This window comes from Pseudomonas sp. DCB_BI (genome assembly GCF_026240995.1).
Lineage (GTDB): Bacteria > Pseudomonadota > Gammaproteobacteria > Pseudomonadales > Pseudomonadaceae > Aquipseudomonas.
Genome location: NZ_JAPFCG010000004.1, coordinates 170,568 through 226,350, shown reverse-complemented (window position 1 = coordinate 226,350; position 55,783 = coordinate 170,568). Strand labels below are relative to the sequence as shown.

The following is a 55,783-nucleotide window of genomic DNA, read 5'->3' as shown; positions in this document are numbered from 1 at the left end:
GCCGAACTTTTCCGGTTCGCGTTCGAAGAGGATGGTGCCAGCCGAGCCGCCAGGGCCCCAGATTACGCTTTGCGGGCCTTTGATCACGGTCAGCCGGTCGTAGGTTTCCGGCGAAATGTAAGAAGTGGGAGCGTCCATGCGGTTGGGGCAGGCGCCGAGCATCAGGCCGCCATTGGTGAGAATGTTCAGGCGCGAGCCAAACATGCCGCGCAGGACCGGGTCGCCGTTGGTGCCGCCGGCGCGGATCGCCGAGAAGCCGGGGATGGTCTTCAGGTAGTCGGCGCCGTCGCTGGCCGGCACCGGCTGGCGTGGGTCTTTCGGGTTGGTGACCACAGTCAGCGGTGAGCTCGGGGCCACGGCTGTGATTACCGTCGGGCTTAGCTCGGGAGCGTCGTGCGCATGGCCTTCTTGGCCAAGGTCGGCGGCCAGGGCCACGGGCGCGAGCAGCGAGCCGCAGACGGCGGCGATGGTCCCACGCAGGGACAAGGCAAAAACAGGGGTGCAGCCAGACATAATGATTCCAGTCGATCAGTCATGAGTCAGCGCGAAGCCTCCTGGCTCCGTGCGCAAAATGTGCTTTCAGACGCTGATCGAGGAGGGCGGGGCGCGGCTGCGCGCACCGGGGAATACAGCCTGCCGGGCATGGCCCTGGTGCGTTGCGGCAAACAGCTGGCTGGTGGGGGCAAGGCCGCCGGCGCTTAGCGGGCTCAGGGCCTGGGGCAAGGCCGGGCAATTGAACAACAGGCTGCAGTAACCGCATTTTTCCCACATCACGTGCAGCTGGCCATCGCTGCCGTGGCCGTGATGTGCGTCGCCGTGCTGATGGGCTGCCGTCATCGGCATGTCCATCGGCATGCGCATGCCGGCGTGGTGGTCCATCGGCATCGACTGGGAAATCAGCGGGCCGATGAAGATCATCCACATGGCGAACAGGCTCAGCCATCCGCCACCGGCGCGCCTGCGGTCAGGGCGGGTGGTACGGCGGGTGCTGTTGCGCGGCAGGCTCATGGCGAGTGCCTGTAAGCAGGTGTCAGTGCGCGTGTTCGTGAGCTTGCGGCTGGTCCGTCGGCGGCTGCTTCTGCACGGCCACTTCGACGGTCACGTCGCCGGCTTTTTCGAAGTGCAGCGTCAACGGGAAGCGCTTGCCATCAACGAGCAGGCTGCGGTCCTTGGGCTGCATCAGCATCACGTGGTAGGCACTGGGGGCAAAGGTCAGGTCCTTGCCGGCGGGCACCGCCACGCTCGGTACCTGCTGCATCTTCATGGCGCCGCTGGCGCTCATCGCGTGTTCATGCAATTGCGCATCATCGGTGATGGGGCTGTCGACGCTGAGCAGGCGGTCATCGGCCTGGCCATTGTTGTGCACCACGAAATAGGCCGCCACGTTGGGGGCGTTGGGCGGCAGCTGCAGTGACCAGGGGTGGGCAATGTGCAGGTCACCCACGCTGTATTCATGGGCATTGGCAAAGGCGCCAGGCAGCAGCAGGGCGGCCATGACGAGGGCGTGCTTGAGCATGGTGAATCTCCGTTCTGTTCAGGTTCAGGCAGACAGCGTGAGAACTCAGGCCAGCGGAGAGGCACGGGGGTTTAACGCAGGCCAGAGCTGGCGCGGCGTGGGTTGGGAGTCTGCAGGTGGCTGCAACAGCCCGGCGAGCACTGTCGGCGGGTTGTGCAACTGCGGCGGGTAGACTGGCAGGGCCAGCAGCGGTGCAGCGCCAGAGCAGCACCAGCAGTTCATCATGCCGCCGCTGTCGTCGCTTTGCGGGCCTAGATCGATCTTGGCCAGGGCCTGGACATCGACCTTGGCCTTGTTGGCCATGCTGGAACAGAAAGCCCCCCACAGCAGCTGCTCGGCCGGGCCTTTGGGCACGGCTGAGGCCAGCGGCATGGCCAGCAGGTTGAACAGCACTGCTAGGCAGGCTATCCAGGCTATGTGCCGACGTGGGGGCATGGAGAGATCCGGTCAGGAATCGTGGTGGGTATTGTAAGGCGGAGTATAGGTAAAAATGGCGGGGTGCGGTGAAGTGACGCAGGCAGGCAGTTGAACTGTTGTCAGCTGCTTCGCGGGCACGCCCGCGAAGAAGGTCAAATCAATCTCAAGCCTTGTTGCGACCCATCAGCCCGCGTACGGTCTCTTGCAGGTCTGCCGGTAGCACCACCACCTTGGCGTTGTTGCTGCTCGCCAGGTTCTCCATGGCCCCGACATAACGCTCGCCCAGCAAGTACATCGCCGGCACTGTCTCGTTGCCCACCGCTTCCTTCACCAGCGAAATCGCCCGGGCCGAAGCCTCGGCCAGGCTGATCTGCGCCTCGGCATCCAGCCTGGCGGCCTGCAGCCGCGCTTCCGCTTCAAGGATCGCCGCCTGTTTGGCCCCTTCGGCACGGGTCACGTCGGCCTTGCGCTCCCGCTCGGCCGCAGCCTGGCGCTCCATGGCCAGTTGCATGTTCTCCGAAGGCTTGATGTCCTGGATCTCCACCGAGCGCACGGTCACCCCCCAGTCTTCGGTCTGCTCCGACATTGCCTCGCGCAGGCGTGCCTTGATCTGCTCGCGGCTGGACAGCGCCTCATCGAGGTCCATCGCACCAACGATGGCGCGCAACGAGGTCATGGTCAGGCTGGTGACGGCGAAGGAGAAGTTCTGGACGCCATACGAGGCCTTCTGCGGGTCGACCACCTTGGCGAAGCACAGCGCATTGGCGACGATTACCGCGTTGTCCTTGGTGATGATTTCCTGCTCCTGCACATCAAGGATGATGTCCTTGGTCGGCAGGCGGTAGGCGACCACGTCCATGTACGGGATAACGATGTTCAGGCCGGGCTTGAGGGTGCTGTTGTAGCGGCCCAGGCGTTCGACAATCCATTCCTCGCCCTGGGGCACGATGCGTACCCCTTTGAATACGGTGATCAGGACGAACACCGCGATGGCGGCAACGACGATGAGGCTGGTCATGATGCAAAATTCCTTTTAGTGCGGGTTCAGGCCCGAATGACGCGGGCGGTGTTGCCTTCGATGGCGGTGAGGCGTACCCGCTCGCCAGCGGCGATTTCGCTGTCGGCGATGCAGGTCCATTCTTCATTGCCGAGGATCGGCTTCTGGAAACGTACGCGGCCTTTGTGGAACTCCGACACGCCAGCGGTCAGCAGGCCGACTTCGCCGATCACGCTGTCGGCGGTCCAGCGCACATCCGGCTGCTTGCGCCGGAACAGCTTGAACCACAGCACAGTGGTGGCCGACGACAGCAGGACCCACAGCAACACCTGCATGTCCAGCTGCAGGCTGGGGGCGGCCAGCGCGATGAGCGCGACCAGCACGGCACCGATGCCGAACCAGAGGATGAAGAACGTCGGCAGGACCAGTTCGAGCAGGGTCAGCGCGATGCCGAACACCAGCCAGATCCACCATTGCATTTCCATATGGGTAGTGCCTTCCAGAGGGGAGAGCCTCAGTTTAAGGCAGCGGCGCGGCACAGGGCCACTCGCCGGGTTGAAGGAAAAGTCCGAAAGGGCTGTAGGTTAGGCAACGTGCTGGCGATATTTGCTACCGCAGGTCGAGTGCTACAGCCAATTCATGCTGCGAGTTGAATGCCCGGTCCACCTCTGGCAAAGCCGGGCGCTTGAGGACCAGCACTGGCACCCCCAACTCCCTGGCCACCTCCAGCTTGGGCTCGGTCGCCACGCTGCCGCTGTTCTTGCTGATCAGCACATCGATCCTGCGCCGCTGGAACAGCGCCCGTTCATCCGCGATATGAAAAGGCCCCCGCGCACCGATCACTTCGCAGCGCTCGTTGCCAGGGCAGGCATCCAGGGCCCGCAAGGTCCAGAACTGCTCCGGCGGAATCTCATCCAGATGCTGCAGCGGCTCACGCCCCAGGGTGAACAGCGGCCGGCGGAACGGCTTGAGTGCTGCGACCAGCCCCGCCCAATCCTCCACTTCGCGCCAATCGTCCCCCGGTTGCGCCTGCCAGGCCGGGCGGCGCAAGGCCCAGCATGGGATGCCGGCACTGTGCGCGGCGCTGGCGGCATTGCGGCTGATTTGCGCGGCATAGGGATGGGTGGCATCGATCAGCAGAGTGGTGCCCGACTCGCGCAGATAGCTGGCCAAGCCCTCCGCGCCGCCAAAGCCCCCGACCCGTACCTGGCATTGCAGGTCCTGCGGCACGCGACCGACACCGGCCAGGCTATAGACATGCTGTGGGCCGAGCCGGCGGGCGATGGCCAGGGCTTCGGTGATGCCGCCCAGCAGCAGGATACGGGCAGTCATTGCACGCCCGCCTTGCCGACGATGCCGCCCTGGCGGTCGATGGCGAACACTTCCACCTGTACTTGCGTCGGCACCACGCTGCGGGCGAAGGCCAAGGCATGAGTACATACCGCATCACCCAGGGCAATGCCGGCCGCATGGGCCAACGCGAGCGCCTGCTGGCTGGTGTTGGCACCAATGATGGCGGCCTGCAGCGCTGCGTCAGCACCGATGTCCCCGGCCCAGCCGGCCAGTTGCGGCAGGTCGATGCTGGAGTGGCGGCTATGCAGGTCCATGTGCCCGGCAGCCAGCTTGCTGATTTTGCCGAAACCGCCACACAGCGTCAGGCGGGGTACAGGCACCTTGCGCAGGTGCTTGAGCACCGCGCCGACAAAGTCGCCCATTTCGATCAGGGCGATTTCCGGCAGGCCGTAGACCCGGCGCATGGTGTCCTCGCTGGCATTGCCGGTGCATGCGGCGATGTGCGTGTAGCCGTTGGTGTGGGCCACGTCGATGCCCTGGTGGATCGAAGCGATGTAAGCAGCGCAGGAAAACGGCCGCACGATACCGCTGGTGCCGAGGATCGACAGCCCGCCGAGGATACCCAGGCGCGGGTTCATGGTCTTCAGCGCCAACTGTTCGCCACCCTGAACACTGACCGTGACCTCGAAGCCGCCGGGATGGCCGCACTCATCGGCCAGGCGCTGCAAGTGCTCGCTGATCATGCGCCGTGGTACCGGATTGATGGCAGGCTCACCTACCGCCAGCACCAGGCCCGGGCGGGTCACTGTGCCCACGCCGCTGCCAGCGACAAAGCGGATGCCCGGCTCGCTCAGCAGGCGCACCTGGCTGTAGACCAGGGCACCATGGGTAACGTCGGGGTCGTCGCCGGCATCCTTGAGGGTGCCGGCTTCGGCGCGCTCACCTAGCAGGCGGCAAAACTCCAGGCGCATCTGCACCACCTTGCCTTTGGGCAGGGTGATAGCCACCGCGTCGTCACGCTGCCCGGTGAGCAGCAACTTGGCTGCTGCCAGGCTGGTGGCAGTGGCGCAGCTGCCGGTCGTCAAGCCGCTGCGCAGCGGCGCGGGCTGTTCGCGGGTTTCTTCACGCATCGTTAGGCTTCACCACTTCCAGCAGGGTGATTGGCAGGGCCTGACGCCAGGTGTCGAACGCGCCCAACGGCTGGGCATGGGCGACATGGATGCGGGTCAGCTCGCCACCATGCTGCTCGCGAAAGTGCGCCAGGGCCAGTTCGCTTTGCAGGGTTACAGCGTTGGCCACCAGGCGGCCGCCAGGGCGAAGCGTTGCCCAGCAGTGGTCGAGCACACCTTCACGGGTAACGCCGCCGCCGATGAAGATGGCATGCGGTGGTTCCAGGCCTTGCAACGCTGCTGGCGCCTTGCCGCGGATCAGTTGCAGCCCCGGTACACCGAGTGCATCGCGGTTGTGCTCGATGAAACCCTGGCGGCCTTCGTCGGCCTCGATGGCCAGGGCGCGGCAGGCCGGGTGGGCGCGCATCCATTCGATGCCGATCGAGCCGCAGCCTGCGCCCACGTCCCACAACAGTTCACCGGGCTGCGGCGCCAGGCGCGCCAGGGTCATGGCGCGGACATCGCGTTTGGTCAGCTGGCCGTCATGGCGGAAGGCGTTGTCTGGCAGCCCGGCCAAGCGATGCTGGCGCGGGGCGTCGGGCGCGGCCAGGCATTCGATGGCGACCAGGTTGAGTGCGGCGATGTCGGCATGCTGCCAGTCCTGGGCGGTGCCGCACAGCTTGCGTTCGGCTTCGCCACCCAGGTGCTCGAACACGCTCAGGCGGCTGGGCCCGAAGCCACGTTCACGCAGCAGCGTGGCAATGGCTGCCGGGCTATCACCGTCGTTGCTCAGCACCAGCAAACGCAGGCCGCTGTGCAAATGGGCATTGAGTATCGCCAGCGGTCGGGTGACCAGCGATACCACGTGCAGGTCCTGCAGCGGCCAGCCCAGGCGGGCAGCGGCCAGGGCGCAGGAGGAGGGCATCGACAGCACACGCATTTCGGCGACAGGCACCTGCCGCGCCAGGCTGGCACCGACGCCATGGAACATCGGGTCGCCGCTGGCCAGGACGCACACCGGTTCGCCACGCAGGGCCAGCACCGGGGCCAGCGAGAATGGGCTTGGCCAGGCCAGCTGTTCAGCGGTTACGCACCGTGGCAGCAAGGCCAGCTGGCGCGGGCTGCCGAAGACCCGCACAGCGCCCAGCAGGGCGCGCCGGGCCTGTTTGCCCAGGCCGCTGAAGCCGTCTTCGCCGATGCCTACTACTGTCAGCCAGGGTGTCATGTGTACCTCTTCAAGATTTTGGGGGCGCGCAGCGCCCCCAAAAAAATCGGCTCAAATCCGAACGATGCTCGACCACCGGCTTTTCATGCCGCCGGACAAAGCAGGCATAATACCGCGCCTTCTACACTCAAGCGCACTTTCACAGATTGCCGGACACCCCATTGACCCAGGCCGAAGCCCCCACTGTCATCCCTCGTCCCTCGGCCTGCCCGGGGTTGTGGCGCATCGTCAGTGCCCGTGACGGCGGTATCTGCCGTATCAAGCTGCCGGGCGGCCTGTTGCTGGCCGACCAGGCCGATGCGGTGGCCGCGGCAGCCGAGCGCTTCGCCGGCGGCGTGATCGAAGCCACCAACCGTGGCAACCTGCAGATTCGCGGCATCGGCAGCGAGCACCGTGCCTTGGTCGACACCCTGCTCGCTGCGGGCCTGGGCCCACGCGAGGCGGCCGGCGACGATGTGCGCAACCTGATGCTCAGCCCGCTGGCAGGGCATGATCCGGTAATGCTGCTGGACGCCAGGCCGCTGGCCGGGCAGATCCTCGAGCTGTTGGAGGGCACCCCGCGGTTTCATCAGCTGTCAGCCAAGTTCGCCGTGCAACTGGATGCCGGCGAAGGCTTGGCCATGCTCGAACACCCCCACGACCTGTGGCTGTCGGCCCTGCGGCTGGAGCAACAGCCCTGGCTGGCATTCGGCCTGGCGGGTTGTCCGTCAGACGGCCTGGTGCTTGGCGCCGTGCCCCTGGAACAGGGGCTGGCGCTGGTGAGCGCGGTGCTGGAACGCTTCCTCGAACTGGCAACACCGGCACAGTCGCGCATGCGTCAGTTGCTTGAAGTCTGCTCGGCAACTGATTTCGTCGCTGGCCTGGGCCTGGATATCCGCCGCGATCCTGCTGTGCTCGCCTGGCGCCGACAACCGCACCACGTTTCCTGGCTGGGCAAGCTGCCCCAGGCTCATGGCCTGGCCCTTGGGGTAGCCCCACCGCAAGGCCGGCTGACCCCGGCCATGCTGCGCGGTGCGGCACAGGTGGCCCGTGAACTGGGCGATGGCAGCCTGCGTCTGAGCCCTTGGCAAAGCCTGGTGCTGACCAACCTGCAAGCGCAACACATCGACCAGGCCCAGGCCGGATTGTCCGCAATCGGCCTGCTGTGTCATGCCCATGAGCCGTTGGCGCGCATCAGCGCCTGCACCGGCAGCAGCGGTTGCGCCAAGGCGCTGGGCGAGACCAAGGCCGACGCAGTCACCCTGGCCGCGCTGCTGGGCCCCGGTGCCCCTGCCAGCGTGCACCTCACCGGCTGCCCCCGTTCCTGTGCCGTGGCCCATGTGGCCCCGGCCACCCTGCTGGCCCGCTCGTCGGGCCGTTATGACCTGTACCTGCGTGACGCGCGCCAGCCGGGCTTTGGTGCCCTGCGCGGCACCGACCTTACCTTGAATGAAGCAGGCGCCATGCTCGACCTGCCGACGGAGCACCTTAATGATTGACTACATCCGCGATGGTCAGGAGATCTATCGCAATTCCTTCCGGATCATCCGTGAGGAAGCCCGACTCGAGCGGATCCCCGCAGACCTCGAAAAGCTTGCCGTACGGGTGATCCACGCCTGTGGCATGGTCGACGCTATCGAGGGTTTGCAGTTCTCCGACGGCGCCGGCCGGGCCGGGCGCGAGGCATTGCTCAATGGCGCGCCGATCCTGTGCGATGCGCACATGGTTGCCGAAGGCATCACCCGTGCCCGCCTGCCAGCAGAAAACCAGGTCATCTGCACCCTGCGTGACCCGAGCGTGCCCGGCCTGGCCAAGGACGCCGGCAACACCCGTTCCGCCGTCGCTCTGGAGCTGTGGCGCCCGTACCTGGAAGGCAGCGTGGTGGTGATCGGCAACGCTCCGACCGCGTTGTTCTACCTGCTGGAAATGCTCGATGCCGGTGCTCCCAAGCCGGCGCTGATCCTGGGCTTCCCGGTCGGTTTCGTCGGCGCGGCCGAGTCCAAGGCCATGCTCGCCGCCGACAGCCGTGGTGTGCCGTTCGTGATCATGCAAGGCCGCCTGGGCGGCAGCGCGATGGCCGCCGCTGCGGTCAACGCCTTGGCCACGGAGGTGGAGTGATGGCGCCGCGTGGACGACTGCTGGGCCTTGGCGTGGGCCCGGGCGACCCTGAACTGATTACCCTCAAGGCCCTGCGCTTGCTGCGCGAGGCGCCGGTGGTCGGCTACTTCGTGGCCAAGGGCAAGCGTGGCAATGCCTTCGGCATCATCGAGGCGCACCTGCAGCCCGAGCAGACCTTGCTGCCGCTGGTCTACCCGGTGACCACCGAGGCCCTGCCGGCGCCTCTGTCCTATGAGCAGGTGATCAGCGACTTCTACGACGAAGCCAGCGTGCAGGTGGCAGAGCACCTGGATGCCGGTCGTGACGTGGCGGTGATCTGCGAAGGCGACCCGTTCTTCTACGGCTCCTACATGTACCTGCACGACCGGCTGGCGCAACGCTACGAGGCCGAAGTGATCCCTGGCGTCTGCTCGATGCTAGGTGGCGCTTCGGTGTTGGGCGCACCGCTGGTGTACCGCAACCAGAGCCTGTCGGTGCTGTCGGGCGTGTTGCCGGCCGAAGAGCTCAAGCGCCGCCTGGCCGATGCCGACGCGGCGGTGATCATGAAACTCGGCCGCAACTTCCCCAAGGTGCGCGAGGTGCTGGCCGAACTGGGGCTGGACGGGCGTGCGCTGTACGTGGAACGGGCCACCATGGCCAACCAGAAGATCGTACCGCTGGACCAGGTCGACCCGCAGTCGTCGCCGTACTTCTCGCTGATCATCGTGCCGGGGGAAAAATGGCAGGGCTGAACATGCACAAGGCGCCGGCAATCGTCGTTCTTGGCCCCGGCAGCCTGGCCACCGCGCAGCGCATCCAGCAGTGTTATCCACAGGCGTCGATCCATGGCCTGGAAGGCCGTGTCGAGGGTGTCGACTGCTATTACAGTGCGTTCGGCGATACCTTGCGTGGGCTGTACCAGCAAGACACGCCCATCATCGCCCTGTGCGCCGCCGGTATCATCATCCGCAGCCTTGCCAGCCTGCTCAGCGAGAAGGGCAGCGAGCCGCCGGTATTGGCCGTGGCCGAGGACGGCAGCGCAGTGGTGCCATTGCTCGGTGGCCTGGGCGGGGTGAACGTGATGGCGCGTGAAATTGCCGAAGCATTGGGCGTTGCCGCCGCTATCACCACCAGTGGCGAGCTGCGCTTTGGCACCTGCCTGTTGAACCCGCCGCAAGGCTATGCCTTGGCGGATATCGAGCAAGGCAAGCGCTTTGTCTCCGACCTGCTGGCGGGCGAGTCGGTGCGTATCGAAGGTGACGCGCCTTGGCTGCAGCAAGCGCAGTTGCCCGCCAGCGAAGCGGCCCGGCGCACGATCCATGTGGGCTATCAGGCGCGCCCGGCCAGCCGCGACGAGCTGCTCATCCACCCGCGCTCGGTGGTTGTGGGGGTTGCGGGCGGCAATCTGCACAGTATTCGTGCAGCGTTGCAGCAGGCCGGCATCGCCGAACCGTCGGTGGCGTGTATATTGGCTGACGAGCAAGCCATGGCCGACGTCGCCTTGCACGAAGCGGCCCAGGCCTTGGGTGTTGCCCTGCGCTTCGCTGCCAAGCCAGCCGATGTGGCCAGCATGGTGGCGGCGGCTTTGCCAGATGCCCAGTTGGTCGAACAGGCAGACGCGGTCATTGCGTTGGCGCCTGCCCCGGTCGAGGTGGCAGAGGTTGGTCGCCGTCGTGGTCGCCTGGCCGTCATCGGCCTGGGCCCCGGCGCTGCCGACCTGATGGTGCCGGCGGTCAAGGCCGAGCTGGCGCGGGCCGAGGATGTGCTCGGTTACGAAACCTATGTGCGGATGGCCGGCCCGTTCCGTGACGACCAAGTCATGCACTGCACCGACAACCGTGAAGAGATGCAGCGTGCCCGGCATGCTTTCGAGCTGGCAGCGCAAGGCCGCTCGGTGGTGGTGGTGTCGTCAGGTGACCCAGGCGTGTTCGCCATGGCGGCGGCGGTGCTGGAGGCGTTGCACGAATCCGGCGACCCCGCCTGGCATCGCGTCGACCTCGAGATCTTGCCGGGCGTATCGGCTTCGCTGGCAACCGCTGCCCAGGCAGGCGCGCCACTGGGGCATGACTTCTGCGTGATGTCGCTGTCGGACAACCTCAAGCCTTGGTCGATCATTGAAAAGCGTTTGGACCTGGCCGCGCAGGCCGACCTGGTATTGGCGTTCTACAACCCGATTTCCAAATCCAGGCCGCATCAGCTCGGTGTGGCGCTCGAAGTGGTCCGCCGTCATCGTGACGAGAACACGCCTGTAGTCCTTGGCCGTGACATCGGTAGGCCGGGGCAGACGCTGAAGGTAGTCACATTGGCCGAATTGCTGCCAGAAATGGTCGACATGCGCACCATGGTGCTGGTTGGGTCTTCCACCACCTGCACGTTCGATCGCTTGGCTGGCGGGGTCTGGGTCTATACCCCACGCTGGTACGGTGCAAAGCCATAAGCGGCGGCAGAGTAGGCGGGTGAGGAACTGCTTCGTGGCAGTTTCCTGCAAAGGTCACAGGTAGGTTTGCGGCTGGAGCCATCAGGCTTCAACCGTAACCCTACTTGGAGACCTTTCTTATGACTACTGACCACCAGAAGATGAAACTTGAGGTGCTGCCGGACAAGAACCTGTTTGTCTTCCCCGAGGGGATGAGCCAAGAAAACCTCGATGCTGCAAAGGCTTGCCATGCCCTGGCAACACAAAGTGCCAATAAACTGTACAACGCCATCAGCGATCCTCGGGTCTGGTTCGCCCACTACATTTTCGTTATGTCCAAGATGGGCTGGTCGCCGACCAACGTCGACGTATTGAAGGTCACAGAGAGCAATCAGCGCCTCGAAATCAGCAACCTGCTGGGCAAGGGCCTGCAGACGGCCTATGGCGCTTTCACAGGCGATTTGGCAACTGCACTGGAGGGCCTTGGGAAAACGGTTGTCAGCGCATTGGCCGCCAGTGCCAACAACGTTGAATTGCTTGGCCGCACCACTTCGGAAAATGACCGAACCGAGGTGAGCCTCAACCGATGCGAATACTCGAGCGAGGGCAATATGGCCATGGCTGTCAGTGCGATTCAGACCGACGCCAAACCCGACAAAACTGCTAACTATCTGCTGGCCAAATGGGACAGCAGTGGTACCACCAACTTTGCCTGTGGTGCGGTGTTGGAGTTCGATGCTCGCCAGTACGAAAAGCTGCGCAGCGCGGTTGAAGGCAAACTTGACGCCAGTGCCTTGGAAGTTCTGCTGGCCCTGGATATTTAATTAGAAAGCTGGCCTGCCGATATGTTTTCGGCAGGCCTGGAGGGCATGCAGATGCAAGCCAACTACACACTGTGGTTAAACGGCAATAGCCTGGTATTCATTGATGATACCGTCAGTGTTTCACGGGCAGAGGCATTACTGAATATCCAGCTGGCAGCCTACCTGACCGCTAACAAGGGACACGCTATTCAGGATGATGAATGGCATAGAAATTATCTGCGAGTGCAGAGCAATTTCGGTTGCACGATCGTCAACATGCAGTCCCGCCCTGTTGCCGAGAAAAACGCAACGGCCTGCGAGCCTTGGCAGATCTTGCGGGCCAACCTCCTGACAGGCGTGCCCAGCACCCTGCGTGAGCCACTAGCCCAATGCCTTGACGCATACCCAACCCAGTCAGACGGCGCCATCGAGCAGTTGTTGGCAGAGGAGTGCATTCGGCCGCCAGATGATAAAGGCATGAGCCATGTACGTATTGAGTTGCGCTTGATATTGGCCGACTCGAGCATCATCAGTACCGAACTGGGATTCAGTACTGCAGGGGCGTTGACTGGAAATTGGCTGAGGCAGCCGCTAACACTTGCAAGCGACCAGTCTACCCAGCAGTTCGATGCCCACTATCAAACCGATGAAAAGGTGATTCATTCGATAAGTGCGGGTCTGCATGACTCTATCAAAGTCAAGCAACTGCAATACCGCAGCCAGATCAAACCTGTCGTTGCTTTGGGAGTAGAACATGAGTGAATTCAATCAAAAAGTTGCCAGTGGCAAACTCGTCCACAGCAGCCTGATATCGTTTTTGCCAGGCGTGAGTCGGGAAGCCCGTCAGGACATCCTGTTGGCCAACGCATTTGCCCAGCAGGTAGCATGGGGGGATTTCAACGAAGGCCTCGAGGCGGACTGGTTCAGGAACTACTGGCGGAACTTTGCGTTTCTGGGGTTCGACGGCAAACTCGCGCCTACGTCGGTTCGGCCGGGGCCTAACAAGGCCAGTATTGCGGAGCAGGCCCTTGCGAAGGTTCGTGAGAAAGGCTCAGCCAATCACTACCAGACTGCGGAATCCTCTCTACAGGCGTTACGCAAGGACACCCGGGCATTGAGCGCCTTCGAAAGCACGGCTGCTTCCAAAGGTATCGCGCGTTTTCAGTTGATTCCATGCGCTCAGCAGTCCAGCGGCTTTATCGACATGGTGATGGTTCATATGCAAATGTCGATGAAGAAAACCGTGAAAGATTTTCTGTTCCTCCAGTCGTCCAAGGAAGTGAAGCTCGAGGAAATCCGTGTCGAAGTGGTCCACTTCAACTTGCAGGGCTTCCGTGAGGACTACCGCAAGCGGGCACAGGCCAGCGTCGACAAGCAAAACGGCAAGGCCATACACGACCTGCAACTGTAAAGCACCCGGCCCGTGAGTCAGGGCAACAGGTAGCCGCGGATCCCGGTGAAGATGATCTGCGCGGCCAGGGCGCAGACGAACAGCCCCATCAGCCGGCTGACAATCTGCAAGCCCTGGTCACCGAGCAGCCGCTCGATACCGTGGGAGAGATACAACACCAGGCCCACGGTAAAGCTGGCCAGGGCGATGCTGACAATGGCCAGCAATTTGTCATCCCAGTGTGGTTGGCTTACCCCCATCACCAGCAAGGCACCGATGGTGCCAGGCCCGACAGTGAGCGGGATGGTCAGTGGCACGATGGTGACGTCCTGTTGCACGTTATCGGCCTGGACGGCGGGTTTGCCTTGGGCCATGCCGAGTGCGGAAATGAACAGCACGCTGCCTGCGCCGATACGAAACGCATCGGCGGTAATGCCGAAAATGCCGAATATCGCCCGCCCGAACAGGTACAGCAGCACGCTGGCGATGAGCGCTGCGAAGGCCACTTTCCAGGCCAGTTGCTTGCGCTCCTTGCTGGAGTGGCCACGAGTCAGGCTGATGAAGCACGACAGCACGAAGAACGGGCTGTAGAGCACGAGCATTTTCAGGTAGACGCTGAACAACTCATGGAGCATGGGGGGTAGTCCAGGCAGTGATGGCTGGGCAGAGTTTATCAGCAGATGCTGTTGCCATCCTGTGCCGGCAGATCAGGAAGTATGCACCGGGTCTGCCGTGGCTTCGCGGTGATTGGCCCAGTACTGGATCAGCTCCCGCAACTGCGACAGTTCCACCGGTTTGGCCATATGCCCGTCCATGCCGGCCAGGCGCGCGCGCTCCTTGTGTTCGGCAAGAATATGCGCAGTCAGCGCCACCACGGGGGTACGCTGGCGCTGATTGGCCGCCTCCCAGGCACGTAATTGCTGAGTGGCCGAGAAGCCATCCAGAACAGGCATTTCGCAGTCCATCAACACCAGGTCGTAACGGCGTGCCTGCATCGCCTGCAAGGCTTCTTCGCCATTGCTGGCGGTGTCGGGCTCAAGGTTGAGCTTGCCGAGCATGCCGCGAATCACCTTGGTCGAGATGCTGTTGTCTTCGGCGACCAGCACGCGGAAGTCACCGGGCAGGTCCAGTGCCTGGGGGATGCCGGGCGGGCTCGCAGGGACCGCCTGCTCACGGCCGCGCTGGGCAAGTTCTTCGGCCAAGGTGGTTTTCAGCGTATAGCCGGCTACCGGCTTGGCGAGTATCCGCTTGACCCCTGCGTTACGCGCGATGACCTTGCTGGGCGCGTTGCTTATACCGGTGAGCATCACTACCAGGATGTCATGGTTCAGGCTGGGGTCTTCCTTGATCTTGGCGGCCAGTTGCATGCCTGTCATGCCGGGCATGTTCTGGTCCAGCAGCACGGCATCGAAGTAGTCGCGCAGGTGCGCCTTGGTGCGCAGCAGGGCCAAGGCTTCCTTGCCTGACGGCACTGCGCTGACATTCATGCCCCAGGCGCTGCACTGCTGGACCAGCACCTTGCGGCAGGTGTCGTTGTCGTCCACCACCAGCACGCGGGCATCGCGCAGCGGGCCGTCCAGGTCGGCCGGGGGCTGCTCGAGGCGCGAGGGGTCCAGCGGCAAGGTCAGCCACAGGGTATTGCCCATCCCGGTGCTGCTCTTGATGCCGAACTCACCCTGCATCAGGCCGATCAGCTGCTTGGCGATGACCAACCCAAGGTGGCCGCCCAGCTTGTTGCTGGAGAGGAAGTGGTGGCTGTGCAGTTCGGCCTGCAGCAGCGCTTCGCGGTCGGCGGCAGGCAGCGGCTCGCCGCTGTCCTGCACGGCAATGCGCAGGCGCGGCACCTCGCCGCGTTGGTCCAGCGCCACCACCAGTAGGATCTCCCCCTGATCGGTGTTTTTCAGCGCGTTTTCCAGCAGGCTCGACAAAGCTTGGCGCAGGCGCGTCGGGTCGCCGCTGATCACCCGCGGTACTTGCGGCTGGGTGAAGCTGATCAGTTCGATGTTTTGCTGCTCGGCCTTGGCGCGGAAGATGTTCAGGCAGTCCTCGATCAGCGCATTGAGGTCGAACTGCACGTCGTCCAGCTCGATCTGCCGGGATTCCAGCTTGGAAATGTCGAGAATTTCGTTGATCAGCGTGAGTAGCTCGTTGCCGGCGCTATGAATGGTCTGCACGTAGTCGCGTTGCTTGACCGACAGCGGGGTGCCCAGCAACAGCTCGGTCATGCCCAGCACACCGTTCATCGGGGTACGGATTTCGTGGCTGATCTTGGCCAGAAACTCGGCCTTGGCGTTGATTTCGGCATCGCTGGCGGCCAGTGCACGGCTGGCGCTGAAACGCTCTTCGCTCATGCGCCGCAGGCGCTCGCTGACGGCCAGGTTGAGCAGCAGGCCACTGACCACGGTCAGGCCCAGCAGGATACACAGCAGCCACGGCGTCGCAGTGCGGGTCAGGCCCAGCAGTGCCGGGAGCAGCACAAGCCCGCCCAGGTTGAACACCACCATGGCCAGGCTGAACAGGCGCGCGGGTGCATAGCCTTTGTACCAGTGATAGCTGCTGACCAGCAGCATGCTCACGCTGCCCAGTGCCATCAGGGCGTAGGTCATGAGGTTAAGGGGTAGGGTATCGACGAACAGCAGCACCAGGCCGCTGACCCCGACAATCAGCATTTCCCCTTGCAGCAGGCGGCTCAGCCGTGGCGAGTTGCACGGCGAGAAGAAATGCTGGGTGAAATACAGCCCCGCCAGACCGGCCAGCACCAGTGTCAGGTAGGCAGCGGGCGTTTGCGCACTGTGCCATACATGCCACCAGGGGCCACTGAGGTTCAGCAGGATCAGGCCGCTGAGCAGCATCAGGCCGTGGTACAGCGCCAGGATCAAGGTGGTACTGGAGCGGCTGTAAAGGAAGCGGATCAGGTTGTGCATGATCAGCATCACCAAACCACCGAACAGCATGCCGAACAGCAGCGGCTGGCCTTGATCGGAGGCGGCCTCGGCCGCTGGCTCCAGGCTGATGGCCGGGCGCAGTTGATGCTCTGAGACCAGGCGCAGATAGATGTCCAGCGGTTGCTTGCTGTTGGGAAGTGACAGTACATGATCGCTGCCACGCAGGGTCGGGCTGGCATTGCCGGCCTGGCGGCCGTGGTGCAGCTGACGCAGAAGATGGTCGCCTTCGAGGGCGTAGAGGTCCAGGCCAGAAAGGTCGGGGGCAAACACCCGCAGCAATTGCTCCTGGTCGCCAGGGGGCAGGCGGTAGTGCAGCCACAAGGCCTGTTCCGCAGGCGCTGCATCCAGCTCGGCTAACACCAGTGGGCTGAACTGGTTGCGGTAGCGCTCGGAGCGTACGTCGCTCAGTTGCAGGTTGGCCTGTTCGTCGAGCAGAACGGTCCAGCCTCCGTCCTGTTCGGCCATAGCCGGGAACATGCAGAGCAGGGTCAGCAAGCTGACGATCAGAGCTGAGGCAATCCGAAGCCGACGCACTACGAAATCCCTTCTTAGCCGATGTGCCGGGTACTAACTATGCGCGGCGCGCCAAGTCGAAGGCAAGGCCCAAACCGGGCCCTGTCGACCAGCCGGATGCCGTGTGCGCAAGGCGCCACGGCGCTCCGGCAGTACTTACTGCTGGTGCTCACCGCGCTCGCGGGCGATGGCCCGGTAGCCGATGTCGGAACGGTAGAAGCTACCGCTCCAGCTTACTTCCTTGGCCAGGCGGTATGCTTGCTGCTGCGCGTCGGCAACGGTGCTGCCCATGGCAGTGGCACACAGTACGCGGCCGCCGTTGGTAGCCACCTGGCCATCCTTGAGCGTAGTACCGGCGTGGAATACCTTGCCTTCGATCTGCGCAGCAGCGTCCAGGCCGCTGATCAGGTCGCCCTTGGCGTAGTCGCCCGGGTAGCCGCCCGCTGCCAGCACCACACCCAGGCTCGGGCGTGGGTCCCACTGGGCTTCGACCTTGTCCAGCGCCTTGGCGAAAGCGGCCTCGACCAGCAGTACCAGGCTCGACTCCAGGCGCAGCATGACTGGCTGGGTTTCCGGGTCGCCGAAGCGGCAGTTGAACTCGATGACCTTGGGGTTGCCCGCCTTGTCGATCATCAGGCCAGCATAGAGGAAGCCCGTGTAGACGTTGCCTTCTTCGGCCATTCCGCGCACGGTCGGCCAGATCACCTGGTCCATCACGCGCTGGTGCACCTCGGCGGTAACCACCGGGGCAGGGGAGTAGGCACCCATGCCGCCGGTGTTCGGGCCGGTGTCCTGGTCGCCGACGCGTTTGTGGTCCTGGCTGGTGGCCATGGGCAGCACGTTGTGGCCGTCGACCATGACGATGAAGCTGGCTTCCTCGCCGTCGAGGAACTCTTCGATCACAACACGCGAACCGGCTTCACCGAAGGCGTTACCGGCCAGCATGTCACGCACGGCGGCTTCGGCTTCTTCCAGGGTCATGGCGACGATTACGCCCTTGCCCGCAGCCAGGCCGTCGGCCTTGATCACAATCGGCGCGCCCTTTTCCTGCAGGTAGGCCAGGGCTGGCTCGATCTCAGTGAAGTTCTGGTAGTCGGCAGTCGGGATCTTGTGACGTGCCAGGAAGTCCTTGGTGAAGGCCTTGGAGCCTTCCAGCTGGGCCGCACCCTTGGTTGGGCCGAAGCAGTCCAGGCCGCGGCTGCGGAACAGGTCGACCACACCGATGACCAGCGGGGCTTCCGGGCCAACGATGGTCAGGTCGACGTTTTTCTCGGCGAAGTCGGCCAGTTGCTCCAGGGCGCAAACGTCGATGGCGACGTTCTCGCACTTGGCTTCAGTGGCGGTGCCAGCGTTGCCGGGGGCAACGAAGACTTTCTCGACGCGGGGGTCCTGGGCGACTTTCCAGGCCAGGGCGTGCTCGCGGCCGCCGCTGCCGATGATCAAAACTTTCATGTCAAAACCTCGATTCAAGTGATCCAGTGGCTTGCGCCGAACACTGTGGGAGCGGGCTTGCCCGCGAATGCGGCGGTGAATCCACCATCGTATTCGCGGGCAAGCCCGCTCCCACAGGATCTCGACTCGCCTCGGGATCCGCGTAATTAGTGGCGGAAGTGGCGCATGCCGGTGAACACCATGGCGATGCCGGCTTCGTCGGCAGCAGCGATGACTTCAGCATCACGCATCGAGCCACCCGGCTGGATCACGGCGCTGATACCCACTTTAGCCGCATTGTCGATGCCATCACGGAACGGGAAGAACGCGTCCGAAGCCATGACCGCGCCCTGTACCTGCAGGCCAGCGTGCTCAGCCTTGATTGCAGCGATGCGGGCGGAGTTGACGCGGCTCATCTGGCCGGCGCCGACGCCGATGGTCTGGCGCTGCTTGGCGTAGACAATGGCGTTGGACTTGACGAACTTGGCCACTTTCCAGGCGAACACCAGGTCGTGGATTTCTTGCTCGGTCGGGGCGCGCTTGGTAACGATTTTCAGGTCATCGGCGGTGATCATGCCGATATCACGGCTCTGTACCAGCAGGCCACCATTGACGCGCTTGAAGTCCCACCCGGCAGCGCGCTCGGCTGGCCACTCGCCGCATTCCAGCAGGCGTACGTTCTGCTTGGCAGCCACCACGTCGCGGGCAGCCTGGGAGATTTTCGGGGCGATGATCACTTCGACGAACTGGCGCTCGACGATGGCTTTGGCGGTTTCACCGTCCAGCTCGCGGTTGAAGGCGATGATGCCGCCGAATGCCGACTCGGTGTCGGTGGCGTAGGCCAGGTCGTAGGCCTTGCGGATGCCGCCTTCGTCTTCAGGCACAACGGCCACGCCGCACGGGTTGGCATGTTTGACGATGACGCAGGCCGGCTTGACGAAGCTCTTCACGCACTCCAGTGCGGCGTCGGTGTCGGCCACGTTGTTGAACGACAGTTCCTTGCCCTGCAGCTGCACGGCGGTGGAGATGCTCGCTTCGCCTTTCTTGGCTTCGACATAGAACGCCGCGCTTTGGTGCGGGTTCTCGCCGTAGCGCATTTCCTGGGCCTTGACGAACTGGCTGTTGAAGGTGCGCGGGAACTCGCTGCGCGCCTCGGTGCTGAGGGTGTCCTTGGCCTGGTCGATGGTGCCCATGTAGTTGGCGATCATGCCGTCGTAGGCAGCAGTGTGCTCGAAGGCCTTGAGCATCAGGTCAAAGCGCTGGGCATAGGTCAGGCCGCCGGCCTTGAGGCCTTCGACGATGCCAGCGTAGTCGCTGGCGTTGACCACGATGGCCACGTCCTTGTGGTTCTTGGCAGCCGAGCGGACCATGGTCGGGCCGCCGATGTCGATGTTCTCGATGGCGGTCGGCAGGTCACAGCCAGGCTTGGAAATGGTGGCTTCGAACGGGTACAGGTTGACCGCCACCAGGTCGATCGGCTTGATGCCGTGCTCGTTCATGATGGCGTCGTCGGTACCACGACGGCCGAGGATGCCGCCGTGGATCTTCGGGTGCAGGGTCTTGACCCGGCCATCCATCATTTCGGCGAAGCCGGTGTAGTCGGCCACTTCCACCGCGTTTACGCCGTTGTCCTTGAGCAGCTTGTAGGTGCCGCCGGTGGACAGGATCTCGACACCGAGCTGCTGCAGCTCACGGGCGAATTCGAGGATACCGGTCTTGTCGGAGACGCTGATCAGGGCGCGGCGGACTGGCAGGCGGGTAGTCTGGTCGGTCATTTCGGATTCCAATAACGCGGTGGAGTCAGCAAAAAAGGCGCCTCTGTTCAGGGAGCCGCCTTTTCTGGTTGGGATTCTGGCTTACAACAAGTCGTACTGCTTGAGCTTCTTGCGCAGGGTGCCTCGGTTCAGCCCGAGCATCTCGCTGGCCTTGGTCTGGTTGCCCTTCACGTAGTTCATCACGCTTTCGAGCAGGGGCGCCTCGACTTCGGAGAGCACCAGGTTGTACACGTCCGTGACGGTCGCGCCTTCCAGATGGGCGAAGTAGTTGTGCAGCGCCTTCTCGACGCTGTCGCGAAGGGTCTGGCCCTCTTCGCTCGGCGTGTTCAGGTGCTGTTTCAGGTTGGCGTTGTCGCTCACGGGCGTTGTTCCACTCACAAAATTCTCGGTCATCATCGTCATGCGGCCACCCCTTGTCCGTCCTCTGTCTCAAGGCTCTGTCGACGCTCGCTGAAAAAACCGCGAACGTTGGCGCACTGCGCTTGTGTGTCTTCCAAAGCGTTGAACCGGGAGCGAAACTCCTTGCCGCCGGGTCGTGTTGCCAGGTACCAGCCAACGTGCTTGCGGGCGATACGTACGCCCATCACATCGCCATAGAAGGCATGCAGCGCGGCCAGGTGCTCTAGCAGGATGCGTTCCACTTCGTCCAGCTGCGGCGCCGGCAAGTGCTCGCCGGTACGCAGGTAATGCTCGATCTCGCGAAAGATCCATGGCCGCCCCTGGGCAGCCCGACCAATCAGCAGGCCATCGACGCCGGTGGCGTCCAGCACCGCCCGGGCCTTTTCTGGCGAGGTGATATCGCCGTTGGCAAAGACCGGGATCGACACCGCCTGCTTGATGGCAGCGATGGTGTCGTATTCGGCCTCGCCGGTGTACAGGTCGGCGCGTGTACGGCCATGCACCGCCAGCGCCTGGATGCCGGCCTGCTCGGCGATCTTCGCCACGTTCAGGCCGTTCTTGTTCGCCCGGTCCCAGCCGGTGCGGATTTTCAGGGTCACCGGAACATCCACAGCGCCGACCACGGCGTGGAGGATCTCGCCGACCAAGGCTTCATCTCTCAATAAAGCAGAGCCCGCCGCTTTGTTGCAGACTTTTTTTGCCGGGCAGCCCATGTTGATATCGATGATCTGGGCGCCCGCTTCGACGTTGGCCCGTGCCGCCGCAGCCATCATCTGCGCATCACCGCCGGCGATCTGCACCGAGCGGGGCTCGGGATCACCTTCATGGATGCGGCGCAGGCTCGACTTGCGGCTGTTCCACAGGCTCATGTCGCTGCTGACCATTTCCGACACCACCATCCCGGCACCCAGGCGCTGGCAAAGTGTACGGAAAGGCTGGTCCGTAACCCCGGCCATGGGCGCAAGGATCAGGTTATTGCGTAGTGTGTATGGGCCGATGCGTACCGCCGACATAGGTGATCCCTGTTGTGGGGCCGAATCTTGGAGTTCGAAAAAGGGTTGGCATGATACCCGCTCTCGGTGACCGGATAAAGATGGATTTGGATAAAATCTGAACAGTTGTCGGCTTATGACATTTGCTTTGGTTGGCGCAGACCCGTGGGTGAGGCCTTGCGTCGCGATGGGTCGCAAGGCCACTCCCGAGAGGTGGAAAATGTGCTGGTTATTCCGGCGAACGGAAGCTCAGGCTGTAGTTGACCGCCTTCGGGCCTGGGTCAAGGATGTCCAGGGCTATGTGGATCGGTGTCTGGCTGGGCATTTCGCCACGGCCGGCCAGTTCTCCCGACAGGTACTCGCTTGGTTTGAACCGGCGGCTGGCGATCAGTTGGCCGTTGAGGTCGGCGAAGCGCAGCTCCAGCAGCGGGAACGGCTGGGCGAACGGCGCACGGTTGTAGATGATCGCATCCACGATCAGGGCACCTTTGAAGTCCGGGTGACTGCGCACAACCAGGTTGCTGCTCTTGATCCGGGCAATGTCGACGCGGGTGGGGACCTGACAGCCGACCAGCGGGCAGACTTGCTGGAAGATCGGCCGGTACTGGTCCTGGCGGGCCATTTCGTCGAAGTGGAACCAGACATACTGAAATGCCAGCAAGCCAGCGGCCAGCAGGGTCAGGAAGCCCCACAGCAGACGCTTGCCCCAGTTGGGCGCGGGCTTTTCCCAGCCCAGCTGCAGCGGGTCGTCGACCACATCGACCAGCGGCTCCTTGCGCGACGGGCGCTCGGGTTTGCTGGCCAGGCCCGGTTCCAGGCGTTCGCCGGGTAACGCCTCGACAGGGTCGTCATCGTGCGCCGACAGGTGCAGCGGCAATGGCTCATCGTCGCGGGCGCTCAGGCCTTTTTCCGGCATATCGTCATCGCTGGCACGCAGCGGTTCGCTGAATGCGGGCTGGTCATCGATTTCGGCTGCGCGGTGTACGGGCGGCTCCTCATCGATGTCCAGGTCGAGATTGCTGCCCAGGGTAGGCTCGGTGCGCTCCCCAGGTTCTGGCTGCAGGTCCAGCGGGTGGGGCTGCGGCTCAAGCAGCACCGGTGCGGGCTCTGCCGCAGGGTGCGGCTCGAAAGGGTCATCGGTGGCAGTGCCGAACAGGCCGTGCTCGTGCGCATGCTCGTCCGGGTGCGGATCGTCACGCCGCGCCTGCAACCCGTTATCCGGATTGGCGGGGCGTGCGGGGGCCGGTTGGCCGCGCCGCTCCAGGCGTGCCAGTTCCTGGTCGAGGTCCAGTGCGTCCAGCGCTTGGGCAGTGAGGGCCCACTCCTCGTCCGGCGTTATGCTGCGCTCGCGGCTCACAGGTTCGGGGGTAATCGCCGGCGCTGGCACTGGCTCGGCAGGCGCCGCGGGTGCCGGCGCCGCTACCGGCACCTCAGGTGCATTGGCACGGGTTTGCTCCAGCAGTTGCTTGGCGGCGTTGAACACCTGCAGGCAGTGGCCGCAACGCACCACGCCACGCGCCACGCTCAACTGGTGGTGGGTGACGCGAAAGCTGGTCTGGCAATGCGGGCACTGGGTGACGAAACTGTCGGTCATGCGGCGATCCGGGAGCTGTGCAAGAGAGTATTCTAGGCCCGCTTAGCGGCGCCGACCACTGATGCGTACCCAGCCATCGCGGACGACGATCGGGTCCAGGTCGAAGTCTGCAGCGTAGGCGGCAGCCACTTCTTCACCCTGCTCGGCGAGGATGCCCGACAGCGCCAGCAGGCCACCTGGGCGGACCAGGCCGGACAGCTGCGGCGCCAGCGACACCAGTGGGCCGGCAAGGATGTTGGCGACCAGCACGTCGGCTTGCATCGCCGGCATGTGCTCGGGCAGGTACAGCGCCAGCTTCTCGTCGGCAATGCCGTTGCGCTGGGCGTTGTCGCGCGAGGCCTCGATGGCCTGCACGTCGATGTCGGTACCCACCGCTTCGCGGGCGCCCAGCAGCAGCGCAGCGATGGCGAGGATGCCCGAGCCGCAGCCGAAGTCCAGCACCTGGGTGCCGTCGAGCTGCTGGCCATCGAGCCATTCCAGGCACAGTGCGGTGGTGGGATGGGTGCCGGTGCCGAAGGCCAGGCCTGGGTCCAGCAGCAGGTTCACGGCGGCTTTATCCGGGGCGTCGTGCCAGCTGGGCACGATCCACAGGCGACGGCCGAAGCGCATCGGCTGGAAGTTATCCATCCAGCTGCGCTCCCAGTCCTGATCTTCGATCACCTCGGCCTGGTGCTCGGGCAACGCGGTGCCAGTCAGCAGGCGCAGGTGGGCGAACACCTGCTCAGGGTCGGCATCGGCTTCGAACAGGGCCAGCAGGTGGGTGTGTGACCACAGAGGGGTGGTGTTCAGGTCTGGCTCGAAAATCGGTTGATCCTCGGCATCCATGAACGTGACCGAGACCGCGCCTACTTCAAGCAGGGCATCTTCGTAGGTTTCGGCTTGTTCCGGGCTGATGGCCAGGCGTACTTGCAGCCAAGGCATGGCGGGCACCTTTGGTAAATCGACAGAAGGCAGCCCCAGGCTGCGCGAAGGCTGGCAGTTTACGCGAGTGCGGGGGGTTTGTAGAGAAGGCCGGGCTCGCTCCTTGTGGGGACGGCCTTGCGTCACGATCGGGCCGCAAAGCGGCCCCGTGTTCCAGCATTTATTCAGGGTCGCATCAGACGAAGCAGAGCGAAAGCGACTCAGCTATATAAGCAGGCTTGTCTTCGCCCTCGATCTCCAGTGTGGCGATCGCCTTGAGCAGCCACTGCCCCGGCTTTTTCTCCGTCACCTCGGCCAGGTCCACCTTCAAACGCACTTGGCTATTCACCTTCACTGGCTGGATGAAGCGAACGCTGTCCAGCCCGTAGTTCACGACCATCTTCAAGCCTTGTGGCAGCACCAGAATGTCTTCGATCAGCTTGGGTATCAGGGACAAGGTCAGAAAGCCATGGGCGATCGTGCCGCCAAACGGTGTTTTTGCTGCCTTTTCCGGGTCAACATGGATGAACTGGAAGTCGCCGGTAGCCTCGGCGAACAGGTTGATGCGCTGCTGGTCGATCTTCAGCCAAGCCGAGCGCCCCAGCTCCTTACCAACGTATTGCGAAAGCTCTGTAACCGGTACATAGGGCATCGCGGACTCTCCCGATTGTCAGTTGGTACGAAAGTGCAAGATCAGCACGGCGAACCGCTTCAGTCAAGTTACCCGCTTTTCGGCGAATATCGGTCTATTGCCCCGCGTGCTTATAATGACGGCCATGCCCGAGGGAGATGCTTATGCTGTTGCGTGGTTTGACCTGGCTGGTGCTGTTCCAGTTGCTGGGGACGGCGATCAATCATCTGTTGGTGCCGTTCCTGCCGGGGCCGATCATCGGCCTGTTGCTGCTGTTGTGCTTCCTGATGGCCCGTGGCGAAGTCGGTAAGCCGCTGAACGAAGCAGCCGGCAGCCTGCTGCGCTACCTGCCGCTGTTGCTGGTGCCACCGGCCGTGGGGGTGATGGTGTATGCCAAAGACATCGCCGCCGATTTCTGGGCGATTGCCGGCGCCTTGCTGATCTCCTGCCTGCTAACCCTGGTTTTTGTCGGTGTGTTGATGCAAAAGCTCATCCATCGCCAGGGTAAGCGTGAGGAGCAACCATGACGCTTGACTGGCAAGGCACCCTCAGTGCGGTCGTGCATCATCCCTTGTTCGGTATCGGTATTACCCTGGCGGCCTACCAGGTGGTGCTGGCAGCCTACGAGAAGACGCGCTGGATCTTCCTGCAGCCGGTGCTGGTGTCGATGCTGCTGGTGATCGGCGTGCTGCTGGTGTGCGGCCTCGACTACGGCGAATACCGCAAGAGCACCGAAATCATGAACACCCTGCTTGGGCCTGCCACCGTGGCCCTGGCCGTGCCGCTGTATCTCAACCTGCGGCGTATTCGCCAATTGTTCTGGCCCATCTTTACTACGCTGGTAGTCGGGGGCCTGTTCGCCACCTTGTGCTGCCTGCTGCTAGGCTGGTGGTTCGGCGCCGAGCACATGATCCTGATGACCATGGCGCCCAAGTCGGTGACTTCGCCCATTGCCATGCTGGTGGCCGAGCAGATCGGCGGCGTGGCGGCCCTGGCGGCGGTTTTCGTGCTGATCACCGGGGTGATCGGGGCGATCTTCGGCCCGGCGCTGTTGAGCCGCTTTGGCGTGCACAGCCCCGAGGCGCGTGGCATGTCGCTGGGCGTGACCGCACACGCGGTGGGTACTTCGGTGGCCCTGCAGGAAAGTGACGAATGCGGCGCCTTTGCCGCGCTGGCGATGAGCCTGATGGGCGTGGCCACGGCGGTGTTTCTGCCGCTGGCGGTCAGCCTTGTGGCTTGAGGAGTTGTGATGACGCTACCGCTGTTTCCGCTCAATACCGTGCTGTTTCCGGGCTGCTTCCTCGATTTGCAGATTTTCGAGGCGCGCTACCTGGACATGATCGGGCGCTGCATGAAGCAGGGCGAAGGTTTCGGGGTGGTGTGCATCCTTGAAGGCGAACAGGTCGGCAAGGCGCCGCCTGTGGTCGCCTCGATAGGTTGTGAAGCGGTGATCCGCGACTTCGTGCAGCAGGACAACGGACTGCTGGGTATACGCGTTGAAGGTGTGCGGCGCTTCAACCTGGACAGCACCGAGGTGCAGAAGGACCAATTGCTGGTAGGGCAGGTGCAATGGCTGCCCGAGCAGGCGGACAGCCCGTTGCTCGAGGCGGATGACGACCTGCTGGCGCTGCTGGTGGCCCTGGGCGAGCATCCGATGGTTGAAGCCCTGGACATGCCGCGCCAGGTGGACGGGCGCCAGGCGCTGGCCAACCAGCTGGCGTACCTGTTGCCGTTCATGGAAGAAGACAAGCTGGACTTGCTGAGCATTGACTCGCCGCAAGAGCGGCTGGAGGAAATCCAGAAGTTGCTGGAGCGGATTCAGGGTGAGCTGTTCGCCTGACGTTTTTCAGGGGCTGCGCCGGCCTCCCCGCAGCGTGTGCTGCGAAAAGGCCAATGCCGGCGGCATCAATATTGGTATCTAAGCAAGGCCTGCGGCAACGCATGCATGGCAAAGAACGCCAGCAACGCCACACACGCCGGCAGCACCAGCCACCACACCCGTTGCGGCAAGGCCGGTAGCGTCTGCTGTTGCTGCACCAAGGTCAGGCTGAGCGCGCACACGCAGCACGCCAGCAAGGCCCCGGCGAGAATGTCGGTTGGCCAGTGCGCCCCCAGGTATACCCGTGACAGGGCGATCGCCAGCGCCGGAATGCAGCCCAGCATTACCCAGGTCAGGCGCATGCGTGGCGGCTGACCGCGCCCGGCCAGCACCGCCATCACCAGGAAAAAGGCAAAAGACGCCGAGCTGTGGCCGCTGGGCATGCTGTAGCTGGTCAGCGGGTCGGTCAGTACTTCGGGCCTGGCGCGGGCGAACAGCCATTTAAGGCTGCCATTCGCGAGCGCTGTACCCATCAAGGCGCCCCCGGCGAACAGCGCATGGCGCCACTGCCGGGCAAGCAGCAGCAAGCCTGTCAGCAAGCCACCGAGGAAGAACTGGGTCTTGAAGTCGCCCAGGCGAGTGACCAGCACCACAGTGCCGTCAATGGCCTGGCTGCGGTGCTCCTGTACCAGCGTCATCACGCCTTGGTCGAATTCGTGCAGGTAGGGCCAACCGAGGAAAATCCCAGCCAGGGCGAGGAAACTCAACCCCGCGACCAGGCGGGTGCCGTGGCGCTGGTCGCGGATGCTGCTGTTCAGGCTCAGGCCGATCACCACCGCCAGGGTGCCGGCGATAATGCCGGCGTCCAGCCAGAAGCCCTCAGGCAACGGTAGGCGCATGGCCGCGCCAGTCGCCCAGCCAGGCAGCAGGTAAGCCACCGACCAGCCGGCGCCGGCCACCAGGCTGACGGCAATGAAGCGCGGCAGCGGCATGTCGAACATGCCGGCGACCATCGGCAGCATGGGCCGAAGCGGGCCGATGAAGCGGCCTACCAGCAGGCTGGCGATACCGTAGCGCTGGAAGTACGTTTCGGCGCTGCCGATCCATTCCGGGTGGTGGCGGAGCAAGGGCAAGCGCCGAATATTCTGGTGGAAGTGCTTGCCCACGGTATACGACAGGGCATCGCCCAGCAGCCCGCCGAGAAAGCCCAGCAGCAGTGTTTCGCCCAGGCTGAAGGCGCCGCTGCCGGCCAGCACCGCAACGGCGAACAGCAACACGGTGCCCGGCACGATGATGCCGGCGATGGCCAGGCATTCAATGCAGGCCACCAGGAAAATTGCCACGCCAAGCCACTGCGGGTTGGCGCTGAGCCAGCCGGTCAGGCTGTCGAGCCATTCGCCCATGTTCAGCTTCCTTGTTCGAGAATGAAGAAATCGCGGCCTTCGACTTGGCCGCGCCGTAATGGGTTCCGCGTGCAGAAACGGGCGTATTCGGCATCGACGAAGCGGTAGGGCAAGTGTTCGTCGCGCCCGTGCGGGATGCCCAGGCGGGCGGCCTGGATCACCTTCGGCACGGCATTGCCGCAGTCCTCCACGTACAGGCGCCCGGTGTCGAAGCGCTGGGCGTCCCAGTGCGGCACTTTCAGGCCCAGAGCGCGGCACAGCAGGGTCTGCCCGGCACACAGGCGCTCATCCGGGCGCAGCCTGCCGCTGGCATCGGGGTTGTTCAGTTGCATCTGCGCCAGGCTGTCGGGCCCCGAGAGGTCGTCCTGCCAAGGGTAGGCCGATTTGATCAGCACCGCGTTGCCAGGGCCATGGGCGCTGAAGTTCAGCGAGTCGCCGCCGCGGGCGTAGTACATGTAGATGTGCCCACCGTCGAGGAACAGTGCCTTGCGCTTTTCGGTGTAGCCGAGCGAGGCGTGGCTGCCTTTGTCGGTCAGGTAGTAAGCCTCGGTTTCGATGATGCGCGCGGCCAGCCACAGGTTGCCTTGGCGATGGCGGATGACCTTGCCCAGCAGGGCCTTGGCCAGGGTCTGGGCGTCACGGTCGAAAAAGCTGTCGGGCAGGGCTGGCATGCGGGCAGTTCGTGGCTGGGGAGGCGGGGATGATAGCAATGAATGGCTTAATCGAGGCTGAACCTGCAGGGGGATTGATTGGTATCCATATGTTTCATTGGTAGGGGGCTGGAGGTGTTCGCCTTGGGGTGTTGGGTGTCTGTGAGATCGAGCGCCGCGTGGGCGGCGCTCGATCTCACAGGCGCCAAACACCTCCAGGCGAACACCCATTTTCTACCATCCGCCACCCGCCGCTGGGCGTACACCTGCGCGGCAGTTATAATCAGCCGATTTCCCCTTCGCCAAGACACCGAACCCATGACTGAGTCCGTTCTTGACTACATGACCCGCCTGGGTCGCGCTGCCCGTGAGGCCTCCCGGGTGATCGGCCGTGCCAGCACCGCGCAAAAGAACCGCGCCCTGCAAGCCGCCGCCGATGCGCTGGACGCCGCGCGTGCCGAGCTCACTGCCGCCAACGAACTGGACCTGGCCGCTGGCCGCGCCAATGGCCTGGAGCCGGCGCTGCTCGACCGCCTGGCGCTGACCCCGGCCCGCATCGACGGTATGATCACCGGCCTGCGCCAGGTGGCCAGCCTGCCGGATCCGGTCGGCGCCATCCGCGACATGAGCTACCGCCCATCGGGTATCCAGGTCGGCAAGATGCGTACACCCCTGGGGGTGATCGGGATCATCTACGAATCGCGTCCGAACGTGACCATCGATGCCGCCAGCCTGTGCCTGAAGTCGGGTAACGCGACCATTCTGCGTGGCGGCTCCGAAGCCATCCATTCCAATCGCGCGATTGCCACCTGCATCCAGCGTGGCCTGGCCGAGGCCGGCCTGCCGGCGGCCGTTGTGCAAGTGGTCGAGACCACCGACCGCGAAGCCGTGGGCGCCCTGATCAGCATGCCCGAGTTCGTCGATGTCATCGTGCCGCGCGGTGGCCGTGGCCTGATCGAGCGCATCAGCCGCGACGCCCGCGTACCGGTTATCAAGCATCTGGACGGTATCTGCCACGTTTACGTCAGCCAGCATGCTGACCTGGACAAGGCCTGGAACGTGGCCTTCAACGCGAAGACTTACCGGTACGGCATCTGCGGCGCGATGGAAACGCTGCTGGTCGACCAGCAGGTTGCCGAGCGCTTCCTGCCGGAAATGGCCCGCCGCTTCCAGGAAAAAGGCGTGGAGCTGCGTGGTTGTGAGCGCACCCGTGCGTTCATCGACGCCAAGCCCGCCACCGAAGACGACTGGCACACCGAGTACCTCGACGCGATCCTGTCGATTCGCGTCGTCGACGGCCTGGACCAGGCGATCGAGCACATCAACCATTACGGCTCGCACCACACTGATTCGATCATCAGCGAACATCAGGGTGAGGCCCGCCAATTCATGGCCGAAGTCGATTCGGCCTCGGTCATGCTGAACACCCCGACCTGCTTTGCCGATGGCTTCGAGTACGGTCTCGGCGCGGAAATCGGTATTTCCACCGACAAGCTGCATGCTCGCGGCCCGGTCGGCCTGGAAGGCCTGACCTGCGAGAAGTACGTGGTGATCGGCGACGGCCAGCTGCGCGGCCAGGGGTCCTGCTGAGTTGAGCAAGGCCCAGGTAGTCCGGCGCATCGGCATTCTAGGCGGCACCTTCGACCCCGTGCACATCGGCCACCTGCGCAGCGCGCTGGAAGTGGCCGAGTTCATGGGGCTGGACGAGCTGCGCCTGTTGCCCAACGCCCGGCCGCCGCACCGCGATACCCCGCAAGTCGCCGCGCTGGATCGCCTGGCCATGGTTCGCCAAGCAGTGCAGGGCGTCGACTGCCTGAGCGTCGATGCCCGCGAGCTGGAGCGGGACAAGCCGTCGTACACCATCGATACGCTGGAATCGATCCGCGCCGAACTGGCCGGCCACGACCAGCTGTTCCTGGTGCTTGGCTGGGATGCCTTCTGCGGCCTGCCTGCCTGGCATCGCTGGGAAGAACTGCTGCAACATTGTCACATCCTGGTGCTGCAACGCCCGGATGCCGACGTAGAACCCCCTGACGAGCTGCGCAACCTGCTGGCTGCGCGCTCGGAGAGCGATCCCACCGCCATGTCCGGCCCGGCGGGAAATATTTCGTTCGTCTGGCAGACACCGCTTGCGGTGTCGGCTACACAGATCCGACAGCTGCTGGCCAGCGGCAAATCGGTGAGGTTCCTGGTGCCGGACGCCGTACTGGCCTACATCGAGGCGCACGAACTGTATCGTGCGCCTAACTGACGGTGCCTCTGGCGCCTCATCCAACGAGTTGAACGAGTTTTATATGACCAAGCAGAAAATTTACGGCGAAGAACTGGTCGCAGTGACCAAGGCAGCGCTGGAAGACGTCAAGGCCCAGGATATCCAGGTCATCGACGTGCGCGACAAGCACAGCCTGACCGACTACATGATCATTGCCACCGGTACCTCCAACCGCCAGATCAACGCGATGGCCGAAAAGGTTCGCGAAGCCGTCAAGGCCAAGGGCGCCCAGCCACTGGGCGAAGAAGGCAAGGGTGACAGCGACTGGGTACTGCTGGACCTGAACGACGTCATCGTGCACATGATGACCGCCGCCGCCCGTCAGTTCTACGACCTGGAGCGCCTGTGGCAGGGTGCCGAGCAAAGCCGTGCCGCCGATGGCAAGCACCACAGCCCGGACCATGCCCACGAGTACTCCGACAAGCTCAAAAACCGCGAATAAGGAAAGCGCTGTGCGTCTGCGCCTGATCGCGGTCGGCTCGCGCATGCCGAAGTGGGTCGAGGAAGGCTGGCATGAATATGCCAAGCGCCTGCCTGCCGAGCTGTCGCTGGAGCTGGTGGAAATCCCGCTGAACACCCGTGGCAAGAATGCCGATGTCGCCCGCCTGATCCGTCAGGAGGGCGAAGCCATGCTGAGCAAGGTGCAGCCCGGGGAACGCATCGTTACCCTCGAGGTCCATGGCAAGCCGTGGAGTACCGAGCAGCTGGCCACCGAGCTGGACCGCTGGCGGCTCGATGCGCGCACGGTAAATTTGATGGTGGGGGGCCCGGAAGGCCTGGCGCCGGAGGTTTGCGCGCGCGCTGAGCAACGTTGGTCGCTGTCGCCGCTGACCCTGCCGCACCCGTTGGTAAGGATACTCATCGGCGAGCAGATCTACCGCGCCTGGACCGTGTTGTCCGGGCACCCTTACCACAAATGAGCCTGTAAGCCGTCCGATGTCGCAGCCGATCCGTCTCAAGGACCACGAGAAAGACGCCCGCCTGGTGCGCAACCGCGTCGTGGTCGGCGCAGTGGCGATCATGTTGCTCATCTGCGTGTTGATTGCGCGGCTGTACTACTTGCAGATCATCCAGTACGACTACCACTCGACGCTGTCGGAAAACAACCGGGTGCATGTGCAGCCGATTCCGCCGACACGCGGGCTGATCTTCGACCGTAATGGTGTGATCGTGGCCGACAACCGGCCCAGCTTTAGCCTGTCGATGACCCGCGAACGTGCCGGTAATTGGCAGGAAGTGCTGGACACCATCGTCGAAGTGCTGGAACTGACCGACGACGACCGGGCGTTGTTCGAGAAGCGTATGCGCCAGGGGCGCCGGCCGTTCGAGCCGGTGCCGATCCTGTTCGAGCTCAACGAAGAGCAGATCGCCCGGGTCGCGGTAAACCAGTTCCGCCTGCCAGGCGTGGAAGTGGTGGCCCAGTTGGTGCGGCATTACCCGCAGGGTGCGCATTTCGCGCATTCTGTGGGTTATGTGGGGCGGATCAACGAGAAAGAGCTTAAAACCCTCGATCCGGTCAACTACAGCGGCACCCACCACATTGGCAAGACCGGCATCGAGCGCTTCTACGAGGACGCCTTGCATGGCCAGGTGGGTTACGAGGAGGTCGAGACCAACGCCCGTGGCAGGGTGCTGCGGGTGCTCAAGCGCACCGACCCCAAGCCGGGCAAGGACATTGTGCTGAGCCTGGACATCAAGCTGCAGGAGGCCGCCGAAGCCGCTCTGGGTGGCCGGCGTGGCGCGGTGGTGGCGCTCGACCCGCGTACCGGTGAGGTGCTGGCGATGGTCAGCCAGCCAAGCTTCGATCCCAACCTGTTCGTCACCGGCATCAGCTTCAAGGCCTATGCCGAGCTGCGCGACTCGATCGACCGGCCGCTGTTCAACCGCGTGTTGCGCGGGCTGTACCCGCCCGGTTCGACCATCAAGCCGGCCGTGGCCATCGCCGGCCTCGACAGTGGCGTGGTCAATGCCGGCAGCCGGGTGTTCGACCCAGGCTACTACCAGTTGCCCAACTACGATCACAAGTACCGTAACTGGAACCGCTCCGGCGATGGCTGGGTCGATCTGGACACCGCGATCATGCGTTCCAACGACACCTACTTCTACGATCTTGCGCACAAGATGGGCATCGATCGGCTGTCCAGCTACATGAACAAATTCGGCATTGGCCAGCGGGTTTCCCTCGACATGTTCGAGGAATCCTCCGGGTTGATGCCGTCGCGCGAATGGAAGCGCGCCACTCGTCGCCAGGCCTGGTTCCCTGGCGAAACCCTGATTCTCGGCATCGGCCAGGGCTACATGCAGGCCACGCCGCTGCAACTTGCCCAAGCGACTGCACTGATCGCCAACAAAGGCGTGTGGAACCGCCCGCATCTGGCCAAGACCATCGAGGGCCAGCCGCCGGTGGACGAGAACCCGATGGAAAACATCGTGCTGCGTGACAAGTCAGACTGGGCCAAGGTTACCCATGGCATGGAGCAGGTGATGCACAACGCCCGTGGTACCGCGCGCAAGGCTGCTGTTGGTGCCCAGTACCGCATTGCCGGCAAGAGCGGTACCGCCCAGGTGGTGGCGATCAAGCAGGGCGAGAAGTACGACCGCAACAAACTCCAGGAGCGCCACCGCGACCACGCACTGTTCGTCGCCTTTGCCCCGGCCGATGACCCGAAGATCGTGGTCTCGGTGATGGTCGAGAACGGTGAGTCCGGCTCCGGTGTCGCGGCGCCCGTGGTCCGCCAGATCATGGACGCCTGGCTGCTCGACGAAAACGGCCGGCTCAAGCCCGAGTTCGCGCCAGCCACCGTTACCCAGGAATCGTCCCTGTGATGAACAATTTCGATCGCATGCTCTCCAGCGAGGATGTGATGCGTCGGCGCGCCAGCTTTCTGCAGCGCATCCATGTCGACGGCCCCTTGCTGATCATCCTGCTGACCCTCGCAGCCGGCAGCCTGTTCGTGCTGTATTCGGCCAGTGGCAAGAACTGGGACCTGCTGCTCAAACAGGCCACGTCGTTCGGTATCGGGCTGGTGTCGATGTTCGTCATCGCCCAGCTGGAGCCGCGTTTCATGGCCCGCTGGGTGCCCTTGGCCTACCTGACCGGGGTGCTGTTGCTGGTGGTGGTGGACGTGATGGGCCATAACGCCATGGGTGCCACGCGCTGGATCAACATCCCCGGGGTGATCCGCTTCCAGCCGTCGGAGTTCATGAAGATCATCATGCCGGCGACCATTGCCTGGTACTTGTCCAAGCGCACATTGCCGCCGCACTTGAAACATGTGGCGATCAGCCTGGTGCTGATCGGTGTGCCGTTCATCCTGATCGTGCGCCAGCCCGACCTGGGTACGGCGCTGCTGATCCTCGCCTCCGGCGCCTTCGTGCTGTTCATGGGCGGGCTGCGCTGGCGCTGGATCCTCAGCGTGCTGGCGGCGGCGGTGCCGGTGGCGGTGGCGATGTGGTTCTTCGTCATGCACGACTACCAGAAACAGCGGGTGCTGACCTTTCTCGACCCGGAAAGCGACCCGTTGGGCACCGGCTGGAACATCATCCAGTCCAAGGCGGCGATCGGCTCGGGCGGGGTGTTCGGCAAGGGCTGGCTGCTCGGCACCCAGTCGCACCTGGACTTCCTTCCGGAAAGCCATACCGACTTCATCATTGCCGTGCTCGGCGAGGAGTTCGGCCTGGTCGGCATCTGCCTGCTGCTGATTGTCTACCTGCTGCTCATCGGCCGTGGCCTGATGATCACCGCCCAGGCGCAGACCCTGTTCGGCAAGCTGCTGGCGGGCAGCCTGACCATGACCTTCTTTGTATACGTGTTCGTCAATATCGGAATGGTCAGCGGCCTTCTGCCCGTGGTGGGCGTGCCGCTGCCCTTCATCAGCTATGGCGGAACATCGTTGGTGACGCTGCTGTCAGCGTTTGGCGTGCTGATGTCGATCCACACGCACCGCAAATGGATCGCGCAGGTTTGAATAAGGTGAACAATTTCATGCAAGCAGTGCGTAACTGGGCTGCCCGTTGTGTGCCGTGGATCGGCGCGGTGGGCCTGTTCGGCGCTGTACAGCTGGCCCATGCCGGCGATTATCAGGGCTCGCCACAGGTGGCCGCGTTCGTTGGCGAAATGAGCCGCGATTACGGTTTTGCCCCTGAGCAACTGATGGGTGTGTTCAGTGAGGTACAGCGCAAGCAGTCGATCCTCGACGCCATTTCGCGTCCGGCCGAACGGGTCAAGCCGTGGAAGGACTACCGGCCGATGTTCATTACCGACGCGCGCATCGCCCGCGGTGTGGACTTCTGGCGCCAGCACGAGGCTGTGCTGGCCCGCGCCGAGCAGGAATACGGCGTACCGGCGCAGTACATCGTCGCCATCATCGGCGTCGAAACCTTCTTTGGCCGCAATACCGGCAATTACCGGGTGATCGATGCGCTGTCGACCCTGGGCTTCGACTACCCGCCGCGGGCCGAATTCTTCCGCAAGGAGCTGCGCGAGTTCTTGTTGCTGGCCCGTGATGAGCAGCTCGATCCGCTGACACTCAAGGGCTCCTATGCAGGGGCCATGGGCCTGCCGCAGTTCATGCCAAGCAGCTTCCGCAACTACGCGGTGGACTTTGACGGCGACGGCCACATCAATATCTGGAACAACCCGGACGATGCCATCGGCAGCGTCGCCAGCTACTTCAAGCGCCACGGCTGGGTGGCCGGGGAGGGCGTGGTCAGCCGTGCCTGGGTCGAGGGTGCGCGGGCCGACGAGGGCTTGACCACTGGCATCGAGCCGGTCAAGACGGTCGGGGAGTTGCGCGCGCTTGGCTGGTCGGTTCATGATTCGCTGCGCGATGATCTGCCGGTTACAGCCTTCCGTCTTGAAGGCGATAGTGGCCCCGAGTACTGGATGGGGCTGAAGAACTTCTACGCGATCACTCGCTACAACCGCAGCGTGATGTATGCCATGGCAGTGCATCAGCTTGCGGAACAGCTGGTTCAAGTACGGGGCGTCAAGTAATGCGCGCAATCATCTCTGGCAACTCTTTCAAGCTGCTGACCTGCCTCGCCGTCGGCGTGGTGCTGGCCAGCTGCTCCTCCAATCGCCCGACCCAGCAAAGCAGCGGCAACGTCGTGCGTAGCCAGCCGGGCCTGGACATCAACCGGGCCCACAAGGACGGCGCACCGTGGTGGGACGTGGATGTGAACAAGATCCCCGACGCCACGCCGACCGTGCACACCGGCAACTACAAGGCCAACCCGTATACGGTGTTGGGCAAGACCTATTACCCGATGCAGGACTCGCGCAACTACCGCGCCGAGGGCACCGCGTCGTGGTACGGCACCAAGTTCCATGGGCAGAACACCGCCAACGGCGAACTGTACGACCTGTATGGCATGAGCGCGGCTCACAAGACCCTGCCCCTGCCGGCCTACGTCAAGGTGACCAACCTCGCCAATAACCGCAGCGTCATCCTGCGGGTCAACGACCGTGGCCCGTTCTATTCCGACCGCATCATCGATTTGTCCTACGCTGCGGCAAAAAAGCTCGGTTATGCCGAGATCGGTACCGCGCACGTGCGTGTCGAGGGCATCGACCCGCAGCAGTGGTGGGCCCAGCGTGGCCAGACCCCGCCGATGGTGCTGAAGGAACCGCAAGTGGCGCAGACCCAGGCGATCCCGGCCAGTACCGGTCGTGTCGAGCAATGGACCCCGCCGCCACAGCAGCACGCGGCGCCGGTGGTGCCGGTGCAGGTGGGTGGCAACAACGTACCTGGCGGCAACGGCGGCAGCTTCCTGCAGGTGGGGGCCTTCGCCAACCCGGACGCCGCCGAGTTGCTGCGGTCCAAGCTCAGCACCATGGTCAGCGCGCCGGTATTCATCAGCTCTATCGTGCGCAACCAGCAGACCCTGCATCGGGTGCGCCTGGGGCCGATCGGCAGCCAAGGCGAGATACAACAGGCTCAAGACAGCATTCGCCTGGCGAACTTGGGGCAGGCCAAGCTGGTCACAGCTGACTGACTGTGGGCGCGGGCTTGCCCGCGGAGAAGGCAGCACCAAACTGTCGGTTTTGTCATGAATTGCCGGGCGCAGGCATGTACAATGTCGGCTTTTGCCCGCAGTGACATAACGCCGCACTTTGCTGGGCCAGGCCCTCGGCCATAAAACTAGACTGACTGGCGCTGGGCACATGATCTTGCCCAGGGAACATCAGACCATTAGCGATTTTCGAGAGACGGATGAACATCACCAACCTTGCCAAACGACTTTGCCTGCCTGTACTGCTGCTGATCACGCCTGCCGCCTTCGCGGCTGAGCAGATGACACCTGCACCACCGCAACTGGCAGCCAAGTCCTACGTACTCATGGACGCGTCCAGCGGCAACGTGCTGGTCGAGAACAACGGTGACGAGCGCCTGCCGCCAGCCAGCCTGACCAAGCTGATGACCGCCTACATCGCCACCCTGGACATCCGTCGTGGCCAGATCGGCGAGAATGACCCGGTTACCGTCAGCGAAAACGCCTGGCGTACCGGCGGTTCGCGCATGTTCATCAAGGTGGGCAGCCAGGTAACGGTCAGCGACCTGCTGCACGGCATCATCATCCAGTCCGGCAACGACGCCTCGGTCGCCCTGTCCGAGCACATCGCCGGCAGCGAAGATGCCTTCGCCGACATGATGAACAAGACGGCTGCCGACTTGGGCATGAGCAATAGCCACTTCATGAACCCGACCGGCCTGCCGAACCCGGAGCACTACTCGTCTGCCCACGACATGGCGATCCTGGCCCGTGCGATCATCAACGTCGACCCGGCCCACTACGCCATCTACTCGCAGAAAGAGTTCTTCTGGAACAACATCAAGCAGCCTAACCGCAACCTGCTGCTGTGGCGTGACAAGACGGTCGACGGCCTGAAAACCGGCCACACCGAGGAAGCCGGCTACTGCATGGTGGCTTCGGCTGTGCGCGACGGCCAGCGCCTGATCGCCGTGGTGTTCGGCACCAACAGCGAGCAGTCGCGCGCTGCCGAGACCCAGAAGCTGCTGACCTATGGCTTCCGCTTCTTCGAAACCCAGACCTTCTACCAGAAGGGCACCGAGCTGACCCAGGCACCGGTCTGGAAAGGCGCCTCCAGTGTCGTCAAGGCGGGCCTGGCCGACGACCTGACCATGACTATGCCTAAAGGCCAATTGAAGCGCCTGCAGGCTTCCATGACCATGAACCCGCAAATTACTGCACCAATCGCCAAAGGTGACGTGATCGGTAAAGTGGAAGTCAAACTGGACGAGCAAGTGGTTCACAGCGCCGACCTGATCGCCCTCGATGGTGTCGAGGAAGGTGGTTTCTTCCGCCGTATGTGGGATAGCATCCGTCTATTCTTCTATGGCTTGTTCAACTGATACGTGACCTGCAAGCCCCCGCAGATCCGGCGGGGGCCTTGTTGTTGCCACGGCTTACGAGGCCGTTTCCGCCATGAGCGAACCAGACGTAAAGTCGCACAAGATCGAATTCCCCTGCGCCGATTACCCGATCAAGGTAATCGGCGATACCGTTGTCGGCTTCAAGGACACGGTGATCGAGATCCTCAGCAAGCACGCCAAGGTCGACATTTCCACCCTGGCTGAACGCCAGAGCAAGGAAGGCAAGTACACCACGGTGCAATTGCACATCGTTGCCGAAAGCGAGAACCAGCTGCACGATATCAATAGCGCCCTGCGTGCTACCGGCATCGTGAAAATGGTGCTTTGATGTCCGCCTGCCTCGGTTTTCGCGAGCTTGGCCTACAGCCGTACGAACCGGTGCTGGAGGCCATGCGTCGCTTTACCGAGCAGCGCACCCCGGACAGCCAGGATGAAGTCTGGCTGGTCGAGCACCCCGCAGTCTTCACCCAGGGCCAGGCCGGCAAGGCCGAGCACCTGCTGGTGCCGGGCGACATCCCGGTGGTGCAGACCGACCGCGGCGGCCAGGTGACCTACCATGGCCCCGGGCAGCTGGTGGCCTACCTGCTGCTGGATGTACGCCGTCTGGGCTTTGGCGTGCGTGAGCTGGTCAGCCGTATCGAGCAGAGCCTCGTTGATCTGCTCAGCAGCTACGCCGTGCAGGCTTCTGCCAAGCCCGACGCCCCAGGCGTCTATGTCGATGGAGCGAAAATCGCCTCCCTCGGCCTGCGAATTCGCAATGGCCGTTCGTTCCACGGCCTTGCCCTGAACGTGGACATGGACCTTGCGCCATTCCGCCGAATCAACCCCTGCGGTTATGCGGGGCTGGCGATGACCCAGCTGCGTGACCTGGCAGGCCCGATCGAACTCGACGAGGTCAGGACAAGGCTGCGCGGACAGCTGGTCAAGCACCTCGACTACGCTGAGCAGACGACCCTCACGGGCGGAATCGACTGAATATGACAACTGTGCAAGAAGCCGTGCCGAACCTGATACCCACCCAGGATGCCACCCCGCGCCCAGCGCCAAAGAAGGTGGAAGCTGGGGTCAAGCTGCGTGGCGCCGACAAGGTCGCGCGCATCCCGGTAAAGATCATCCCTACAGACGAGCTGCCGAAAAAGCCCGACTGGATCCGCGTGCGTATCCCGGTATCGCCCGAGGTCGACCGTATCAAGCAGTTGCTGCGCAAGCACAAGCTGCACAGCGTTTGCGAAGAGGCATCCTGCCCGAACCTGGGCGAGTGTTTCTCTGGTGGTACTGCCACTTTCATGATCATGGGTGACATCTGTACCCGTCGTTGCCCATTCTGCGACGTTGGCCATGGCCGGCCGAAGCCGCTGGATCTGGACGAGCCGAAAAACCTGGCGGTCGCCATCGCCGACCTGCGCCTGAAGTATGTGGTGATCACTTCGGTGGACCGCGACGACTTGCGCGACGGCGGCGCCCAGCACTTTGCCGACTGCATCCGCGAAATCCGCGCGCTGTCGCCTGGTGTCCAGCTGGAAACCTTGGTGCCGGATTACCGTGGCCGTATGGACGTTGCGCTGGAAATTACCGCGCAAGAGCCGCCGGATGTGTTCAACCACAACCTTGAGACCGTACCGCGCCTGTACAAGGCTGCGCGTCCGGGGTCGGACTACGACTGGTCGCTGGACCTGCTGCAGAAATTCAAGCAGCTGGTACCGCATGTGCCCACCAAGTCGGGCCTGATGCTCGGCCTGGGCGAAACCGACGAGGAAGTGATCGAAGTGATGCACCGCATGCGTGAGCATGACATCGACATGCTCACCCTCGGCCAGTACCTGCAGCCTTCGCGCAGCCACCTGCCGGTGCAGCGATTTGTCCACCCCGACACCTTCGCCTGGTTCGCCGAGGAAGGTTACAAGATGGGCTTCAAGAACGTCGCATCGGGCCCTCTGGTACGTTCTTCGTACCACGCCGACCAGCAGGCGCACGAAGCCAAGATCAAGCTCTGAGCCTGGGCTGAAGCACAAATGCCGATGCTTGCCGAAAAGGCAGCATCGGCATTTTTTTTTGCGGGCCACAAGCCATAAGCTACGAGCGAGAAGAAGTCTGGAGCTGCATGATGAATTGTGTCGATACTGTTCACGTACTTTTGCCCAGGGCGATCCCGAAGGATGCCTGCTTCGCGATCATTGCGCCGGCAGGCTCGGCGCGGCTGGACACGCACAAGGTAAGCCAGTGGTTCGCTGACCGTGGCTACCGTTGCCGGATTTACCCAGGCGCCCTGCAGGCCCAGGGCTACCTGGCGGGGCCAGACCAGCAGCGCCTGCGGGACCTGCATGATGCCTTTGCCGAGCCGGCCATCGACGCCATCCTGTGCATGCGTGGCGGCTATGGCAGCATGCGCCTGCTCGATCAGCTCGACTTCGCGCTGATCCGGCGCAACCCCAAGCCGCTGATCGGCTATAGCGACATCACTGCGTTGCACGCGGCGATTTACCGGCACGCCGGGTTACTCACCTTCCATGGCGGGATGCTCAATGCGGATCTGCTAGGGGCCAAGTTGCCACCGACGGAGTCGTCGTTGCTGGCGCAGCTGGGTGGGCATCTGCGCGCGGGCGAGCAGATCGTGCACCCGGCGGACTATGCCTTGAGCAGTGTATTACCGGGCGTGGCCAGCGGCCCGCTGCTCGGTGGCAACCTGTCGATGCTGGGTGCGACCATGGGGACGCCCGCCGAGCTGGATACCCAAGGCTGCATCCTGTTCATCGAGGACGTCAACGAGCCGTTGTACCGGGTGGACCGGCTGCTGACCCAATTGCGCCTGGCCGGCAAGCTGGAGGGCGTGAAGGGCGTACTGGTGGGCGACTTTGCCGGTATTACCACGGCGGCTTTGGCGCCGTTGCTGAAAGATATCTTCGCGCCGCTGGGGGTGCCGGTGCTGGCGGGGTGGCGCAGTGGGCACTGCGACCCGAATGTGTGCCTGCCGTTGGGGGCTAGGGTAAGGCTGGACAGTGTTCAGCAGAGCCTGGTGCTGGAGCAGGATCTGTTCAAGGCTTGAGGTACCCGGGCTGCTTTGCAGCCCATCACGACGCAAGGCCGGTTGCGCAGCAGATCGCATTCTTAGCTGGGAAGGGCCTTGTGTCGCGAAAGGGGCGCAACGCGCCCCCCCCCCCGGCATTCTTATTGGCTACGCAGGCTCTCGAGCAGCTTGTGGGTTGGGTAGCCATCGGCCGGCCAGCCCAGACCCTGCTGGGCATTGCGGATGGCCTTGCGGGTATTGGCACCGATAATGCCATCGGCATTACCCGCCTCATGGCCGCGGCTGTTCAACAAGTTCTGCAACTCCATACGCTCGCTGCGGCTGAGCGGCAGGTCTTCCTTGGGCCAGCTGCCGGCGATGAAGCCCCAGCCACTGAAGCGGTCTCCCAACAGGCTGACGGCCAGGGCATAGGACGATGAGTTGTTGTACTTGAGGATGGCGCGGAAGTTGTCCAGCACCAGGAACGCCGGGCCTCGGGCGCCCGCTGGCAACAGCAGGGCCGCAGGCAGCTGATTGCTACCCGGCGGCAGCTGAGTACCTGCAGGCAGCTTCACACCCATCGCCAGCCATTCGCTGACCGGTTTGCGCAGTGCCCCATCGGCTTGCCAGAAATCGAACCCAGCGGGCACTTGTACCTCGAAGCCCCATGGCTGACCACGCTTCCAGCCCGAGCTCTGCAGGTAGTGGGCAGTCGACGCCAGGGCGTCCGGGGTACTGTTCCAGATATCGCGGCGACCATCGCCGTCAAAGTCCACGGCATGGGTGTTATAGGTGGTCGGGATGAACTGGGTCTGGCCCATGGCGCCGGCCCACGAGCCACGCATGGCCTCTGGCTGGATGTCGCCATGCTGGATGATCTGCAGGGCCGCGATCAGCTGGTCCTGGGCGAATTGCGGGCGGCGGCCTTCGTAGGCCAGGGTCGCCAGCGAGCGGATCACCGACTTGTTGCCCTGGAACTGGCCGAAGTTACTTTCCATGCCCCATACCGCGACCAGCACCTGGCGGTCGACGCCATAGCGTTGCTCAAGGCTTGTCAGCAACTCGGCATTCTGCTCCAGCAGTTTTTTGCCGTTGCGCACGCGCAGCGGCGAAAGCGCACCTTCAAGGTATTCCCACACCGGGCGGGTGAACTCCGGCTGGCTGCGGTCGGCCTTGATCACGTCCAGGTCTGGAGTGACACCAAGGAACGCGCGGTCGAAGGTACTCGGCGAAATACCGGCTTGGAGAGCCTGCTGACGGAAGCCTGCCTGCCATTGCGCGAAGGTTTGCAGAGGCTGGATTTCAGTGCTGACGTCGGGCGTTGTGCCGGGCACGGTCACCACTGGAGCGGGTTGGGCTGGGGCCAGCGGCAGCGCGTCGGCGGCAGTGGGTTTTTCCGCGCAGGCAACCAGCAGGATGAAGCTGGAGGCGGCGATCAGCTGGCGGGTTTCCCAACGGGGGAGAAGACGGAAGAGCATGCACAGATCCAGAATTGCAGGTCAGATGAAGACCATACCATGCCTGCGCTTGCGATGCTTTCATGCAGCCAAAAAGTAAGAAGCCTCCCAATCTCTCGATTGGAAGGCTTCGCGGCGGTAGCTGCCTTTGCCCTTGTTCGGCTGTTCCTGGCGGCAGCGGAACAGCGGTTGGGCGATGATCGACTTGGCCTTGTTGGGGCCGTGCTTTTTCGGCTTTTTGCTCATGGCGGTGTTCCCGGGTTGGGTGGGGTTCGGGGCGCACTGTAGGGCTTGGGCTGCCGGGGAGCCAATTGATTGTGTTTATGGTCGAGATCCTGGGCTTGGTAACCCTGTGGAGCGTGCCCCAGTTACTCGGGAGGAAGGGCCAGGCGCTGACCAGCCATCAACAGCGACAGCCGCGCCAGGCCAACCCAGGGCGAACCTTCTGCCTGCCCTTTGATCTGCGCATCGATGCGCTGGGCATCCTGTAGCAGTTGCGCCCAGCGCTGGGCCGAGAGGCGCTGCAGGGCCTTGCTGACCAGCGGTCGGCGTTTGTCCCAGATGGGCGGGCGGGCCTGGCTGAACGCTTTGTCCAGGGGCACGCCTTGGCTGAACTGCTGGGCTAGCCCCGCCAGCTGGCGCAGCTCGCGGGCCAAGGCCCAGAGGATGACGGGCGGCTCCACACCTTCACCGCGCAAACCTTCAAGCATACGCAGGGCGTGCGCCGCTTCGCCGTTCAGAATGGCGTCGACCAGGCCGAAGACATCGAAACGGGCGCTGTCGGCGACAGCGGCCTGTACGGTTTCCACGGTAATCTGGCTGCCTTCGGCCAGCAGCTTGAGCTTTTCGATTTCCTGCGCGGCAGCCAGCAGGTTGCCTTCCACACGTGCAGCAATCAGGTCGACGGCGTCACGTTGCGCGGACAGGCCAGCCTGTTGCAGGCGCTGGTTGATCCACTGTGGTAGCTGCTGCGCGTCCACCGGCCAAATCTGGATGAACTGGCAATGGGCGCCTTCGATCAACGACTTGCCCCACTTGGTCTTCTGTGCACTGCCGTCGAGCTTGGGCAGGCTGACCAGCAGCAGGGTGTCTTCGGCAGGGTTGGCGCAGTATTCCATCAGCGCAGCGGCGCCCTTGTCGCCGGGCTTGCCGGAGGGCAGGCGCAGTTCCAGCAGGCGGCGCTGGGCGAACAGCGACAGGCTGGCGCCCGCCTGGAGCAGGGTGCCCCAGTCGAAGTTGGCGTCGGCACTGAATACCTGGCGTTCGTCAAAACCTTGCTGGCGCGCGGCATTGCGAATGGCGTCAGCGGCTTCCTGGCACAGCAGCGGGTCGTCGCCGCTGACCACGTAGACAGGGGCCAGGGCGCCTTGCAGGTGCTTGTTGAGTTGGGCGGGGGCGAGCTTCATGGGGAGCAGGCGGGGCGCCCAAGGGCGCCCCGCTCGGGCTTAGTTGCCCGGAACTTCCAGTGGCGACTGCTGAGGCGTTTCGGCCTGCTGGCGGCGCGCAGCCTCCAGCGCGTCGGCTTCGGCCTTGGCACGCTCGTCGGCTTTACGCTGCAGCTCATCCAGCTGAGAGGGGCTCAGCATCTGCAGGCGCACGACCATGGCATTGACCAGGTCGCGGCGCATTTCTTCACGCGCACGGCTAGCTTCCTGCTCGGAACCGGTGATGTTCGAGCCGTCACGCAGGTAGATCTTGCGCACTTCAAGCTTGTCGCTCATCAGCTCCAGGTTGTTCAGGCCCTGGATGCTGTAGTCCAGCACTGTGGTCAGCTCGTACTCGGCGGTACGGTTGCCACTGCTGTAGGTAGCCGAGCGCTCGCGCTCCTGCTCGTTGGTCAGCACCAGACGGTAAGGTGCGCCGGCGTGCACGTTGACGCCGCTACGCTCCAGTACTTCGCGCAGCTGAACCACGGTCGGGCCGTAGGCGTTGCGTGCGCTGACGTCCATTTCCTTCACGCTCAGCTCGGTGGAGCCGGTGCCGCGCAGCTGGAAACCGCAGGCGCTGAGCATGACCGCCAGGCCGATTACCAGCAAATTGCGTTTGATCATGTTGTTGCTCCCTTGTGGGCCTGTTCCGCCCGCCCGCATTGGCTGCGGGCGGGCGTTGCCATCAGTTGGCGACGATGTTGACCAGCTTGCCCGGCACCACGATGACCTTGCGGATGGTCAGGCCATCGATGAAGCGCAGGACATTCTCGTTGCTGCGCGCCGCGGCTTCGATTTCTTCACGGCTGGCGGCGGCCGGCATTTCGACCTGGCCACGCAGCTTGCCGTTGACCTGCACCACCAGGGTGACGGTGTCCTGCACGAGGGCGGCTTCGTCGACAGCCGGCCAGGCGGCGTCGATCACGGCCTGCTGGTGGCCCAGTTGCTGCCACAGCTCGTGAGAGATGTGCGGAGTGATCGGCGCCAGCAGCAGGGTCACGGCCTCCAGGCCTTCCTGCAGCAGGGCGCGGTCCTGTGCAGTGGCTTGTGGAGCCTTTTCCAGCACGTTCATCACGGTCATCACCTGGGCGATGGCGGTGTTGAACTTGTGGAACTGGCCGACATCGGTACTGGCTTGCTTGATGGCTGCGTGGATAGCGCGGCGGATGACCTTCTGCGCGTCGTCCAGGGCGGCGACATCCAGCTGGCCCGGCAGGCCTTGGGCAACATGGGCCTGGGCCAGGCGCCAGACGCGGCGCAGGAAGCGGCTCGCGCCTTCGACGCCGGAGTCGGACCACTCCAGGCTCGCGTCAGGTGGCGAGGCGAACATCATGAACAGACGGCAGGTGTCGGCACCGTACTGGTCGATCATCGACTGCGGGTCGACGCCGTTGTTCTTGGACTTCGACATCTTCTCGGTGCCGCCGATTTCCACCGGCAGGCCGTCGGTCTTCAGGCGGGCACCAATGATCTTGGCCTTGGCATCGCGCTCGATTTCGACATCGGCCGGGTTGAACCAGTCCTTGCCGCCGTTGCTGGCTACACGGTAGTAGGTTTCGGCGACCACCATGCCCTGGGTCAGCAGGTTCTTGAACGGCTCGTTGGAGGTGACCAGGCCTTCGTCACGCATCAGTTTGTGGAAGAAGCGCGCGTACAGCAGGTGCAGGATGGCGTGTTCGATACCACCGATGTACTGGTCGACCGGCAGCCAGTGGTTGGCCGCTTTCGGGTCGACCATGCCACCTTCGTAGTTCGGCGAAGCGTAGCGGGCGAAGTACCAGGACGACTCGACGAAGGTGTCCATGGTGTCGGTTTCGCGCTTGGCCGCAGTGCCGCATTTCGGGCAGCTGCATGCGTAGAATTCCGGCATGCGCGCGAGTGGCGAACCAGCGCCATCTGGCACCACGTTTTCTGGCAGGGTAACCGGCAGCTGGTCTTCCGGCACCGGCACGTCGCCGCAGGACGGGCAGTGGATGATCGGGATCGGGCAGCCCCAGTAGCGCTGGCGGCTGATGCCCCAGTCACGCAGGCGGAACTGGGTGCGCGATTTGCCCAGTTCCTTGCGGATCAGGGCTGCTTCGATGGCGTCGAAGGCGCCGGCGAAATCCAGGCCGTCGAACTCGGCGGAGTTGATCAGCTGCCCGTGCTCGCCGTAGGCGTCCTGCCACTCGCTGCCGACTTCATCGCCAGCGCTGGTGCGCACCACGGCCTTGACCGGCAGGTTGTACTTGTGGGCGAACTCGAAGTCGCGCTCGTCGTGGGCGGGTACTGCCATCACGGCGCCATCGCCGTAGTGCATCAGCACGTAGTTGGCGACCCAAACCGGCAGCTTCTCGCCGGTCAGTGGGTGTTCCACCAGCAGGGAAGTGGCCATGCCCTTCTTCTCTTGGGTGGCCATGTCGGCTTCGGCGACGCTGCCGCTCTTGCACTCGTCGATGAACGCCTGCAGCGCCGGGTTGCCCTGGGCGGCCTGGGTGGCCAGCGGGTGCTCGGCGGCGACGGCGACGTAGGTGGCGCCCATGAGCGTGTCGGGACGGGTGGTGAAGACCTTGAGGGTGCCTTCGTGGCCGATGCTGGCCTGGTCGTACGGGAACTGGACTTCCATGCCGCGCGACTTGCCGATCCAGTTGCGCTGCATGGTCTTGACCTGCTCAGGCCAGCCCGGCAGCTCGTCGAGGCTTTCCAGCAGCTCGTCGGCGTAATCGGTGATGCGGAAGTAGTACATCGGGATTTCGCGCTTCTCGATCAGCGCGCCCGAACGCCAGCCACGGCCGTCGATGACCTGTTCGTTGGCCAGTACGGTCTGGTCCGCCGGGTCCCAGTTCACCGTACCGTTCTTGCGGTAGATGATGCCCTTTTCGAACAGGCGGGTGAACAGCCACTGCTCCCAGCGATAGTAGTCGGGCTTGCAGGTGGTGACTTCACGTGCCCAGTCGATGGCAAGGCCCAGGCTCTTGAGCTGGGTCTTCATGTAGTCGATGTTTTCGTACGTCCACTTGGCCGGGGCGACGTTGTTCTTCATCGCCGCGTTTTCCGCGGGCATGCCGAAAGCGTCCCAGCCCATCGGCTGCAGTACGTTCTTGCCCAGCATGCGCTGATAGCGGGCAATCACGTCACCGATGGTGTAGTTGCGCACGTGGCCCATGTGTAGCTTGCCGCTCGGGTACGGGAACATCGACAGGCAATAGTAGGTGTCTTTGCCTGGCTGTTCGGTAACAGCGAACGATTGTTGCTCGTCCCAGAAGTTCTGGGCGGCGGCTTCGATATCACGGGGCGTGTATTGTTCGTGCATGGCTACTTTTTGCTGAGAGGGAAGAGACCTTGTTCCAGGCAGCGGAACCTCGCTGCGTCCGGCACTCCGGTGTCGTTTAGAGTGAACGCCGTAGCATACAGCAGCGCCGCGCATCGTGGGAAACCTTCGTTGCGAATGGCCGCTGGTCGCGGCACGCGGCTGCTTTTTGCATCGACGCTAAGCTCAGGTGTGGGGGGAGATATTCTTATCTTCAATGAGGTGAACGGATGGGAGAGACGCAGCTACCCGTAATCAGACCGGAGCTTTACGAGCGCCTGATCGACCGGCTCGGCCTGGCACTGGAAACGGCCAGGACCTCGGTGCGATTGCGCGACGAGATGCCAGCCGAGCTGGAGTTGCGTGGGTTGAGCCACGCAGAGTTCGAAGTGATCAAGGCCTACCTGGATTCACTTCCGGAGCGCCAGAATGTCGCTGTCGGCAGTTACCCACAAGCGGAGCCGACATCAGCCAAGATCATCTGGCTCAAGGACAAGAAACGCCCCGCCAGCACGGCGAGATCCAGGACGCTGCCACATCGCTAGCCGTTCAGGATGCCAGGCGCAGGCCATCGCGCGCCGGTTCTTCAATATCATCACAGCTCACGATTGGCGCCGGTCAAACCCTTGTTGACCGGCGTCGATCCCTCTAGGCTGCACGCCTGCCAAGGAGCTGTGGCCAATGCCGATTCGATTCTTCCTGAAACAATGGTTGATGCCGCCGGGCATCCTGTTCTTGCTGCTGCTTGCCGCGTGGTGGTTGCGTGCGCGGCGGCCACGGCTGGCGGCGCTGTGCTTTGCCCTGGGGCTGGGAGGCCTGTGGCTCATGAGCCTGCCGCTGGTGGTGCAGGAAACCGCCCGGGTGCTGGAGACCGAGCCGCCGTTGGCTGTCAGCGACTGGGCGGGGCTGGCGAGCCGCGCGGATGCCATCGTGGTGCTGGGTGCGGGGCGCGAGCGTGGTGACCCGGCCTGGGGTGGTAGTGACCAGCCCACCGCCACGGCGCTGGAGCGCATGCGCTTTGCCGCGCGACTGGCCAAGGCTTCAGGGTTGCCGGTGCTGACCAGCGGTGGGTTGCATTACGGCACCCCGCCGAGCGAGGCGCAGTTGATGGCTGATCGCCTGCATGAGGATTTTGCTGTTCAGGTGAAGTGGCGCGAGGAGGCCAGCCGCACGACTTGGGAGAATGCCCAGCTGACGGCCAAGCTGCTGCAGCCGGCGGGGATTCGCCGGGTGGTGGTGGTAACCCAGGCCTGGCACATGCAGCGTTCGCGCTGGAGCTTTGAGCAGGCGGGGTTCGAGGTGGTGCCGGCGCCGGTTGGGTTCCTCGGACGCGAGCATGCCAGGCCGTTTGGCGGGTTGCTGCCAGAGAGCCGGGCCATGTGGCAGAGCGGGCAGTTGCTGAATGAGGTGGCGGGGTTGGTGGGGTACTGGCTGTTCTATTGATTCCCAGGGCCGCTTTGCGGCCCAGTCACGACCCAAGGCCGCCCCCACAGGGTGCGCGCTAGCTTCTAGAAATTGAGCAAGCAGGTCGTTTCCCCAGGTACTGCATCAGCCTCAAGCCTGCGGGGTAGCTGTGGGAGCGGGCTTGCCCCGCGAAGAATCCAACACGGGGCATGGCACGGGCTTCGCCCGTGTTCGCGGGACAAGCCCGCTCCCACAGTCCAATTGCGCTAGATTCTAGAAATTGAGCAAGCCAGTTGTTTCCCCAGGTACTGCATCATCCTCAAGCCCGCTCCCACAGTGATTGCGCTAGATTCTAGAATTGAGCAAGCCAGTTGTTCCCCAGGTACTGCATCAGCCTCAAGCCAGCGGGGGTACCTGTGGGAGCGGGCTTGCCCCGCGAAGAATCCAACACGGTGGATGGCACGGGCTTCGCCCGTGTTCGCGGGACAAGCCCGCTCCCACAGGGATTGCGCTAGATTCTAGAAATTGAGCAAGACAGTTGCTTCCACCGGGTAACCAGCAACGTCAATTGAGGGTTTCAACCTTTGGCTGCGCCGCCGCATGCCCACGGCAGACCCACCAGCCGAACACAGCGGCGGTGAAGAACATGATCAGGCTGTAAAGCGCCGCCGGCACCGCCATAGTCGGGTTGTTCAGCAACGAAGGGCTCAACGCCAGGGCAATCGCCAGCGTCCCGTTGTGAATGCCAATCTCCATGCCGATGGCGATGGCCTGGCGCTTGGGAATGTGCAGCAAGCGCGGCACCCAGTAGCCCACCGTCAGGCTCAGCAGGTTGAACAGCAAAGCCGCCAGCCCCACCACCGGTGCGTACTCGACGACAGTCTGCCAGTCCTTGGCCAGGGCGAGGACGATGGTAAAGGCCAGGAACAGCGCTGCTACCAGCTTCATCGGTTTTTCCATCCGTGCGGCAAACCCAGGGGCGAAATGGCGAACCAGCATGCCCAGCGCCACGGGCAGCAGCACAATCGCGAACACCTGCATGACCTTGGCGAACTGCAGCGGGATGGCCTGGTCCGAAGCCATGAACCAGCCCAGCGACAGGTTCACCAGCAGCGGCATGGTCAGGATCGCGATCAGCGAATTGACCGCCGTCAGGGTGATGTTCAACGCCACGTCACCCTGGGCCAGGTGGCTGAACAGGTTGGCCGTGGTCCCCCCCGGCGAGGCGGCCAGCAGCATCATCCCCACTGCCAGGGCCGGCGCCAGACCGAAGCCGTTGGCGATCAGGAAGCACACCAGCGGCAGCAGCAGGATCTGACAGGCCAGGCCCACCACCACCGGTTTAGGGTACTTCGCCACGCGCGCGAAGTCGGCCAAGGTCAGCGACAAGCCAAGGCCGAGCATGATGATGCCCAAGGCAAGCGGCAGTACAGCGGTGAGCAGTGGCGAGGCGGTCATGAGCGGACTCTCGGACGAAGTATCCCGAGCAGTGTAGGTCGCCGCTGATTCAGTGCTAATCGCAAATGGCCAGCTCTTGGTAACCAGTTGTTACCAACCACAGCGACCAATGAGGCCGTACGCCGCGTTGCGGCAGGCCTGCTGGCACAGTAGCATTCGCGTTTTTACCAAGGATTAGCCTGTCATGCCGTTCCAGCAAGGTCTGCTTGCCAAACCGGTGCCGGCCCACGCCCGCCACCTGTTCTTCTCCCTGCAGTCGCCCGAAGCGTTGCCTGCCGCCCTGGATGCCTTGCTGCCGCAGGTAGATGGCCTACAGCTGATCCTCGGCATCGGTGCGCCGCTGGCCAGGGCCCTGGGCCGTGATGTCCCAGGCTTGCGGGTTTTCCCGCTGCTGGATGCCGCAGTGGAGAACCCAAGCACGCAACACGCCCTGTGGCTGTGGCTGCGCGGTAACGAGCGGGGCGACCTGCTGTTGCGCGCCCAGGCCCTGGAGCACACGCTGGCACCAGCCCTGCGCCTGGCCGACAGCGTCGAGGGCTTCCTCCACCGTGGCGGCCGTGACTTGACTGGCTATGAAGACGGCACCGAAAACCCGGTGGATGAAGACGCCGAGCAGGCGGCCATTGCCGCCGATGGCTCCAGCTTCGCCGCATTCCAGCTGTGGAAACACGACCTGGAGTACTTCAAGTCGCTGCCCCAGGCTGACCAGGACAACATCATCGGCCGCCGCCTGAGCGACAACGAAGAACTCGAAGACGCCCCAGAGTCCGCCCACGTCAAGCGCACTGCGCAGGAAAGCTTCGAACCCGAGGCGTTCATGGTCCGTCGTTCGGTGTCCTGGGCCGACCAGCGCGGCGCCGGCCTGGCGTTCGTGGCCCTGGGCCACAGCTTCGATGCGTTCGAAGTGCAACTGCGGCGGATGAGCGGCCTGGAGGACGGCATCATCGATGGCCTCTACCGCTTCAGCCGTCCATTGACCGGTGGCTATTACTGGTGTCCACCCATGGGCGAGGCAGCTGTCGACCTGAGCCAGCTGCTTCAGGCCTGATCAATAAACATTCAGATACATAAACCCACAGCGGCGCGGAATAGAGCGGCTAGCCTTGAAAGTTTCCGATTCATGACGGGAGCTTTTCCATGTACGCACGTCGTGATGTCCTACGCGCCGGTGCCACCTTGGGCCTGCTGGCTGCGACCCCTTGGCTGTACGCCGCCACACCGGCGGCGTTGCTGACCCGCAAGGTGCCGTCCACGGGTGAAGCTTTGCCGGTGATTGGCGCTGGTACGTCCGGTAGCTTCGAGGTACCCGCCGGCTCGGCCGCTTACCAGCAATTGAAAGCGGTGCTCAAGGCGTTTTTCGAAGGCGGGGGCCGGGTGATCGATACCTCGCCGAACTACGGCGGCGCCGACAGCATTCTGGGCCAGTTGCTGGAGGAGGGTGGCTGGCACCAGCAGTGCTTCATTGCCACCAAAATCGCTGCCGACAGCCCGGCCGACGCCCAGGCGCAGTGGGCCGACAGCCTCCGGCGCCTGCGTACCGACAAGGTCGACCTGCTGCAAATCCACAACCTGCGCGACTGGCAGACCCAGCTGCCCTATGCCCGCGAGCTGAAGCAGCAGGGCAAGACCCGTTATGTCGGGATCACCCACTACCTGAACAGTGGCCATGACCAAGTCGCCCGTATCGTGCGTAACGAGCCGCTGGACTTCATCCAGATCAATTACTCGGTCAATGCGCCCGACGCGGCCCGCGAACTGCTGCCGCTGTGCCAGGACAAGGGCGTCGCGGTACTGATCAACCGGGCTTTCGACGACGGCCGCTTGTTCGCTCGGGTCAAGGACCAGGCATTGCCCGGCTGGGCCGCCGAAATGGGCATCGGCAGCTGGGCGCAACTGTTTCTCAAGTTCGCCATCAGCCACCCTGCAGTAACCACGGTCATCCCTGCCACCGGTCGGCCCGACCGCCAGCTTGACCAGCTCAAGGCCGGGCAAGGGCCGATGCTCACCCCGGCGCAGCAGCAGGCGCTGATCAAGCAGTTCGCGTGACCCGATGACAGCCTGGCGGCGGCGCCTTGAGCACGGGCTGAACATTCAGCCCGGCGAGGGTGCGGCGGTAGTCGCCGGCTTGCTGCTGTTCTACCTGTTGTTCACCGGCTACTTCATGTTGCGCCCGGTGCGCGAGACCATGGGCGTTGCCGGTGGCGTGGAGAACCTGCAATGGCTGTTCAGCGGTACCTTCATCGCCACGCTGGCGTGCTTGCCGCTGTTCGGCTGGCTGGCGTCGCGGGTACAACGCCGGTATATCCTGCCGTGGACCTATGGTTTTTTCGCCAGCAACCTGCTGTTGTTCGCCGGGCTGTTTTCCCGCGAGGCGGATGACCTGTGGACCGCCCGGGCATTCTACATATGGCTGTCGGTGTTCAATCTGCTGACCATCTCGCTGGCCTGGAGCGTGCTGGCCGACCTGTTTTCCACGGCCCAAGGCAAGCGCCTGTTCGGCTTGCTGGCGGCCGGGGCAAGTCTGGGCGGGCTCAGCGGCCCCATTCTTGGCACCCTGCTGGTGGCGCCGTTGGGCCATGCCGGGCTGCTGCTCCTGGCGGCGGCCTTTCTGCTTGGCAGTATCGGCGCGGCGCTGTTCCTGCAACGCTGGCGTGCGCGGCAACCATTGCCGGAGCAAGCCCTGCGCCCCGACTCGCGGCCCTTGGGCGGCAACCCCTTCGCCGGGGCAACCGCGGTAGCGCGTTCGCCTTATCTGCTGGGCATTGGTCTGTTCGTGGTGCTGCTGGCCAGCGTCAGTACTTTCCTGTATTTCGAGCAGGCGCGCATCGTCAGCGAAACCTTCACCGACCGCACCCGGCAAACCCAGGTTTTCGGCCTGATCGACAGCGTGGTACAGGCCCTGGCCATCCTGACCCAGGTGTTTCTTACCGGGCGCCTGGCCCGGCGGTTGGGGGTAGGGGTTTTGCTGGTCGCGGTACCACTGGTAATGACCGCGGGCTTCCTGTGGCTGGCACTGGCCCCGGTGTTTGCCGTGTTCGTGGTGGTGATGGTGGTACGCCGCGCCGGGGAATACGCGCTGGTGCGGCCGGGGCGCGAGATGCTGTTCACCGTGCTGCCTACCGAGGACAAGTACAAAGCCAAGAACTTCATCGACACCGTGGTCTACCGGGGCGCAGACGCCCTCAGCGGCTGGGTCAAGCGTGCCCTGGACGTGCTGGGCGATCACCCCCAGTTGGCAATGTTCATCGGTGCGTTTCTGGCCCTGGGCTGGGCCGCTACCGGCGGCTGGCTTGGCCGTCGTCAGGCGCGCCTTGACAGCCAGTCGCGCGACTGAACAGCGCACCAAATATGGCGTGGCCGCTTATTTAATGCCACCGGTCCGAACCCTTCGCAATAAAACGAATCCCGCCATATGTGCGAACTCCGAACAAGTGTACGGCAGTCAAGCCGTGCACTCCGAAGTCATATGAGGTTTGCGACCATGGCCAACAAAGAGAACAGCCGTACCGGCAATCAACAAGGCAGCCAGGGCGGTACCAAAAACCCAGGCAACTTTGCCAATGACCGCGAAAAAGCCTCCGAGGCAGGCCGTAAAGGCGGCCAGCACTCCGGTGGCAGCCAGAGCAGTGAATCAAGCCGCAAAGGCGGCCGCTCGTAAGTGAGGCCATGCAGTGCCGGGTAACCGGCACTGCAATTTCCCGCGCTGGAGGACAGTATGCGATTGACACCCCTGCTAGCCCTGATGGGCGCCCTTACCTTGCTTGGCGGCTGTTTTGACCGCGATAACGACCACCCGGCCAAGGATGCCGACCCCAGCAAGCCGTCCCTGCAGATGCAGCAACCCGACGACAAGCCCGCCCCACAACCTGCACCCGATCCTGAACCGATGCCTGGGCAGAAACCCAGCCAGTAAACGTGCATGAGGAACTCGGCATGACGGTCATGACCCGCAAGACTGCTGCGATGGTATCGGCCACGCCAAATGGGCCAGGCCTGCAGCAGCGCTATGACGCGTTGCTTGAAGGCAGTGACAGGGTCAGCGTCGAGTGGTTGAACGAACAGCTGGAGCAGGCCAGGCACCTGCCGGATGACCTGCCTGCCAACCCCGCGCATCTTGAAGCCTGGAGTGCCCGTCACGCCGCAGACGTAGCGCTAGCTTATGCTGCCTACCTTGAGGAGCGCCACCAAGGCGAACCGCGCCGGTATTTTGCAACGCGCGCCCAGGCGTTGTGGTTTTTGCAGCAAGTAGCGCCGACCAAGGCAGTGGATGGTGCATGGCTACATAGTGCACTGCGCCATTGGCATGACCCACGCTACCACGGCCTGATTCGCACTTATCTCGAAGAGCTTGGCAGTGGCGACCCACGCTGCAACCATGTGCTGATCTACCAACGCCTGATGAGCCGGCTGGGCTGCCTGGAGCAGTTGCAGCTCGAGGACGACCGCTATCTACAAGGTTCGGTACAACTTGCACTTGGGCTCTACGGTGACCAGTTCCTGCCAGAGGTGATCGGCTACAACCTCGGCTACGAGCAGCCGCCACTGCATTTACTGATTACTACCTACGAGCTCGCCGAACTGGGTATCGATGGCCAGTATTTTCAATTGCACGCCACCATCGACAACGCCGCCAGCGGCCACGCCTACCTCTCGATCCAGGCCCTGCGCCAGCTCTGCCCGGCCGACGACCCTCGCGGCTTTTATCGGCGCGTGCGGCTGGGGTATCGCTTGAATGATCTGGGCATCGACACACCGCACCTGATCAGCTGCTTCGATCTTGAGGCGGCGTTGATCCAGGCCTTGGAGCACAAGCGCCCATTTGGCCAGTTCATGCACTCTGACCGCTGCCGGCTGCAGGGGCGCACGATCAACCAGTGGTTGGCCGAACCTGGCGCCATGCCACGGTTTCTGCAAGCGTTGCAGGCACAAGGCTGGATTCGCCGCGGTGAAGACCCGGCCCAGAGCCGTTGGTGGAAGCTTGTGGAAGGCCCGTCCGCACCCATGTACGGGGTGTTTACCCCCTATGAAAAACAGCTGTGGCACGACTGGATTGCGGCAGGCTGGCAGTCGCGCATCAGGCGAGTGCTGCCCGGCAGCTGGGAAGTCGCGCTAACGCCTGACGAGATGTCTGACGAAAGCGCCGAGCCTGATATCGATAACCTGATCGAAAGGATGTCCGGCAATCGGCACGCGGCGCCTGAAGGTCTGCGTGCTACCCGTGCCTACCTGCGTGCCACAGGTATGATTCAGGAGGGCGCTCGCTGATGATGCTTGACCCGCAGCAACTCGCGACCGACCAGGCACTACTGCAACTGGGCAAGCGGCTGCGCGCCGATGGTTATCGGTTTACCTGTGTGACACCTGCCACCCATGCCCGCGTCATTGCTCGCCGTGCAGGCCAGCATGCACATACGCTGCGCGATGTATTCGGCTGGAGTCGGCCGTTCGCTCCCGGGCTTGTCTCCAGCGATGAACTGGGCCAGTTACAGCGTGCCGGGGTGCTTGCCGCGCAGGGCGACCTGTTGCGAAGCACAGTGCGCTGGTCCACGCTGGATGATTTGTTGCTCGTGCATTCAGCCTATCCGACTGACGCCACAGACGCGGTGTTTTTTGGCCCGGACAGCTACCGCTTTGCCCAAGTCATTCACGCGCATATGCAAACCAGTCCCAAGCGCGTAGAGCATGCGGTCGATATTGGCTGTGGTACCGGTATCGGCGCCTTGCTGATTGCCCGCGGCGCGCAACATGCCCAAGTCAGTGCCGTGGACATCAACCCGTTGG

Annotated in this window: 57 protein-coding genes and 1 pseudogene (2 of these 58 only partly in view); 32 read left to right on the top strand and 26 right to left on the bottom strand. The window is 63.6% G+C overall.

Annotated features, from left to right (window positions below; all coding sequences use genetic code 11):
* The 9 genes from OO258_RS06555 to cbiE form a co-directional block, all read right to left on the bottom strand.
* Positions 1-513 carry the 5' portion of a TonB-dependent copper receptor gene (locus tag OO258_RS06555; protein ID WP_266029306.1) on the bottom strand. It extends 1,554 nt beyond the left edge of the window, so 513 of the gene's 2,067 nt are visible here — the first part of the coding sequence; it begins with the start codon at positions 511-513; its stop codon lies beyond the left edge, outside the window.
* A gap of 66 nt (positions 514-579) precedes the next feature.
* The gene (locus tag OO258_RS06550) at positions 580-1,008 is read right to left on the bottom strand and encodes a DUF2946 domain-containing protein (RefSeq protein ID WP_266029305.1); all 429 of its coding nucleotides are present in this window, start codon (positions 1,006-1,008) and stop codon (positions 580-582) included.
* Positions 1,009-1,030: 22 nt separating this feature from the next.
* On the bottom strand, positions 1,031-1,516 hold the full coding sequence (locus OO258_RS06545) for a copper chaperone PCu(A)C (RefSeq protein WP_266029304.1): 486 nt from the start codon (positions 1,514-1,516) through the stop codon (positions 1,031-1,033).
* Positions 1,517-1,561: 45 nt separating this feature from the next.
* Entirely contained in the window at positions 1,562-1,951 is a 390-nt protein-coding gene (locus OO258_RS06540; RefSeq protein WP_266029303.1) for a DUF2946 domain-containing protein, read from the bottom strand.
* A 145-nt stretch (positions 1,952-2,096) separates the two neighbouring features.
* Positions 2,097-2,951, bottom strand: a complete 855-nt coding sequence (locus OO258_RS06535; RefSeq protein ID WP_110746003.1) for an SPFH domain-containing protein — start codon at positions 2,949-2,951, stop codon at positions 2,097-2,099.
* Between the two features lie 26 nt (positions 2,952-2,977).
* Entirely contained in the window at positions 2,978-3,415 is a 438-nt protein-coding gene (locus tag OO258_RS06530; RefSeq protein ID WP_110746004.1) for an NfeD family protein, read from the bottom strand.
* 124 nt (positions 3,416-3,539) lie between these two features.
* Entirely contained in the window at positions 3,540-4,262 is a 723-nt protein-coding gene (locus tag OO258_RS06525; protein WP_266029302.1) for a cobalt-precorrin-6A reductase, read from the bottom strand.
* Positions 4,259-5,353 carry a cobalt-precorrin-5B (C(1))-methyltransferase gene (locus OO258_RS06520; protein ID WP_266029301.1) on the bottom strand — a complete coding sequence of 365 codons (1,095 nt, stop codon included), beginning with the start codon at positions 5,351-5,353 and terminating at the stop codon, positions 4,259-4,261. The genes OO258_RS06525 and OO258_RS06520 overlap by 4 nt, the downstream gene beginning before the upstream one ends.
* A complete protein-coding gene (gene cbiE, locus OO258_RS06515; RefSeq protein ID WP_266029300.1) occupies positions 5,346-6,557 on the bottom strand; it encodes a precorrin-6y C5,15-methyltransferase (decarboxylating) subunit CbiE in 1,212 nt (403 codons plus the stop codon). The genes OO258_RS06520 and cbiE overlap by 8 nt, the downstream gene beginning before the upstream one ends.
* A gap of 146 nt (positions 6,558-6,703) precedes the next feature.
* Here cbiE and cobG point away from each other — a divergent pair, with 146 nt between their 5' ends.
* The 7 genes from cobG (at position 6,704) to OO258_RS06480 (ending at position 13,263) form a co-directional block, all read left to right on the top strand.
* The gene (gene cobG, locus OO258_RS06510; RefSeq protein WP_323054373.1) at positions 6,704-8,035 is read left to right on the top strand and encodes a precorrin-3B synthase; all 1,332 of its coding nucleotides are present in this window, start codon (positions 6,704-6,706) and stop codon (positions 8,033-8,035) included.
* Positions 8,028-8,654, top strand: a complete 627-nt coding sequence (locus OO258_RS06505) for a precorrin-8X methylmutase (protein ID WP_266029298.1) — start codon at positions 8,028-8,030, stop codon at positions 8,652-8,654. Before cobG ends, OO258_RS06505 begins: the two co-directional genes overlap by 8 nt.
* Positions 8,654-9,385, top strand: coding sequence for a precorrin-2 C(20)-methyltransferase (locus OO258_RS06500; protein WP_015271958.1), 732 nt, complete (start codon positions 8,654-8,656; stop codon positions 9,383-9,385). The genes OO258_RS06505 and OO258_RS06500 overlap by 1 nt, the downstream gene beginning before the upstream one ends.
* Positions 9,373-11,070: a precorrin-3B C(17)-methyltransferase gene (gene cobJ, locus OO258_RS06495; protein ID WP_266029297.1), complete on the top strand. Its 1,698-nt coding sequence runs from the start codon at positions 9,373-9,375 to the stop codon at positions 11,068-11,070. Before OO258_RS06500 ends, cobJ begins: the two co-directional genes overlap by 13 nt.
* Before the next feature lie 119 nt (positions 11,071-11,189).
* Positions 11,190-11,873, top strand: a complete 684-nt coding sequence (locus OO258_RS06490; protein WP_266029296.1) for a hypothetical protein — start codon at positions 11,190-11,192, stop codon at positions 11,871-11,873.
* A 51-nt stretch (positions 11,874-11,924) separates the two neighbouring features.
* Complete coding sequence (locus OO258_RS06485; RefSeq protein WP_266029295.1) at positions 11,925-12,614, top strand: hypothetical protein; 690 nt, start codon at positions 11,925-11,927, stop codon at positions 12,612-12,614.
* Positions 12,607-13,263: a hypothetical protein gene (locus OO258_RS06480; protein WP_266029294.1), complete on the top strand. Its 657-nt coding sequence runs from the start codon at positions 12,607-12,609 to the stop codon at positions 13,261-13,263. The genes OO258_RS06485 and OO258_RS06480 overlap by 8 nt, the downstream gene beginning before the upstream one ends.
* A gap of 17 nt (positions 13,264-13,280) precedes the next feature.
* Here the strand turns inward: OO258_RS06480 and OO258_RS06475 are convergent, their stop codons facing one another.
* From OO258_RS06475 to OO258_RS06435, 9 genes are all read right to left on the bottom strand, one after another.
* Entirely contained in the window at positions 13,281-13,877 is a 597-nt protein-coding gene (locus OO258_RS06475; protein ID WP_266029293.1) for a MarC family protein, read from the bottom strand.
* 72 nt (positions 13,878-13,949) lie between these two features.
* A complete protein-coding gene (locus OO258_RS06470) occupies positions 13,950-16,721 on the bottom strand; it encodes a hybrid sensor histidine kinase/response regulator (protein WP_266029291.1) in 2,772 nt (923 codons plus the stop codon).
* A 135-nt stretch (positions 16,722-16,856) separates the two neighbouring features.
* Positions 16,857-18,152, bottom strand: a complete 1,296-nt coding sequence (gene purD / locus OO258_RS06465; protein ID WP_266029289.1) for a phosphoribosylamine--glycine ligase — start codon at positions 18,150-18,152, stop codon at positions 16,857-16,859.
* Positions 18,153-18,298: 146 nt separating this feature from the next.
* Positions 18,299-19,906: a bifunctional phosphoribosylaminoimidazolecarboxamide formyltransferase/IMP cyclohydrolase gene (purH, locus tag OO258_RS06460; RefSeq protein WP_266029288.1), complete on the bottom strand. Its 1,608-nt coding sequence runs from the start codon at positions 19,904-19,906 to the stop codon at positions 18,299-18,301.
* A gap of 81 nt (positions 19,907-19,987) precedes the next feature.
* Positions 19,988-20,308, bottom strand: a complete 321-nt coding sequence (fis, locus tag OO258_RS06455) for a DNA-binding transcriptional regulator Fis (protein ID WP_003249693.1) — start codon at positions 20,306-20,308, stop codon at positions 19,988-19,990.
* Complete coding sequence (dusB, locus tag OO258_RS06450) at positions 20,305-21,318, bottom strand: tRNA dihydrouridine synthase DusB (protein WP_266029287.1); 1,014 nt, start codon at positions 21,316-21,318, stop codon at positions 20,305-20,307. The genes fis and dusB overlap by 4 nt, the downstream gene beginning before the upstream one ends.
* Positions 21,319-21,526: 208 nt before the next feature.
* Positions 21,527-22,891, bottom strand: coding sequence for a DUF3426 domain-containing protein (locus OO258_RS06445; protein ID WP_266029286.1), 1,365 nt, complete (start codon positions 22,889-22,891; stop codon positions 21,527-21,529).
* Positions 22,892-22,933: 42 nt separating this feature from the next.
* Entirely contained in the window at positions 22,934-23,812 is an 879-nt protein-coding gene (prmA, locus tag OO258_RS06440) for a 50S ribosomal protein L11 methyltransferase (protein WP_110746018.1), read from the bottom strand.
* A gap of 175 nt (positions 23,813-23,987) precedes the next feature.
* The gene (locus OO258_RS06435) at positions 23,988-24,443 is read right to left on the bottom strand and encodes a MaoC family dehydratase (protein ID WP_110746019.1); all 456 of its coding nucleotides are present in this window, start codon (positions 24,441-24,443) and stop codon (positions 23,988-23,990) included.
* A 143-nt stretch (positions 24,444-24,586) separates the two neighbouring features.
* Here OO258_RS06435 and OO258_RS06430 point away from each other — a divergent pair, with 143 nt between their 5' ends.
* The 3 genes from OO258_RS06430 to OO258_RS06420 are packed head-to-tail and all read left to right on the top strand — an operon-like array spanning position 24,587 to position 26,262.
* Positions 24,587-24,949 carry a CidA/LrgA family protein gene (locus OO258_RS06430; protein WP_266029285.1) on the top strand — a complete coding sequence of 121 codons (363 nt, stop codon included), beginning with the start codon at positions 24,587-24,589 and terminating at the stop codon, positions 24,947-24,949.
* A complete protein-coding gene (locus tag OO258_RS06425) occupies positions 24,946-25,662 on the top strand; it encodes an LrgB family protein (protein ID WP_110746021.1) in 717 nt (238 codons plus the stop codon). The genes OO258_RS06430 and OO258_RS06425 overlap by 4 nt, the downstream gene beginning before the upstream one ends.
* A gap of 9 nt (positions 25,663-25,671) precedes the next feature.
* A complete protein-coding gene (locus OO258_RS06420; protein ID WP_266029284.1) occupies positions 25,672-26,262 on the top strand; it encodes an LON peptidase substrate-binding domain-containing protein in 591 nt (196 codons plus the stop codon).
* A gap of 65 nt (positions 26,263-26,327) precedes the next feature.
* Here the strand turns inward: OO258_RS06420 and OO258_RS06415 are convergent, their stop codons facing one another.
* Together OO258_RS06415 and OO258_RS06410 are read right to left on the bottom strand one after the other, a co-directional pair.
* On the bottom strand, positions 26,328-27,644 hold the full coding sequence (locus tag OO258_RS06415) for a bifunctional DedA family/phosphatase PAP2 family protein (RefSeq protein WP_110746023.1): 1,317 nt from the start codon (positions 27,642-27,644) through the stop codon (positions 26,328-26,330).
* 2 nt (positions 27,645-27,646) lie between these two features.
* On the bottom strand, positions 27,647-28,315 hold the full coding sequence (locus OO258_RS06410) for a DNA-3-methyladenine glycosylase (protein WP_266029283.1): 669 nt from the start codon (positions 28,313-28,315) through the stop codon (positions 27,647-27,649).
* 297 nt (positions 28,316-28,612) lie between these two features.
* Here OO258_RS06410 and OO258_RS06405 point away from each other — a divergent pair, with 297 nt between their 5' ends.
* From OO258_RS06405 to OO258_RS06345, 13 genes are all read left to right on the top strand, one after another.
* The gene (locus OO258_RS06405) at positions 28,613-29,884 is read left to right on the top strand and encodes a glutamate-5-semialdehyde dehydrogenase (protein ID WP_110746025.1); all 1,272 of its coding nucleotides are present in this window, start codon (positions 28,613-28,615) and stop codon (positions 29,882-29,884) included.
* A 1-nt stretch (position 29,885) separates the two neighbouring features.
* Positions 29,886-30,545, top strand: a complete 660-nt coding sequence (gene nadD, locus OO258_RS06400; RefSeq protein ID WP_110746026.1) for a nicotinate-nucleotide adenylyltransferase — start codon at positions 29,886-29,888, stop codon at positions 30,543-30,545.
* A 43-nt stretch (positions 30,546-30,588) separates the two neighbouring features.
* Positions 30,589-31,008, top strand: coding sequence for a ribosome silencing factor (gene rsfS / locus OO258_RS06395; RefSeq protein WP_266029281.1), 420 nt, complete (start codon positions 30,589-30,591; stop codon positions 31,006-31,008).
* Between the two features lie 10 nt (positions 31,009-31,018).
* Complete coding sequence (gene rlmH, locus OO258_RS06390; protein ID WP_003249722.1) at positions 31,019-31,486, top strand: 23S rRNA (pseudouridine(1915)-N(3))-methyltransferase RlmH; 468 nt, start codon at positions 31,019-31,021, stop codon at positions 31,484-31,486.
* A gap of 16 nt (positions 31,487-31,502) precedes the next feature.
* Positions 31,503-33,392: a penicillin-binding protein 2 gene (gene mrdA / locus OO258_RS06385; RefSeq protein WP_266029280.1), complete on the top strand. Its 1,890-nt coding sequence runs from the start codon at positions 31,503-31,505 to the stop codon at positions 33,390-33,392.
* A gap of 38 nt (positions 33,393-33,430) precedes the next feature.
* Positions 33,431-34,534: a rod shape-determining protein RodA gene (gene rodA / locus OO258_RS06380; protein ID WP_009685828.1), complete on the top strand. Its 1,104-nt coding sequence runs from the start codon at positions 33,431-33,433 to the stop codon at positions 34,532-34,534.
* 17 nt (positions 34,535-34,551) lie between these two features.
* Entirely contained in the window at positions 34,552-35,562 is a 1,011-nt protein-coding gene (mltB, locus tag OO258_RS06375) for a lytic murein transglycosylase B (RefSeq protein WP_266029279.1), read from the top strand.
* Complete coding sequence (locus tag OO258_RS06370) at positions 35,562-36,563, top strand: septal ring lytic transglycosylase RlpA family protein (protein ID WP_266029278.1); 1,002 nt, start codon at positions 35,562-35,564, stop codon at positions 36,561-36,563. The genes mltB and OO258_RS06370 overlap by 1 nt, the downstream gene beginning before the upstream one ends.
* Before the next feature lie 218 nt (positions 36,564-36,781).
* Complete coding sequence (locus tag OO258_RS06365; protein ID WP_266029277.1) at positions 36,782-37,942, top strand: D-alanyl-D-alanine carboxypeptidase family protein; 1,161 nt, start codon at positions 36,782-36,784, stop codon at positions 37,940-37,942.
* Positions 37,943-38,015: 73 nt separating this feature from the next.
* Positions 38,016-38,291: a DUF493 domain-containing protein gene (locus OO258_RS06360; protein ID WP_110746030.1), complete on the top strand. Its 276-nt coding sequence runs from the start codon at positions 38,016-38,018 to the stop codon at positions 38,289-38,291.
* Complete coding sequence (gene lipB / locus OO258_RS06355; protein WP_266029276.1) at positions 38,291-38,938, top strand: lipoyl(octanoyl) transferase LipB; 648 nt, start codon at positions 38,291-38,293, stop codon at positions 38,936-38,938. Before OO258_RS06360 ends, lipB begins: the two co-directional genes overlap by 1 nt.
* Before the next feature lie 2 nt (positions 38,939-38,940).
* Positions 38,941-39,957: a lipoyl synthase gene (gene lipA, locus OO258_RS06350; RefSeq protein ID WP_003249742.1), complete on the top strand. Its 1,017-nt coding sequence runs from the start codon at positions 38,941-38,943 to the stop codon at positions 39,955-39,957.
* Positions 39,958-40,067: 110 nt separating this feature from the next.
* Positions 40,068-41,006: a S66 peptidase family protein gene (locus OO258_RS06345; RefSeq protein ID WP_266029275.1), complete on the top strand. Its 939-nt coding sequence runs from the start codon at positions 40,068-40,070 to the stop codon at positions 41,004-41,006.
* Positions 41,007-41,128: 122 nt separating this feature from the next.
* Here the strand turns inward: OO258_RS06345 and OO258_RS06340 are convergent, their stop codons facing one another.
* From OO258_RS06340 to leuS, 5 genes are all read right to left on the bottom strand, one after another.
* Positions 41,129-42,445, bottom strand: coding sequence for a lytic murein transglycosylase (locus tag OO258_RS06340; RefSeq protein WP_266029274.1), 1,317 nt, complete (start codon positions 42,443-42,445; stop codon positions 41,129-41,131).
* A 60-nt stretch (positions 42,446-42,505) separates the two neighbouring features.
* A complete protein-coding gene (arfA, locus tag OO258_RS06335) occupies positions 42,506-42,670 on the bottom strand; it encodes an alternative ribosome rescue factor ArfA (RefSeq protein WP_003257578.1) in 165 nt (54 codons plus the stop codon).
* A 122-nt stretch (positions 42,671-42,792) separates the two neighbouring features.
* Complete coding sequence (gene holA / locus OO258_RS06330; RefSeq protein ID WP_266029273.1) at positions 42,793-43,830, bottom strand: DNA polymerase III subunit delta; 1,038 nt, start codon at positions 43,828-43,830, stop codon at positions 42,793-42,795.
* Positions 43,831-43,869: 39 nt separating this feature from the next.
* A complete protein-coding gene (gene lptE / locus OO258_RS06325; RefSeq protein WP_266029272.1) occupies positions 43,870-44,475 on the bottom strand; it encodes an LPS assembly lipoprotein LptE in 606 nt (201 codons plus the stop codon).
* Positions 44,476-44,536: 61 nt separating this feature from the next.
* A complete protein-coding gene (gene leuS / locus OO258_RS06320; RefSeq protein ID WP_266029271.1) occupies positions 44,537-47,143 on the bottom strand; it encodes a leucine--tRNA ligase in 2,607 nt (868 codons plus the stop codon).
* Positions 47,144-47,370: 227 nt separating this feature from the next.
* On the opposite strand from leuS, the gene OO258_RS06315 reads away from it, so the two are divergent.
* Together OO258_RS06315 and OO258_RS06310 are read left to right on the top strand one after the other, a co-directional pair.
* Positions 47,371-47,685, top strand: coding sequence for a hypothetical protein (locus tag OO258_RS06315; RefSeq protein WP_110746037.1), 315 nt, complete (start codon positions 47,371-47,373; stop codon positions 47,683-47,685).
* A 136-nt stretch (positions 47,686-47,821) separates the two neighbouring features.
* Positions 47,822-48,583, top strand: a complete 762-nt coding sequence (locus OO258_RS06310; RefSeq protein ID WP_266029269.1) for a YdcF family protein — start codon at positions 47,822-47,824, stop codon at positions 48,581-48,583.
* Positions 48,584-49,108: 525 nt separating this feature from the next.
* On the opposite strand, the gene OO258_RS06305 is transcribed toward OO258_RS06310, so the two are convergent.
* Positions 49,109-50,002, bottom strand: a complete 894-nt coding sequence (locus tag OO258_RS06305; protein WP_266029268.1) for a bile acid:sodium symporter family protein — start codon at positions 50,000-50,002, stop codon at positions 49,109-49,111.
* A gap of 184 nt (positions 50,003-50,186) precedes the next feature.
* Between OO258_RS06305 and OO258_RS06300 the strand changes: the two genes are divergently transcribed.
* From OO258_RS06300 to OO258_RS06270, 7 genes and pseudogenes are all read left to right on the top strand, one after another.
* Positions 50,187-51,050 carry a Dyp-type peroxidase gene (locus OO258_RS06300; protein ID WP_110745412.1) on the top strand — a complete coding sequence of 288 codons (864 nt, stop codon included), beginning with the start codon at positions 50,187-50,189 and terminating at the stop codon, positions 51,048-51,050.
* 89 nt (positions 51,051-51,139) lie between these two features.
* Complete coding sequence (locus OO258_RS06295) at positions 51,140-52,048, top strand: aldo/keto reductase (protein WP_266029267.1); 909 nt, start codon at positions 51,140-51,142, stop codon at positions 52,046-52,048.
* A gap of 4 nt (positions 52,049-52,052) precedes the next feature.
* On the top strand, positions 52,053-53,336 hold the full coding sequence (locus OO258_RS06290; RefSeq protein ID WP_266029266.1) for an NTP/NDP exchange transporter: 1,284 nt from the start codon (positions 52,053-52,055) through the stop codon (positions 53,334-53,336).
* 204 nt (positions 53,337-53,540) lie between these two features.
* Positions 53,541-53,660 (top strand): annotated as a pseudogene (locus OO258_RS06285) (KGG domain-containing protein); the annotation flags it as partial.
* A gap of 57 nt (positions 53,661-53,717) precedes the next feature.
* Positions 53,718-53,915 (top strand): hypothetical protein, encoded by a 198-nt coding sequence (locus OO258_RS06280; RefSeq protein WP_110745408.1) that lies wholly within the window; start codon positions 53,718-53,720, stop codon positions 53,913-53,915.
* A gap of 20 nt (positions 53,916-53,935) precedes the next feature.
* Positions 53,936-55,267, top strand: a complete 1,332-nt coding sequence (locus tag OO258_RS06275; RefSeq protein ID WP_266029265.1) for an iron-containing redox enzyme family protein — start codon at positions 53,936-53,938, stop codon at positions 55,265-55,267.
* Positions 55,267-55,783: the 5' portion of a class I SAM-dependent methyltransferase gene (locus OO258_RS06270; RefSeq protein WP_266029264.1), read on the top strand. Its footprint extends 437 nt past the window's final position; 517 of the gene's 954 nt are visible here — the first part of the coding sequence; its start codon is at positions 55,267-55,269; its stop codon lies beyond the right edge, outside the window. The genes OO258_RS06275 and OO258_RS06270 overlap by 1 nt, the downstream gene beginning before the upstream one ends.

Coding starts and splice junctions, on each gene's coding strand:
- OO258_RS06530 (WP_110746004.1), bottom strand. CDS start 3,415: ATGGAAATGCAATGGTGGATCTGGCTGGTGTTCGGCATCGCGCTGACC.
- lipB (WP_266029276.1), top strand. CDS start 38,291: ATGTCCGCCTGCCTCGGTTTTCGCGAGCTTGGCCTACAGCCGTACGAA.
- OO258_RS06420 (WP_266029284.1), top strand. CDS start 25,672: ATGACGCTACCGCTGTTTCCGCTCAATACCGTGCTGTTTCCGGGCTGC.
- OO258_RS06540 (WP_266029303.1), bottom strand. CDS start 1,951: ATGCCCCCACGTCGGCACATAGCCTGGATAGCCTGCCTAGCAGTGCTG.
- lipA (WP_003249742.1), top strand. CDS start 38,941: ATGACAACTGTGCAAGAAGCCGTGCCGAACCTGATACCCACCCAGGAT.
- OO258_RS06365 (WP_266029277.1), top strand. CDS start 36,782: ATGAACATCACCAACCTTGCCAAACGACTTTGCCTGCCTGTACTGCTG.
- OO258_RS06345 (WP_266029275.1), top strand. CDS start 40,068: ATGAATTGTGTCGATACTGTTCACGTACTTTTGCCCAGGGCGATCCCG.
- OO258_RS06410 (WP_266029283.1), bottom strand. CDS start 28,315: ATGCCAGCCCTGCCCGACAGCTTTTTCGACCGTGACGCCCAGACCCTG.
- OO258_RS06295 (WP_266029267.1), top strand. CDS start 51,140: ATGTACGCACGTCGTGATGTCCTACGCGCCGGTGCCACCTTGGGCCTG.
- OO258_RS06360 (WP_110746030.1), top strand. CDS start 38,016: ATGAGCGAACCAGACGTAAAGTCGCACAAGATCGAATTCCCCTGCGCC.
- rsfS (WP_266029281.1), top strand. CDS start 30,589: ATGACCAAGCAGAAAATTTACGGCGAAGAACTGGTCGCAGTGACCAAG.
- OO258_RS06275 (WP_266029265.1), top strand. CDS start 53,936: ATGACGGTCATGACCCGCAAGACTGCTGCGATGGTATCGGCCACGCCA.
- OO258_RS06430 (WP_266029285.1), top strand. CDS start 24,587: ATGCTGTTGCGTGGTTTGACCTGGCTGGTGCTGTTCCAGTTGCTGGGG.
- cbiE (WP_266029300.1), bottom strand. CDS start 6,557: ATGACACCCTGGCTGACAGTAGTAGGCATCGGCGAAGACGGCTTCAGC.
- dusB (WP_266029287.1), bottom strand. CDS start 21,318: ATGTCGGCGGTACGCATCGGCCCATACACACTACGCAATAACCTGATC.
- OO258_RS06370 (WP_266029278.1), top strand. CDS start 35,562: ATGCGCGCAATCATCTCTGGCAACTCTTTCAAGCTGCTGACCTGCCTC.
- OO258_RS06545 (WP_266029304.1), bottom strand. CDS start 1,516: ATGCTCAAGCACGCCCTCGTCATGGCCGCCCTGCTGCTGCCTGGCGCC.
- OO258_RS06500 (WP_015271958.1), top strand. CDS start 8,654: ATGGCGCCGCGTGGACGACTGCTGGGCCTTGGCGTGGGCCCGGGCGAC.
- OO258_RS06550 (WP_266029305.1), bottom strand. CDS start 1,008: ATGAGCCTGCCGCGCAACAGCACCCGCCGTACCACCCGCCCTGACCGC.
- OO258_RS06405 (WP_110746025.1), top strand. CDS start 28,613: ATGACTGAGTCCGTTCTTGACTACATGACCCGCCTGGGTCGCGCTGCC.
- OO258_RS06340 (WP_266029274.1), bottom strand. CDS start 42,445: ATGCTCTTCCGTCTTCTCCCCCGTTGGGAAACCCGCCAGCTGATCGCC.
- fis (WP_003249693.1), bottom strand. CDS start 20,308: ATGACGATGATGACCGAGAATTTTGTGAGTGGAACAACGCCCGTGAGC.
- OO258_RS06280 (WP_110745408.1), top strand. CDS start 53,718: ATGCGATTGACACCCCTGCTAGCCCTGATGGGCGCCCTTACCTTGCTT.
- OO258_RS06485 (WP_266029295.1), top strand. CDS start 11,925: ATGCAAGCCAACTACACACTGTGGTTAAACGGCAATAGCCTGGTATTC.
- OO258_RS06490 (WP_266029296.1), top strand. CDS start 11,190: ATGACTACTGACCACCAGAAGATGAAACTTGAGGTGCTGCCGGACAAG.
- OO258_RS06520 (WP_266029301.1), bottom strand. CDS start 5,353: ATGCGTGAAGAAACCCGCGAACAGCCCGCGCCGCTGCGCAGCGGCTTG.
- OO258_RS06415 (WP_110746023.1), bottom strand. CDS start 27,644: ATGGGCGAATGGCTCGACAGCCTGACCGGCTGGCTCAGCGCCAACCCG.
- OO258_RS06535 (WP_110746003.1), bottom strand. CDS start 2,951: ATGACCAGCCTCATCGTCGTTGCCGCCATCGCGGTGTTCGTCCTGATC.
- OO258_RS06315 (WP_110746037.1), top strand. CDS start 47,371: ATGGGAGAGACGCAGCTACCCGTAATCAGACCGGAGCTTTACGAGCGC.
- mrdA (WP_266029280.1), top strand. CDS start 31,503: ATGTCGCAGCCGATCCGTCTCAAGGACCACGAGAAAGACGCCCGCCTG.
- lptE (WP_266029272.1), bottom strand. CDS start 44,475: ATGATCAAACGCAATTTGCTGGTAATCGGCCTGGCGGTCATGCTCAGC.
- holA (WP_266029273.1), bottom strand. CDS start 43,830: ATGAAGCTCGCCCCCGCCCAACTCAACAAGCACCTGCAAGGCGCCCTG.
- OO258_RS06505 (WP_266029298.1), top strand. CDS start 8,028: ATGATTGACTACATCCGCGATGGTCAGGAGATCTATCGCAATTCCTTC.
- prmA (WP_110746018.1), bottom strand. CDS start 23,812: ATGCCTTGGCTGCAAGTACGCCTGGCCATCAGCCCGGAACAAGCCGAA.
- OO258_RS06425 (WP_110746021.1), top strand. CDS start 24,946: ATGACGCTTGACTGGCAAGGCACCCTCAGTGCGGTCGTGCATCATCCC.
- OO258_RS06305 (WP_266029268.1), bottom strand. CDS start 50,002: ATGACCGCCTCGCCACTGCTCACCGCTGTACTGCCGCTTGCCTTGGGC.
- OO258_RS06525 (WP_266029302.1), bottom strand. CDS start 4,262: ATGACTGCCCGTATCCTGCTGCTGGGCGGCATCACCGAAGCCCTGGCC.
- purD (WP_266029289.1), bottom strand. CDS start 18,152: ATGAAAGTTTTGATCATCGGCAGCGGCGGCCGCGAGCACGCCCTGGCC.
- cobJ (WP_266029297.1), top strand. CDS start 9,373: ATGGCAGGGCTGAACATGCACAAGGCGCCGGCAATCGTCGTTCTTGGC.
- OO258_RS06435 (WP_110746019.1), bottom strand. CDS start 24,443: ATGCCCTATGTACCGGTTACAGAGCTTTCGCAATACGTTGGTAAGGAG.
- purH (WP_266029288.1), bottom strand. CDS start 19,906: ATGACCGACCAGACTACCCGCCTGCCAGTCCGCCGCGCCCTGATCAGC.
- OO258_RS06300 (WP_110745412.1), top strand. CDS start 50,187: ATGCCGTTCCAGCAAGGTCTGCTTGCCAAACCGGTGCCGGCCCACGCC.
- OO258_RS06290 (WP_266029266.1), top strand. CDS start 52,053: ATGACAGCCTGGCGGCGGCGCCTTGAGCACGGGCTGAACATTCAGCCC.
- mltB (WP_266029279.1), top strand. CDS start 34,552: ATGCAAGCAGTGCGTAACTGGGCTGCCCGTTGTGTGCCGTGGATCGGC.
- rodA (WP_009685828.1), top strand. CDS start 33,431: ATGCGTCGGCGCGCCAGCTTTCTGCAGCGCATCCATGTCGACGGCCCC.
- OO258_RS06480 (WP_266029294.1), top strand. CDS start 12,607: ATGAGTGAATTCAATCAAAAAGTTGCCAGTGGCAAACTCGTCCACAGC.
- OO258_RS06310 (WP_266029269.1), top strand. CDS start 47,822: ATGCCGATTCGATTCTTCCTGAAACAATGGTTGATGCCGCCGGGCATC.
- OO258_RS06475 (WP_266029293.1), bottom strand. CDS start 13,877: ATGCTCCATGAGTTGTTCAGCGTCTACCTGAAAATGCTCGTGCTCTAC.
- OO258_RS06445 (WP_266029286.1), bottom strand. CDS start 22,891: ATGACCGACAGTTTCGTCACCCAGTGCCCGCATTGCCAGACCAGCTTT.
- arfA (WP_003257578.1), bottom strand. CDS start 42,670: ATGAGCAAAAAGCCGAAAAAGCACGGCCCCAACAAGGCCAAGTCGATC.
- leuS (WP_266029271.1), bottom strand. CDS start 47,143: ATGCACGAACAATACACGCCCCGTGATATCGAAGCCGCCGCCCAGAAC.